This window comes from Cohaesibacter celericrescens (assembly GCF_002866925.1).
GTDB lineage: Bacteria > Pseudomonadota > Alphaproteobacteria > Rhizobiales > Cohaesibacteraceae > Cohaesibacter > Cohaesibacter celericrescens.
Genome location: NZ_PKUQ01000052.1, coordinates 1 through 57671, shown reverse-complemented (window position 1 = coordinate 57671; position 57671 = coordinate 1). Strand labels below are relative to the sequence as shown.

Genomic DNA, 57671 nt, shown 5'->3' with positions numbered 1-57671 from the left:
ACGCCAGATGTTGGTTCGTCCAAAATCAGAACTTCTGGGGAATGGATCATTGCGACAGCGAGTTGCAAACGTTGGCGGATACCAAGGGGAAGAGAACCCGGCCTGATATCGGCAACATGCGCCAACTCGAAGGTGTCCATCATCTCTTTAATCCGGTCAGTCCGCGTGGCGGCGGGTAACTGGTAAAGTTCAGCATGTAGATTGAGGTTTTGACGCACCGTCAGCTCGCTGTAGAGCGAAAAGGATTGCGACATATATCCGACACGCTGGCGCGTCCGCATATCGTTGGCATCAAGGGTGTCGCCAAACAGCAGTGCTTGACCTTCGCTTGCGGGCAACAAGCCGGTCAGCATTTTCATGGTTGTGGTTTTGCCGCAACCATTGGAGCCAAGAAACCCGAAGATCTCCCCGCGCTCGATCTCGAAATTCACACCATCAACGGCGGTGAAGTCGCCAAATCTGCGCGTTAGCCCTTTGGCTTGAATGGCTGGCGGGCCTTCTTCATGGTGTCTGGGTGGCACGACGACATCACGATGCCCAAGGCGGGTCTCTTCTGGGAGCATGGCGATGAAGGCTTTTTCCAAGCTAGGCTGGTTTGTTTTTGTCAATAAGTCTGCCGGTTTTCCTTGTGCAATTACCTTGCCGTCGAACATCGCGGCCAGCCAATCGAACCGTTCGGCTTCTTCCATATAGGCGGTTGCAACAATCACGCTCATTTCTGGGCGCTGTTGGCGGATGCGATCAATCAGGTCCCAAAATTGTTGCCGGGACAGGGGATCAACGCCTGTTGTGGGTTCATCAAGGATCAGAAGATCTGGATCGTGAATGAGCGCAGAGCAAAGAGAAAGCTTCTGCTTCATGCCCCCCGAAAGCTTGCCCGCTGGCCGATCGGGAAACGGGTCAAGGCCGGTTGCGCGTAATAAATCATCAATTCTCTTGGCGCGCTCTTCCTGAGGTTGAGCAAAGAGCCTGCCGAAAAAATCCAGATTTTCGGTGACAGTCAAAGTCGGATAAAGGTTGCGCCCCAGACCCTGCGGCATATAGGCAATGCGTTGGTTGCATGTCCGTAAATGCTTGTGGTCACGTATGTCACCATCCAGCACCTGCAATTCGCCGGTTTGCAGCTTCCGAACGCCTGCAAGCAAGGCTAAAAGTGTCGATTTTCCGACACCATCGGGACCGATCAGACCTGCCATGCAGCCTGCAGGCACATCCAGCGTTACGTCGTCCAACGCAGCCGTTGAGCCATAGCGATGGGTGACCGCCGATAGCTTGGCAACCGGTAGAGGGGTCATTGTGGCAACCTCACCTCAAGCTCGGTTGGCCATGGCAAACTGTCATCGACCCGAACGTAGCCGACACCGGGAACCCCTGCCCGCGCGCGGTCTTTGTAGGCATTCAAGAGCTCAGGTGCGATGGTCAATTTGACCCGAAACATCAGTTTATCGCGCTCTTCCTGGGTTTCAACGGATTTTGGGGTGAACTGCGCTGTGCTGGAGACAAATGTCACAGATGCCGGGATAATATAGTCTGGGATCGCATCCAGTATAATCCGCGCCTCGGCCCCGATGGCCAATCGGCCAGCATCCCGTGATGGCAAAAATATTGTCATGTGCATATTTGTCAGGTCTGTAAGCGTAACGATGCTGGTGCCTGCCGCAACGACTTCGCCTGAATGCTCCAATACATATTGAACGCGACCGGCGCGTGGTGCCTGAAGACTGGCGTCATCAATCAGACTCTGCACACCTTCAACGGCCGCCTCAGCGGCCGCGATGGTTGCTTTGGCCAATGGAACTCCCGCTTCTGCAGCTGCAACAGCAGCCTGCGCTGAATCGAGCACTGTTTGTTGCACGTCCAATTGAGCCTGACTATTAAACCCGTCTTTTGCCAATTTTTTGACACGAGAAAATGCAGCCTGTGCCGTGGTCAATTCTGATTGGCGCTGCCGTAATAGTGCTTCTGCCTGGAGCTTTTGTTGTTGTGCCTGAAGAACCGTTGCCTGCGCTTGGTGCAGCTCCGCTTCCAGATCCTTGGTATCCATCCGGGCAATAGTTTGCCCTTCTTGGACCCAGTCTCCTTCCGAAACGAGGACTTCAGCCACTCTGCCTGCCAACTTGGTCGCAACGGCGATCCGTTCGGCCTCAATGCGGCCATTTGATTGACTAATACCATCAATCACGGCGCTTTCCTGCGATACTTGCCACCACGCCGCGCCTGCGATGCCCACAGCAACCAAAAGGACGACCCCAATCATTCCATTTTTATTCATGACCTGCATCCTATCCCGTTGGCATGTATGATAAATTTAGCGCCAATAAGCGCATTTTTTGTCTTGAGAAAGTTTGGACATAAGGTCGATGAAGCCTATGCGTAAGCAATCTCGATTTTAAAGAAGTGGCCGGTACACACCGACCACCTATCGACCGCTTGGGTCATTCAGATCGGGTGATTTTGATCTTTTTCGTATTCTCCACGACTTCAGCAGGCTTTGCGACTGTGACAGTCAAGATGCCATTTTTGACATCTGCCTTAACGGCATCCGTGGGTATGTCGAAGGGTAAGGCAACTTTGCGCTGAAATGCTCCAGACATCCGTTCGATCCGGTGATATTGGCGGCCTTCTTCGTCTTTGCGTTCATCTGTTTCGGATTTCTTTTCACCTTTTATGGTGATCCGGTTGCCGACAACAGAAACATCAACATCCTCTTCCGACAGACCGGGAAGCTCCGCGGTGATACAGACTTCTTTGTCGGTTTCGCTCAAGTTTGTGCGGACAGAAAGTTCTGCGTTGCGCGTCCAGAAGCCTGGATCAAAATCATCAAACAGGGAATCTACCTGTTTGCGAAGAAGTGAAACCATCGGCGCATCTAAATCGTCTTTATAAGGCAACAAATCTTGATACAGCATATCGGAAACTCCTTTCATCTCTTGAATGAGGTTTGCAGTCTGCCATCTTGCGGATGCCGCTGATTGATATTCGTCAATTCTCGAATGAGGGGCCGCGCTCCCATCTCAGGCCTCTAAGACGAGAAGGCCGATTGGTCTCCACGCTATGATTGCAGTGCATCAAGGCCAGATGACAATGAGGCCTCGTTTGGCAATTGACGCGCGTCAATCGAAGGCCTTTGCGTGCTGTTACAAATGGTGCAGCTGAGAAAGGAATCCAACAATGAAAAATAGCACAATATTAGTTGCAATTGGCAAAGATGCTTCCACGAGTAATCTTGTCGCCAAGCTCGAAGCTATCCGAGACATGTCGGCGCATGCGGTGATACTGGTCATTGGGCAACTGCCGGTCCTTCCTTATTACGCCGTTGGCGTCCCTCCCTATGGGACACCTGATCTTCCTATTGAATGGCAAAAAGAAGTATCAGCCCACAAGACCGCGTTGAATGAAAAAGCCGAGGAAATTAAAACCCTGCTTCAGGAGCATGATGTTTCCGGTGAGGTCTCTATCGTGGCGAGCGAGCCAACGTTTGTGGCTGACATCATCGCCCGAAGGGCCATGATTTGCGATTTTGCTTTGATTGGCGATGATTTACGTAAAGATGAAGCCATGTTTAGGCAGATTACCTACGGTATTCTGTTCCAGTCTCCTATCGGGCTGTTGTTGAATGATCACGAGTTAAAAGCGCTGAAGAACCCAAAACGGGTCTTTGTTGCATGGACCACCCACCTGCATTCTGCACGGGCTGTGCATCAGGCTTTGCCACTGTTGCGTCAGGCTGATGAGGTCGTTATCGGCACAGTTGATCCGGTGATGACCAAATCTTGCGAGGGCGAAGATCCCGGTGTGGATGTTGCAAAATGGCTGACACACCATGGCTGCAAAGTTGTGGTTCAGCAATTTCCCAGCGGCGGGCGCGGCATTGGCGAATGCATTCAAGAGCGAGCTAAAGAGAGCGGAGCAGATTTAATCGTAATGGGGTCTTACGGCCATTCCAGAACGCGCCAAGCAATCTTCGGCGGCACAACCCGAACATTGATCGAACAAACAGATCAAGCGGTGTTTCTTGTGCACTAACTAGGGCCCTTCTTATGGCTGAAGCCCTGAGACAGAAGGTAAACAGGCCTTAGACACAATGCGCTGGACAGGCTTATGTAGCAGGTCCAGCGCATTGTCATTCACCCGGGCGATGGATGTTGTATCTTGTATGCCAAGAGCATTCGGATTATGGTTTCATACGGAGAAAAAATGAAATCTATCCCGCGCCCTAAATCCCTTACCGAGCTTGTCACTGAGAAACTCAGGGAAATCATCGTCAATGGTGAATTGGGGCTTGGTGAGCAAGTCTCCGAAGTAAAACTTGCCAAAGAATTGGACGTTAGCCGCACGCCGGTTCGCGAGGCTTTTAACCGTCTTGAAATTGATGGTCTTTTGAAAGTTGAACCGCGACGGGGAACGTTTGTTTTCTCATTGGAGCCGCACGAAATCAGCCAACTGTGTGAAGCGCGGGTCTGCCTCGAAACCAAAGCCCTCGAATTGGGCATTCGTACAAATTCCGAGGACCTCCACCAAAAATTGGCGGGTTGCGTCGAGGCTATGCAAGAGGCGCTTGAGCGTGAGGATATATCAGCTTATCTGACGTTGGATACCGTTTTCCATCAATGCCTGTTTGATTGTTCCAGAAACAGATTTCTGGACGATGCTTATCAAGCAATCGCACAAAAAATGGCAGCGATCCGCAGCCGTATCGGACATCATCCGGATCATATTCGTAAGTCGTTTCATGAACACAACAAAATCACCGAAGCTGTGGCATCCAAGGATATGGATGCGGCCATGAAGATTTTGCTCAACCATATCGATCTTATCGAGGGATCTTACTGGAACATGGCCGCGCTTGCCAATACGCAGACCGCAAAACCGGCGAGCACTTGACCAGGTTCGCTGAATCTGCAGGGAGTTGCGCGCTTTAAAAGGCGAAATAGAAATAGACCGAGATGGTCATTCCAACAGCGACAATTGCTTTAAAGGCCCAATCACCACTGCCTTTTGCAGCGTGCCGAAGCCAGATCATCGAAATCAGAATGCCGAATACGCCCCTAAGGGATTGGGCGACATTGGCTTCCAGGACACCGCTCCAACTGAATCCGACCACCAGCAGATAGACCGCCAACATCCAAGTCAATCCGATCCATTTTGCATCATAGGCTGATCGTAAAGGCTGTTTGACCGCAGCCATACAGATCACGGCGATAACGCCGCAAAAGAGGTAGTTGATGGCAACGGTAATGGCAACCTGTATCGGGATGGGCTGGCCGAGGAATTGCTTGGAAAAATGAGTGATTTCGATGTCTGACAGAGCATATCCAAGGCTGGCACCAACCAACAGGAGCGCTGGAGCAATTTCCAGTTTGCCAGATCGGCGGGACAGCATCGCAGCCAATGTCAGGATAGCCACAATTGCAATCAACTGATGCCCCTGTGGAGCGCTCCCTCCCCGCAATAGTGTTAGAGCAGCGACCGTCGGAATTTTAAGGGCTAAAAGAGGCGAGACAATTGAGGCCCCGCTTTTCTGTATCGCAATAATGAGAAAGAGTTGCGCTGCCGCATAGGGCACGTTGATCCAGAGTAACGCCTTCAAATCCCTATAGTCGAGATACTGCCAAGCGCGTAGCAGGATAAAAAGTACGATCGATACCACGCCCATGGCGACATGCGTTGCCAGAAGGATTTGGCTGGTTCGATAATTGCCTGTTTGCTGACACTTCTGGGTAACCGCGTAATTCAAGGCCTGAAAGAACGCCCCCACAACACTCGCGGCAATTCCAATCGACATTTTGGTTCCACTTTCTGGCGGCAGTCCGATGATGATTGTTTGGAATGCACTTCAAAACGCATGGCCTCAATAAAAGAGCAACGGGTCATGGCAATTCAATCTCATGTATACAGTATGCCAGTAAAAGGCGAAAGCCATAATTGCCTTTTATGACCTAACTGTTTGGCGCAGCAACGCGCTCAAACAGAGGAGCGTTAGACGAATGGTGTGGCTGTGCTTGCCTTTCCAGAAGGCGCAGCGGGGCTCATTGGCACTCGTAAGCGAGCGAGGCTCTGAGACTTTTGAATTCCGCGAGGGATCGCATCGTGTAGCCGTCATCTATAGCGGCCAAATCTAGGATAACAGCATTGGCGATTGTCATCGGTACGACGAGTGATTGCGGCTGGCCTGCCTCGCCTCGCGATACGGCAATGTGCAAATCAGGAGCAGGTTTGATGCGGGCACCGGCAAGATCTGTCAGTGCCAGTACTTTTGCCCCTCGTGCCTGAGCAATTTTTCGGATCTCAAGCACAACGCGCGATGGTCTTCGGAAACAATTGAGCCAAATTACGTCTTCCGATGTGATCGAAACCAATCGCTCGGGAAAATGGTCCATTTGGTTCGAAAGATCTTCGGTATCATAACCGGACCGGGTTAAGCGACGGGAGATCAGATGAGAGAGGGCCTGGGCATGCCCCGCTCCGAACACAAATATGCGGCGACTTGTTTGCAAAACTCGTGAAAAACTGCGGATGTCTGCATCAGAAACTGCATTACGGATTTGCTCCAAAGCAGCAATCTCTCCGTCGAGGATTGAAGCAAGCAGGCCGCTTTCTTCTGCCCGCACCAGACGTGCGGCCATGCGGGCCGATGCATGTTCGAAATCTTCGCCGCGTTCAATAAGGTTGGTCTGTAAATAGGCTCTAAAATCGGGATAACCCTTAAAGCCGAGGCGACGGGCAAGGCGAATGGCAGACGTCGGATGCACACCAGCCCTAGAAGACACTTCCTTGCCGTTTTCCAATGCCGCGCGCACCGGGTCACTGACAAGCACATTAAGAATACGGGTATCAGCATCTGTGAGCTTTGTTGAATTCTGCTTTATCAGTTCTCCGAGAAAACTGGGTATTGTGCTCTCGCTGTTCATCTTGGCCGGTCCGCTTCACGAGCAAAATCAAACAAATTATCTTTCAATGGATCGTTTGTGAGATAGGGCGTCAGGTCGGTTAATATGCCGCGGTCAGCGAAAAGGCCATAGCGCGTTACTTCCATAATGACCGCATCCGGTTCGCGATGCGCAGGAATGGCAGCCTGAAGTTTTGTAACAATATCGTTGTAATTGCCAATAAACTCACCCTCGATTGTGATGCCGGGATTTGCGGCTTCGAAGTTGGCAATGATTGTGTTGAGGGCTTTGCCGTTTGCTTTTTCTGGGTTGAAACTATGCCAGAATGAAACCGTAGTATCAGCCATCGAAACCTGAAGGGAACCAAGCAGGGCGATGAGGCTCGTTCCAGCCATTTTGATATATTTGCGGGTCATGAGATGCTCCTTGCAACCAATATTGCAGAAAATTACATCTTGCATTTACAGTGGCATCATGACGGTTGTTCAACGTTGATACGAAGGTTTGATGACGGTTTGAGAAGAGTCAGAATAGACATCTCTTGGCGGCTTTTGCTGGTTGGACAGACAAATCTTCACATTTCGCTGCAAAATGGTTGTATGGATGCAGTTCATAATATGATTAAAGGGTTGTGAGGGACTGTATAAAAGTCATATAGTGAATATCAAAAGGCACCAACATAAGCGACACATGACCCACTCAACAGTTAATCAGTCTGGCACGCAAAGCATCGACCGCGCCGTCAATATTATCAATATTATTGCGCAGAATCATGCTGCTGGCACATCCTTCTCAGAATTGATGACGCAATCGGGTTTGACACGCCCTACGGCGCGCCGCCTCGCTCAGGCGCTCATTCAGCATGATTTCATCAAACAAGACACAAAAAGCCGCCTGTTTTTTCTTGGGCCTCGTATTTGTGAACTTGGTCTGATGGTGTTGCCGTCCTTCGATTTTGAGGAATTGTATCATCCTGCCGTGATGCGTCTTGCAAAAGGCACTGGCGATACGGTTTTTTTCAATCGCCTAACTGGAAATACAATGACTTGCCTTGTGCGTGAAAGCGGAGATTTCCCCGTAAAAGCCTTTGTGCTTGATGTCGGAATCCAGCGGACCATCGGTCTTGGAGCCGGAGGGCTTGCTGTGCTCGCAGACATGACACCCGATATACGGGAGCGCATGATCGCGAAGAACCAAGACGCGCTTGAGGATTTTTACGGCGATGAGTCTGTGATGAATAGGATCATCGAAAATGCTCTGGACCGGGGTTATGTTTGCCGCGAAGTTCCAGAGCTTGGCATTCGGACCATCGCAATGGCCATCCGCGACAGCCTCAATCAGCCGTTCGCGGCGATCAGTGTTTCCAGTATTTCAGGCCGCATGCAGGGGGCACATAAGGATGACGTTCTCTCACTGTTGCGCGAAGAGATTCTGTCGCTCAACGAAAGGCTTCGCCAGAGCCGCCCTGTGGTCTGATAGCTCGGCATATTGAGATTGAGTAGATCTGGATCAGGAAAATCTCCCACGAAGAGCCCTCAATCCAACCCGCATCACGCCAACATCAGAACCGACGGCGAGAAAAGCGACCCCCATATCATGATAGCTCTGTGCGAGGAGCAGGTCCGACGTCAAAATTCCCGCGGCTTTACCTGCGGCCCGGATGCGGTTTAGTGCGTCCCTCACCACCGCCTGTACTTCCTCACATCCCGGATTGCCTAAGTAGCCCATGTCGGCGGCAAGATCGGCAGGGCCGATGAAAACACCGTCCACGCCTGCTACGGTGAGAATATCATCAAGGGCTTCAATCCCTATTCGGCTTTCTACCTGAACCAGCGCACAAATTTCATCATTAGCGGTCAGGAGATAATCATCCACGGCGTTATATCCCGATGCCCGGGCGAGTGCCGCGCCAACTCCGCGCACGCCTTCTGGTGGATATTTCATCGAACGCACGACCTCAGCGGCCTGAGCGCCGCTTTCGATCATTGGAACAAGAATGGTCTGCGCACCAATATCGAGCATCTGTTTGATTTCGGCGCGGTTATCATCACGGGGTCGCACGACCACTTGGGTCTTGTCGCCAATGGCGCGTAGCTGTCCCAAAATGTCGCGCAGACCGTTCGGCCCATGCTCTCCATCAATCACCAGCCAATCAAAACCGGTGCCTGCTGCAAGCTCCGAAACGGAAGGATCACCGAGACCGACCCAAAGACCAATCTGAACGTCATTGGTCTTTAAACGTGCTTTGAATTTATTTTTACGGGCAGGCATACTCTCTCCTTATTCGAAATTGACACGAACGGCACCGAAAGGGCCGTAGTCAGCAGTAATTTTTGTGCCCGAGGGGCATTCGATCGGTGCGATGAAGGAACCAGCAAGGACCACCTGTCCGGTTTCAATGCGCTGGTCATATTGGCCCATGCGTTCAGCCAGCCAAACGATTCCCATCACCGGATCATCAAGGACAGCTGCGCCGAGGCCTGTCGCTACGACTTCATCGTTCTTTTTCAAAATTGCGCCTACCCAACGTAAATCAAAGGCATCAGGAGCGTGTTTCTGGGCCCCTAAGACAATCCCACCATTGGCAGCGTTGTCGGACACAGTGTCGAAAATCAAGCGCGCCTGCCCACTTTTGGGATCGTTGCGCAGGATGCGTGTATCAAGAATTTCGATTGCCGGGGCGACATACTCGGTCGCGGCAACGACGTCTTCTCGTGTTACCTTGCCCTCAATCGGGGCCTTCATCACGAAAGCGATCTCTGCCTCAATGCGAGGCTGAATAAAGCGCATGGCTGGTACAGTAGATTCGTCGGCAAAATTCATATCATCATAAATCACGCCGCTGTCAGGGGTGGAAATGCCAAGCGCGTCCTGCATGATCTTTGACGTCAAACCGATTTTCCAGCCGATAATCTTATGCCCGCGTTCCAGTTTTAGCGCCATTTGCGCCGATTGGATTGCATAGGCGTCATCGAGTGTCATCTCTGGATGCCGCAGGGAAAGCAGATTGATCTGCTCGCGGGTTTGCTCTGCTGCAAGCAGATCCTCAGCCGCACGGTCAATCTCGCGTTGGCTCAGCATTTTTCATCCTCGACGCTGTTGCGCAGAATGCCAATGCCGTCGGCTTCGACTTCAATCACATCGCCTGGCTTGAGCCAAATAGGTGGGTCAAACCGGGCCCCCGCCCCCGTTGGGGTACCACAGACAATCACATCGCCCGGGACTAATGTGCAAAAGGTGGAGATGTAATTAACGATATAGCGGAAGTCATACATCATACGGCTGGTGCGATCATTCTGTCGCACCTCGCCGTTCACACGGGTGGTCAATTCGATGTCGTCAAGTTGATCCGCAGAGCGAAACGGCACCAACCAAGGGCCAATCGCGCCAGAACTGTCCCAGTTTTTGCCTTGAGTAACATTGAACTTCGCATGGCGTACCCAATCACGGATTGTGCCTTCGTTGCAGAGTGTGAGCGCTGCGATGTGATTGTAGGCGTCTTCGCGAGCAATGCGACGACCGCCCTTTCCGATGATGATGGCCACCTCCCCTTCATAATCGAGCTGTTGGCTTTCTGGCGGGCGCACAAGATTGCCTTTGTGGCCGGTGAAAGAGCGAGGAAAACGGATGAAAATCGATGGTTTGGCCGCCGCCGCTTGACCATCTTTATATTCGGCATTGCGGTCTGGAAAATTCACCCCAATGCAGATGAGTTTTTCTGGATTTGCGATTGGAGTAAGATAGGTCACATCCTCTTCGCGATAGACCGGCGTATGTCCTTGAGCAGCTTTGAGAACCACATCAAGTGCGCCGGCTTCGACCACCTCTTTAAGGCCTTTGAAACGATCACCAAATTCTGGTGTCAAGTCGATAATGCCTTCATCCGTTACAACGCCATAGCGATCAGCGCCATTGACATGAAATGTAGCAATGCGTTCTGGAATGGGTTTCATAATGTGATCCTTCTTAAGTGATCCAGCCGAAGCAGAAATAATTGATTTTCTCAAAGCCGTAGGGAGATTTGCGCGCAGGCGCCCGTCTGTCACATAGAATCTTTGGGATTCCATGTGACCTCTGGTGCAAAGCGATAGAAACTTAGGGTTCGAGATGCTGTGTTGTTTAGCGCGGGGTTTGAACTAGTGACAAAACCTGTTGTTTCACGTCTTGTCTTCAAGCCTCTTTTCTTGCAACGCCTCAGCTATTGGGTCTTGGCGCTTTCGTGTTGGACCGTTCAGAAGCCACCTGATAGCAGGTGTCAAGATCATGAAGAGACTGATTGCGTGGATACAGATAGCTGTCCAAGACGAGGCCAAATAACGCATTTCGCCTCCGGAAATCATCAGGGCCCGACGAAGGTGTTCTTCAAGCATAGGTCCAAGGACAAAACCAATGAGCAAAGGCGCAGGTGAAAACCCAAGACTGCGCAACAACGCACCAAACACCCCCATCAGGAGCACAGACCAGATGTCGAAGGTCGAATTTGCAACCCCAAAAATCCCGGTGCAAACCAATGCAACAATGATCGGAAAAAAATAGCGCCGTGGAACAGACACCAGACGTGCCCAAAGGCCGATCAGAGGAACATTCAGCACAAGAAGCATGATATTCCCGATCCAGAAACTGGCCACCAGTCCCCAGAACAAATCGGGGTGTTGCCCAATCAGTTGAGGTCCAGGGGAAATCCCGTGGATCATCAGGGCGCCAAGAATGATTGCCATGGTGGGAGTGCCCGGAATGCCGAGTGTCATCGTGGGAATAAACGCAGTTTGGGCTGCAGCATTGTTGGCGGCCTCCGGCGCAGCAACGCCATTGATACGTCCTGTTCCAAATTCTTCACGTTTGCCACCTACCGCACGTTCAAGCGAGTAGGCGAGGAATGATGAGATGGTTGGCCCCGCCCCTGGCAAGGGCCCAAGAAGCCCGCCGACAGAGGCCCCTCGCAAGATGGAAGGTATAATAGATTTCAGTTTTTTTGCAGACGAGAACATCGACCGGGCTGTTACACTGATCACCTTGTTGTGCGTATCAGTGTCACGCAGATTGGCGATGACCTCGGGGATGCCAAATAGCCCCATGGCAACAGCGACGATCGATAAACCGTCAAGCAGGTTGGGAAGTCCCATATCGAAACGGGCCACTCCACTGTTGAGATCAAGACCAACTGTGCCCAAAAGCATGCCGACGCAGACCATCGCTATCCCCCTCAAAGCAGATCCGCCAACGGCGACGGAGCCGGCAATCAACCCCAATAGCAAGGTGGCAAAATACTCAGCGGGACCGAAAGACAGAGAAAATCTTACGATCAGAGGGGATAGTAATACCATCGCCAGAATGCCAAGGGTGCCGCCGCAAAATGAAGATACCTGAGCTGTCAACAACGCGAGTCCTGCGTCACCGCGCTTGGCCAGCGGATAGCCGTCTAGCGTCGTGATCGCATTTGATGCTGTGCCGGGAAGATTCAACAGAATTGAAGCAATAGAGCCCCCATATTCAGCCCCATAATAAACGCCGGCCAACATAATCACGGCTGTGGTTGGCTCAAGATAGAAAGTCACGGGTAAAAGGATGGAAATAGCCGCAATTGCACCGATTCCGGGCAGAACGCCTACAATATTGCCAAGCACAACACCCATCAGACAATAGAGAAGATTGTTCGGCTCAAATGCGACTGTAAACCCTGCGAGAAATTCATTCATGTCAGCCCCTCCGGGAACAGTTTCAAAGGCATTCCTAAGCCCATTCCAAACACAAGCCAGAGAAAAAGAGATAGACCGAGTGCGAGCAGTCCGGTTTCCTTCCAAGACATGCGCGGGATAATAGATCCCAAAATACCAATTGCGAGACAGGTCGTGACTAGAATACCTGCGCGTTCGATCAGGAGTGCGTAGACGGCAATGGCGATGGACACACCTGCAACAGCTTTTAAGTCAAGCCGTGGCAAAACAGGCATCCCTCTTAGTATGTCATTTGCTGCGATCGCCAGTCCCGTGACAATCGTAAGACAACTCAGAACCACAGGGAACATGCCTGGTCCCATATTCAGGGGTGCCCCGATCGTCAGCCCGCGTGCTCCTAAAAGAAAGACGAGGCCTATCAAAGAGACAAAAAGTCCACCCGTCGCACCTTTTATTCGTTTCATGTCTCACCTCTTCTCGACCTGTTCGCTTAAATATACTGGCGCAGATTATTCATCTTATAACTGTGCGGTCCTTTGATTTCCTGCATCTCAAAGGCAAAAGCAAGACGGGCGCGATCTGAAAGCGGTTTGAGATGAGAGGATGTGCGCTCAAAAATTATGTCGGCGGCTTTTGTTCGTGTCTCTGTGTCGCGACCTTCTCCGATGCGCAGTGACAGATGCACAAACCCGTTGTCAGGGTGTTTGTCAGCTACAATATAGTCTGTAATCGGAGTGACGCGAATGCGGATACCTGCGAGCGGAAAAATCCCAGTTTCGAGCATGGCGGCGTGTACGCAATCAGCGAAAGTGGCGATTTCAGAGGTGTCTGCAAAGTTGGTGGAATATTCAATCCAAGCATGAGGCATGATTTGGTCCTTTGAAAAACACGGGCGGAGATGGCCTCCGCCCGACACATACGTAAACGTTATTTAGCCTCGATGCCCGCTTCGGAAATCTCGGTGCTCCAGCGGTCAATCTCAGTTTCAATAAAGGCGGATGTTCCTGCTCCGTCCAATGCGCGTGCTGATGGAGTTACGCCCGCCTGAACCAATCTGGTCCGGGTATCCTCGTCCGAAAGCGCCGCATTGAACGCCTCAGAGAGGAGCTTCTGACGATCTTTTGGAAGGCCTGCAGGTGCAACGATGCTATACCATCCACTGACATCAAAGCCGTCAAATCCAAGTTCCTGTGCCGTAGGCGTGTCTGGTAAAGCTGGGTAACGTTCGCCACTTGTCACAAGAATAGGACGCAGCGCCCCGCTTGCGATATGCGGCAGTACCGATACCGGGCTTGAGATCATCGCATTTACACGGCCCGCCAAGATGTCCGAAATTGCGGCTCCTGACCCGGAGTACGGGATATTGGTAAAGCTAAGGTCGGCCTGGCGTGCCAAAAGCCGTGACGCCAAAAGCGCGGCACTACCGCCATTTGCAATTGTTAACCGTTCGTTCGCCGCAGCCTTGAAGTCTTCATAATCCATAATGCTGGAATCACCTGGCACTGTGATCACGTAAGGTGATTCCGTCAGCAATGAGATGCCCACAAAGTCGGTTTTTGCATCATACTTGGCTGCTTTGAACAGCGACGGGTTCAATGCCAGAGACGCTTGGATGCCAAACAGCAAAGTATAGCCATCGGCGGCTTCTTGTTTGGCTAGAAGAGTTCCAACCGTACCTGAAGCACCTGAGCGGTTTTCGATGACTATCGGTTGTGGTAGATGCTTCACCATTGCGTCCGCGACGATGCGTGCGGTCACATCTGTTCCGCCTCCAGGGGAATATGGAACGATCAAGCGAATAGGCTTGTCAGGAAATTCACCCTGTGCCATCGCAGGCATCGCCATTGCCAGTGTCACTGCGCCGGCAATGGCTTTGATAAGAGTCCGTTTGGTAAGCATTAGTTCTCCTCCCTAAGGTTATTTATTATTTATTGGCGCGGAACAAATCGTCGATCTTTGCCTCATATTCGTGATAATTCAGAAAATCATAAAGTTCCTCACGATCCTGCATGATATCGAGCACACCTTTTGCCCCGCCGTGTTCACGGATATGGCGGAACACTTTAAGCGCAGCAGCATTCATTGCACGGGTTGCGGAGAGCGGATAGAGAGCGGCGGAGACACCAACACTACGCAATTCATCAAGGGTGAAGTTTGGCGTCTTGGAAAATTCGGTAATGTTTGCCAGAACCGGATATGGAGTGTCAATTGCATCGACAAAGGCTTTGTATTGGCTCAGTTCCGTGCATGCCTCGGCAAAAATCATGTCCGCGCCAGCTTCGACATAAGCACAGGCGCGATCAATAGCCCCATCCAACCCCTCAATTGCCAACGCATCTGTGCGCGCAACGATAAAGAAATTCGGGTCCGTTTTTGCGTCAGCTGCGGCCTTGATACGATCGACCATTTCTTCTTTGGATACGATTTCTTTGCCCGGGCGATGGCCACAGCGTTTGAGCTGAACCTGATCTTCCATATGCATCGCGCCAGCGCCATCTTTGATCAATCCGCGTACGAGGCGGGAAATAGTAAAGGCCCCACCAAAGCCTGTATCGACATCGACGAGCACCGGCAGATCAGTTGCATCCGTCACGCGTCGCAGGTCTGTGAGTACGTCGGTCAAATTGGTGATTCCAAGATCAGGCAATCCGTAGGACGCGTTAGCGACGCCTGCTCCTGCGAGATAGAGCGCCTTATACCCGACCCGTTCAGCCATCATTGCTGTGTAGGCGTTTACAGCGCCTATCACCTGAAGCGGGTTTTCTTCTTCCAGAGATTTCCGGAATTTTGCCCCAGCGGAATTTTGCATTATCTTGGTCCTTGCATGAAAGTTCATATTGTGGTCATTTTAATTCAATCGACTTATTATTTGATTACATTATGAATATAAATGATTGTCAACATCATAATATGAACTTTTTGCTGATTTTTATTCTCTATTTAACAATATATCGCAAAAAATGGATCTCTCTATCCAAAAAAATTGATAAAAGATCATATTGTGATCTAATTCTCTAAACCTTAAGGACGCGCTTGTTTCTGAAGGATCTATGATTTGTCGGTGTTGACATTTTTTGAGACATTGCAAATTGTCACATGGGACGGCTGTATCATACTTGTTGATCGGCCTATGCGGTAGAATGGCACTCATAACATCCAGATGCTGCCTATGATAAGGCAGTCAGCCAAACACCGTTAGGTGAATTGATTTTTTGGATTTGGCAGGCCGTCAAAAGGATATCGATTGATGACGCGTGCGGGACGAACAGAGTTTTTTCGGCGTGTATCCGTTTTGGGCCTATTGATTTTGGGGTTGATTCAAATCGGCTATGATCATTATCTCTATGCCATCCTCTGGATTGGTGTCGCGATTTGTCTCTATCGCTATCTGCCTGTCGTCCCTGCCCCTCAAATTGCGCTTCGATATGATAAAGGAGCATCACAAACCGGGCCGGACTGGATTGGGTTTGTGTTGTCTTCATTCTTTGTTGTTGCTCCAATCTGGGCAGCGATTGCCGAGCCGAACTGGGGTACTATCCATCCTATGTCGGTTGTGCTCTGGCCGATGGCGGTTGCCTGTTCTGCATTCTGGATCATTGGAGCGCTATACTCCAGTTATTGGATCGTGATCCGACCAGATGAATTGGTCATATCTTCAGCCTTTTCCTGTCACGCTATCCCCTATAAAGCGATGAATAAAGTTAAACGTTATCGTCGGGGGGTGCCTTCTTGGCTCTATCTGCTCGCACCATTCATGATGGCTAGCGGCCAATATGCAGGAGCGGGGGCTTTGTTGTTGGCCCGTGACCGGACGGGCATGGAGATTCTCCTGAAAGATGGACGGCATGTCAGCATTGCCGGTGCGGGGTATGACGAAGAAATCATCAAAATCCTGCAGGTGTTGGACAGCAAAGGTGTGAAGCTGGCGGCCTTCTTCAAAAAGCGGCTGATTAAAATGGATGGGGCTCAAATATGAGAATTCAAAAGCCAATCCGGAATATTCATATGACTAAAGCAAATCTGGTCTGCAATTTGGTTGTCCTTTTCATGGTCATTGGTTTTTCTGCCAGCTCGCTGGCGCAGGCTCCCCTTCAGGAGCGGAACGAACCTTGGTCCGACGCGACAACCAGCCTGATGGCGCGTTTCGGCAACGATTGCCGCGATGTTGATATGGTAAACTGGTCTCACCCAACGCGAGACATTTTCGAAGCATCGAACGCGGCGAGCTTAATCTGGCTGCGGCTATGTGAAAAGGACATCTACGCGGTTTTTGGTGCGAAATTTCGGTATGATCCGCAGGGACAAGCCAACGATTTATTGTATCCCTTTTATTACGACCTTCTGCAGGCAAATGGGTCTTTCCCTTACTCGATTGTCGCCCTTTCAGACAATGTTGTCATTAGCATCGCTCGTCTACAGGACGGCGGGATCTTCGTTGAGTTGGAGAATATAGCGACCAGTCAAACAACCATATTGGACCAGACTGACACTGTGCCAAACGCAACGCAGTAACGCATTGAAGGTTCTCGATAGGCCTTTTGAATGCGTGGCGGCGTTAAGTCGCTTTAAGGGGTGGGCACTCTCGATATAGTCAAAGAGAGCTTCAAAACAGTTTTTAGCATAATCCTGTTTCAGAAGCTCTCCCGTTGACCCGTTGATAATGGCTCTCGTTTGATGACGAGGGCAATCGAGGGGCTCTCGGCTGCGGGCGTGAATGCTAAAGCTTCAAGGCTTTATAATCGCTTGTCGGTGTTTCAAATTCCCGCTGAGCGGCAATGGTTTGCAACTCCCATTCCCCTGCTTCCTCGGTCGTTTTTAAAACACCATAAACGGCATTGTTACAATGCTCAAAGGCCTGAACAGGATCACAACCAGTCAACAGACCGGCAACAAAAGTTGAAGAGATCATATCGCCGACGCCAACCGGCTGACGTTCAAATGTCAGGTGTGGACGCTGCACCAAATAAGTCCCATCTTCATTTGCCATCAACATGGAAAAGGCAACCCCTTCAACGCTGTGCAAATGCTTGGCTACCACCATATTGGGCCCTTGAGATCGGGCTTTGGCACAGGCTGCAGCTGCGTCTTTTAGGGAGTTGATCTCCATGCCGGTAAATTGAGTCAGCTCGAACTGATTGGGTACAAGAATGTCGGCCATCGGCATCAGGGTGCCGATAAGGCGTTCTGCAACACCATCGCTCACAATGCACCCTTTGTCGGGAGCGCCCATAACAGGGTCACATACATACAGGCAATCAGGATTCTCTTGTTTTACCCTTGTCACAATGTCGGCAATGACGTTGCAATGGGACGCATCTCCCATATAGCCGGTGACGATCGCTGATATGTCGCCAAGAATATCAAGCTTGGCCAGTCCGTCAAAAACCTTGCTTATGCTGTCTGCGGACACCACATCTCCCGTCCAACCTTGGGGATATTGGGTGTGATTGGAGAAGTGTACCGTATGAATAGGCCACACTTCCAACCCCATGCGCTGCATCGGGAAGACGGCCGCGCTGTTTCCGGCATGGCCATAGGTGACGTGAGATTGAATAGAAAGAATGCCTTTCAAAACACACCTGCACTTTCAAAAAATTCTATTTTAGGAAAATCAGTCCATAAATTCTTATAAGAATGAATAAGAGTAATGAGGCATAGTCAAGACGCCTGATTGTCACGTTTATTCAAAGATGGATTTTCCATCCTCAGGGGTCCAGTCTACCGGAGTACCATCGGTTGGATTATAAGGTGCTTTGATAAAAACAGCCTTCCAAGCGATATCTCCCTTATTGATCACATAGTGGGTTTCGCCAGGGTCGCAGCGAGCAAAATCCCCGACACCCAACACATGTAGATCTCCATCCACATACATATGCACTTCACCGGCAATGGTGAGAAAATTTTCCTCAATCAAGCTGTGTTTGTGAGCTGGAAAATGCTGACCGGGCTGTAAGGTGACAACGCCGATATCCGAGCGGGGGCCCCGTTGTAAATATTTGGGGCCGTGGTCTTCAAACCGATAGGAATGGTCACTTTCTGACGTTTTAAACATTTGTTTGTCTACCCATCCCCAATGGGATGAATAGCCTCTGGCTAGACCTTCCATGTTCCGTTGGCAATTGAATATCTGGAAACACGAAAGAGTGCTGATAGGATTGATGACGATGATTGTCTTGAGAGGAACCAATATCGTCATCGGAACTTAGGCAGTAAAAAGAAACAAGCGCGAAAATTGGGATGGGACAAAAGGAGCTGTTATAATCCGGGAGCTTTCCACATGGACTGGGTGATCCCTCGATCCACCAGATCTCGTTGGGGGGCATAAGCTTCGCGCCAACGCTGGGCAATGTCGCGATAAAGACCGTGTTTGGTTGCGTCTGGCTCTATCCGCTTTTCCCAACGTACGGCTGCATCCGCCGCCTCTGGCAAGCTGTCATAGACGCCAAGACCAACCCAAGCTGCAAGACCTGCAGCAAATGCCGTCGCCTCAGTCACGACAGGCACCTTGACGGGAAGCCCTGTGGCATCCGCGAGAATCTGGCACCACAGAGTGCCTTTTGAGGCGCCCCCGGCAAAGACCAGTTCATCCAGCGTCACACCTGCAAGGCTTGCGGCCATAGTCAGGTTTTCTGAAGCCACAATGGCGGCATTTTCCTGAATTGCCCGAAATATTTGGGGCTTGCCGCACTGGCTGGCATCCAGTGACAGGTTTAATAAGGAAGGCGCAGCATGATACCATGCCCCCATATTCATAACATCGCTGAAAATGGGAATAATGCCATTGGCTCCAACGGGGACCTTGGCAGACATTTCTTCCAGCAATGCATAGACGTCAATGCCACGCTCTTTGGCGATGCGTGTTTCTTCCTGACAAAAGGCATCTCTGAACCAGCGTGTGGTCATGCCAACCATGAAGGCGATGCCTTCGGCTTGGCTGACGCCGGGAACCACGTGTGGGTTGATGCGAATGCGCATATTGGGATCCGTTACAGGATTTGGCATATTGACCACTTCCTGCCAGAAGGTGCCGCCCAACACAGCTGCTTGCCCGGGACGTGACACACCAAGACCCAGTGCACCCAGTTGAACATCACCGCCGCCCATGACGACAAGTGTGCCTTCTTTCAATCCAGTGTCTGCAGCTGCCTTTGCCGTCACCTTGCCAATGGGGGTTCCGGTTTCGACAACCGGCGGGAAGATCGTGTCTTTGATGCCGGCTCGGCGGGCTATATCCAAATCCCAAGTGCGATGCTCGAGGGAGAAGATGCCAGTTGTGCCCGCGTTGGACGGATCGGACGCAATTTCACCGGAAAGGCGCATCAAAATCCAGTCGGACAGCATGGACAGTTTGCCCATTTTTTCATAGACCTCAGGCAAATGGCGCTCTAGCCACTTGATCCGCGGAATGGCCCCCAGCGCAAAGCTTTGACCACTCACACGATAAGCGTCGCGCTCCAGCTCGGGGTTATTGGCCTGTAATGCGCGTACTTCCTCGGACGCACGCGAGTCGACATTGGCGCAGGCCCAGAGTTCATTGCCATCCTCATCATAGATCACAATCCCCTCGCGCATGCTGGTCGCACTGACGGCTCGAATATCATCGCCGGAAAGATTTGCTTTTTTAAGTGCGGTTGCGATGCATTTTTTCAAAAGCGCCCAGTTTGCCTTGCAGTCAAATTCCATCGATCCAGGAAATCGAGGGTCACTAAGATGGGTCCACTCTTCCTGATCAACAGAAATCTGGTGCCCCGTACTATCAAAAATCACGGCGCGGCCACTGCCTGTGCCTGCGTCGATTGCCAATACATACCCTGATGCATCACTCATCATGCTTCTCCCTCGATCATAGCCAGAGCCGTCGGTTCATCGGTGATAAGCACGTTGAAATGCTTTCCCTTGGCCCCCGCACGGATTGCCTCGACCTTATTCTGCCCACATGCGGCAGCAACGACATTGGGAATATTCCGAAGGGCCTCAAGATCGAGCCCAACTAATGTGTCGTGGAATGGCAGGTCGAGCACGTTGCCATCCTTGTCAAAGAAAACAGCAATAATGTCGCCCACCGCGCCTTGGCGCCGGAAAGCTTCAAATTGCGACCCCGTCGCATATCCCGATGTAACCAGCGTGGCCTGATTGGCCACTGCACCGATGCCGACAAGAGCATAATTGGCCGTTTTGGCCATATTCATCACATCGACTACATGCCGCTCAGTTCTTAAGCTGTGGGCTAGGTCGGGATTAGAGACAAGCAAGGGAGCTGGAATGAGGTGGACATTCTGGGCGCTGCGACCGGAAGCAACACCTTCTATATAGGCTGCCACGCCGCCTGTGAGACTGACCAGTGAAATATCCCGGTGGGACAGTGTCTGTGCGAGCCTTTGCAGCGCGCCCATAACGGTGGCCCCCCAACCAACGGCAAGCAAATCAGCCGTTTTTAGTTTGCCCATAAGATATTGACTGGCCGCTTCTGCAATTCGGACTGTAGAGTTTTCACTTTCATCACCGGGTATAACCCGCACCTCTCGCAAGCCGAACAATTCTTGTAATCGCGACTCCAGAGCAAAACAACCACCGTAGTTAGAATTGATATGAATATGAATCAATCCCATTTTGCGGCCCTTTTCCAGCATTCTGGAGATCTTGATCCGGGACAGATTTAATGCCGCGCCAATTTCACTTTGAGTCATACCATCATGATAATAATACCATGCAACTCGACTAAGGAGTTCTGCGTCCTGGTGTTCAACTGTAAAGTCGTCGCTCATAATGATCACGATCTATCCGCATTTGAGAATTTCCTTGTTCATATGATCACAAAAGAACCTATTGATCAATAGCTTTTGAACGAACAAATTACCCACTAAGTCGCCAAAATTACCCATTGTATGAGGTATTTTCTTTTAGAATCATATAGATAATATATCTTTTAGAGGTCTTTTAGATTGTTAAAAATTGATCATATGTACAATGCAAAAACAATTGATACGTAATTTCGGTTGACATATGTTGATTTGCAGGCATACTTCGAGTGAGATTTTGATGCAGCTGTGTTCATATGAACGCCCTAATTGAATGAAACGGGTTCGCCAGCGCAGGTAAGAAACGGGAGACACTCATGGCAGATCTTGATGATATTAAAGAAGGCAAGGACTTTGGTGTTGATATACCAGTTGAAACAAAAGCATTTCCGGTAAGAGGCGCCAATGCGTTGGATTGGGGGATGCAGGATCGTCTTGCCAGAATTTTCCAACCCAAAAGTGGCAATGCCGTCATGCTCGCTTTCGATCATGGATATTTTCAGGGGCCGGCAACCGGTTTGGAACGCCTTGACCTAACTATTCGTCCGCTGATCCCTTATACAGACGTCCTGATGTGCACCCGTGGTGGCCTACGCGCTACCATGCCTGCTGACAGCCGCAAGCCGATCGTCCTGCGTTGTTCGGGTGGCATGAGCGTATTGACCGAACTGTCCAACGAGATGGTTGCTGTCAATATAGAGGATTCCATCCGCCTCAATGCTTCGGCTATCACCACAAACGTCTATATTGGCGCTGAATATGAACATCAGTCTTTGGCCAACATGATCAAGCTGATTGATACAGGCAACCGGTATGGCATTCCAACGATGGCTGTAACAGGTGTTGGCAAGGATATGGCTCGCGACCAGCGCTATTTCAGTCTTGCAACCCGCATTTGTGCAGAGCTTGGCGCGCATATTGTTAAATCCTACTTCATCGAAGAAGGCTTTGAAAAAGTGGTTGCCGGATGTCCGGTTCCAATCGTGATTGCTGGCGGCAAAAAACTACCAGAAATGGATGCTCTGACCATGGCTTACAAAGCAATTGATCAGGGGGCCCACGGCGTTGATATGGGCCGCAACATCTTCCAGTCCGATTGCCCCGTTGGCATGATCAAGGCTGTGCGTGCTGTGGTTCATGACGGTGAAAAACCTGAAAAAGCGATCCAGATCTATGAGTCAGAAAAAGCGTCTGCTTAAGGATGCGTAACTGATTTTGAGGGCTTGGCTCTCAAGCACGAAAATCAAGTCGCGGCCGCTTCAGGCCGCGACAGGAGGAAGCAGCAAAAAGCTGCAGACAAACAATTGATCGAGGAGTGCTTTCGTATGGCGGGTCTTGAGCCGTCTGGCCAACGCAAAAAACTCATTCAGGCCGACAATATCTGGAAGTATTTTGGCAGTGTTGCTGTCTTGAAAGGTGTTGATCTCACGCTTGAAACCGGCCAAATACATGCCCTTCTAGGAGGAAATGGTGCAGGTAAATCTACGCTCATGCGTATCATTGCCGGGCTGCACCACGTGGATCAGGGAGACCTCTATATTAATGGCGAGCATGCCAACAAGCTAACGCCGGTTCTTTCGCGCCAGTTGGGTATTCACCTGGTCCCACAAGAACCGATGCTGTTTCCAAATCTCAGCATCGAAGAAAATGTCCTTATGAATATGAAGGGCAATCGATCGGAGCTGCACACCCGTCTGATTGCTTTGATCAAGGAAGTTGGCGCCAATCTGGATCTGCAGTCCCCCGCAGGCCAGCTTGAAGTTGCCGACCAGCAGATGGTGGAAATTCTGCGCGGCCTTATCCGCGACGCTTCAATCCTCATTCTCGATGAGCCCACATCCGCCCTCACCCCACGTGAAGTGAATCGTCTGTTTGAAAGAATGCGCGCCCTGACAGCGCAAGGTGTGGGTATTTTCTTTATCAGCCACAAGCTGAACGAAATTCGCGAAATTGCCGACATTGTCAGTATTCTGCGTGACGGCAAAGTGGTCATGGCAGGTCCTCCCAAGACATACACCGATCCCGAGATCGTGCGCGCCATGACCCATGTCGAGGGTGGAACCGGAAATGTTCTGGGTGATCGCCATCAGGCCGAAAGCTACGGTGAACCTGTTCTGGAAGTGAAAGATTTGTGCGGTGAAGGCTTCGCGCATCTGTCTTTTAGCATCAAAGCAGGTGAAGTGCTCGGTCTCGCCGGTGTCGTCGGCTCTGGCCGTACGGAACTGGCCGAAACCATTTATGGTATTCGCAAAGTCGCGCGCGGCAAGGTTTTGATTGCCGGTGAAGATGCAACTCACACATCCCCTCAGATGAGCCTTGATATGGGATTGGTCTATCTGCCTGAAGATCGGCAATCAAGTGGCCTGTTTGTCAATGCGCCGCTGAGTTGGAATGCATCGTCTCTGGTTCTTTATCGGGAACCGGCCTGGTTGCAAGTGGATAAGGAAGAAATCCGCTTTCAGGAATATGTCAAGAAACTTGGCATTGTTTGTTCCGACTCTGGGCAAGCTGTCAAAACCCTTTCTGGCGGCAATCAACAAAAAATCTTACTGGCTAAATGTCTGGCGGCCAAGCCTCGTGTTCTCATTCTGGATGAGCCAACACGCGGCGTTGATGTTGCGGTCAGGGCCGATATTTACCGGATCATCGACGAGCTGGCCACCAGTGGTGTCGCTATCCTGTTGATTTCCTCAGACCATGACGAAGTTCAACGGCTTAGCCAAAGGGTGCTGACTATGGCACACGGCCATCCAGCCGGCATGCTCGAAGGCAAGGAGATTACGGTTGATGCCATCGCCCAGATGTCCTTTGGCGTTAATACAGAGGAGGTAAAAGCATCATGCTGATACGGTTCTTGCAAAGCAACCGCGAAGCGTCGGTTGCCATCATTATCCTTCTTCTGTTTGTCGTTTTGGGGATCGTGGATTCCAGTTACCTTTCGGTCGAGACGGTCATTTCTATCTACAACAACTCATTGACCTTATTTGTTCTGGCCATCGGTGCCACGATGGTTATGGCAACCCGAGGACTTGATGTTTCGGTCGGCTCGATCATGGGGCTTGCTGCTGCTATTGGCGGCATCTGCATGAATGCTGGTTTGGGTATCCCGCTTAGCATCTTTATTGCGCTGTTGGTCGGTCTGGCCTGTGGTCTGTTTAACGGATTTATGGTTGCTATTTTGCGCGTTCCCGCCATCGTTTCAACCCTCGGCACTTTGGGCCTGTATCGTGGCTTTGTTCATTTGGCGACCGGTGGCAAATGGATTGAAGGCCTGCCTGAGGGGTTTAAGGATCTATCCCACGCAGCGATTTGGGGTCTGTCTCCTTTGGCTATCACGGTTCTTGTCCTGTTGATCGCAGCTCATGTTTTCCTACGCTACACAGCGTTTGGCCAATCTATCTTTGCAGTTGGAGACAACCGCGAAGGGGCGCGCCTCTTGGGCATTCGGGTCAACACCGTACAGCTCACTGCCTACGCAATTAATGGTGTTCTGGCAGCGCTGGCTGGTGTGATCTTTGCCGCGCAGATCGGGTTCATACCCAACACTGCGGGCAATGGCATGGAAATGCGTGCCATTGCATCGGGTGTTTTGGGTGGTGTTAGCCTGTTGGGGGGTACCGGTACGGTGATCGGTGCCACGCTTGGTGCCTATTTCATGACGTCAATCGACTCCGTGCTCGTAATGTTGCGCCTTGATGCTTTTTGGAACGACATGATCGCCGGAGCCATCTTGTTGATTGTGCTGATTGTTGATGGTCGCATCCGCGAAGCCATGGCCCAGTCCATGCGTTACCACAAATACCGCAAATTCCTTGAGCCTGATGCTTCGGCCATGACAGCCAGCGCCGCAGACGACCAATCAAAGGCAACCGAACCAACGGCCGTTCATGCGGCCACAGCATCTGACGCCAAGGGGGTGTAAGGGCATGACAAAACTTAGCTTTTTCAAACGCTGGGAAACCGTACTCGCTCTCTTGCTGGTAGGTGAAATCCTGTTCTTTGGTGCTCTAAACCCCGCATTCTTACTGCCATCGACGTTGCTCTATTCCACCAGCGATTTTATCCATATCGGGATTGTTGCTCTGGCTCTGACGCTGGTGATCATCACCGGCGGGATAGACCTCTCCATCGGGGCCGTTATGGGATTGTCTGCCATCACATTGGGTCTACTGTGGGTCGCTGGCATGAATATTTGGCTGGCTTGCTTCTGCGCCCTTGGTGTGGGTGGCTTGACCGGCGTGATCAACTCGGTTGCGATTCAGGTGGCGCAGGTTAATCCGCTTGTCATTACGTTGGGATCTAGCTTCCTGTTCTCCGGGGCTGCGTTGGTTTTGTCTGGCCTCAGTGGTGCCTCTGGATATGAAGGCATCTCCGGTTTTGACGATAGCTTTGTTGAGCTGGCCAACTTGGATGTTTTGGGGCTGCCTTTCCCGATGGTGATTTTCCTTGTCTGTACAGTGGTCTTTATGCTGCTGCTGCATCGCACCCGCTTTGGCCGCTATATTTACTTGATTGGTCAAAATCCACGTGCTGCCCGTTATGCAGGCATGCCCCAGTTCAGAACATTGACCATTGCCTATGCGCTTACAGGCGTCATGGCGGCACTGTCAGGTCTTGTTCTGGCGTCTTACTTCGGCTCGGCACGATCTGATTTCGGGGCCGCAGCTCTTATGCCCGCAATCACGGCCGTCGTATTGGGTGGAACCAGTATCTATGGTGGGTCAGGCACCATTCTAGGCACCGCCCTTGCTGTGCTGGTGGTGGGATATTTTCAAACTGGATTGCAGATTGTCGGTGTTTCCAGCCATGTCTCCAATGCGCTTTCAGGTGCATTGCTTGTCGTGGTGGTTGCCCTGCGCAGTCTGACAGAAATAGGACGCATTCACTATCTCCAGTGGCGTGTCCTGCACAACGTCGGCAATCGAAAAGCATAGCTCGACGTCGGGAGAGCCCCTGCCAGCCGAGAGAAATCCGGACGCAGGAATAGTAATAAAACCTTGGGAGTAACATTATGAAACACATAGGCAAAATTTCTTTCGCTCTAGCAATGGGCTTGGCAGCAACCAGCATGCTGACACCTGCAATCGCAGCCGACAAAGGTCGTCTTGCCTTTATCCCTAAATTGGTTGGTGTTGGCTTTTTCACCTCTGGTGGACAGGGTGCTATGGATGCTGGTAAGGAACTCGGTGTGGAAGTCACCTATGATGGCCCTACCGAACCATCTGTTTCTGGTCAGGTTCAATATATCAATACCTTTGTGAACCAAGGCTATAAAGCCATTTCCATCTCTGCAGTGTCTCCCGATGGTTTGTGCCCAGCTCTGAAACGCGCCATGAAACGCGGCGTTAAAATCCTGACATGGGATTCAGACGTAAACCCAGAATGCCGCAGCATCTACATCAACCAGGGTACTCCAGATCAGCTTGGTGCCTTATTGGTTGATATGGCTGCCGATCAAGTCACCAAAAAGAAAGCAAAAGTTGCCTTCTTCTATTCCAGCCCAACCGTAACCGACCAGAATGCATGGACTGCTGCGGCTAAAGCCAAGATTGCTAAAGAACATCCTGAATGGGAAATTGTCACTACGCAATATGGTTACAATGATGCTCAAAAATCTTTGCAGACCGCTGAAGGTATCCTTCAGGCTTACAAAGATCTTGATATCATGATCTGCCCAGATGCAAACGCTCTTCCTGCAGCGGCTCAAGCGGCAGAAAACCTCAAACGCAATGGTGATGTCACCATCGTTGGTTTCTCCACTCCGAACGTTATGCGCCCCTATGTCAAACGTGACACCGTTACGCAATTCGGCCTGTGGGACGTAACCAAACAGGGCCGCATCTCGACTTATGTTTCCAACTATCTGGTCGAACATGGCCAAATGAGCGTTGGTGACAAACTCGAAGTTCCTGGCGTTGGAACGGTTGAAGTAAGCCCTAACAGTGTTCAGGGTTATGACTATGAAGCAGAAGGCAGTGGCATCATTTTGTTGCCAGAGCGTCAAGTCTTCAACAAAGAAAACATTGATGATTTCAACTTCTAAGAATGATTGCACGGTTTAATCGTGCCCTCAAACGCGGTCAAAGGGGCATCCCCTTTGGCCATTTTCTTGTCCTGTTCAAGGAACAACAGTCTGCACTCAATCGCCTCTGAAAAAGGAGCTACCCATGCACGTCACTCTGGTTGAAATTCAGGTTAAACCTGATCGCATAGAAGATTTTCTACGTGTTTTCCTGCCCAATCATGAAGGGTCCATCAAGGAGCCGGGCTGCATCCGATTTGATGTTCTGCAAGATCCCGATGATGCCTGCAAATTCATAATCTATGAAGCGTATGAAGACGAGGATGCGGTCAAGGCGCACAAACAGACACCCCATTATCTTAAAGTGAAATCAGAGCTCGAAGGCATCATGACAGGCCCTCGCACACACCGCGTTTTGTCCGGTGTCTGGCTTCCACGATAATCGACCTTTCATTCACGTAGTTAAGGCGAGGTGACATATGGTAGAAATGACGCAAGAAGACCGGGCCTCTCGTGAGACGCTTGTTCAATGGTTGCGAAAAAACAGTCCGCAAGTCAGCGTCGGGTTGCTCGCAGCTGACGCGATGGCCTACGGTGCCGCCATTAAAAGCTTGGAAGAAGCCGGTGTTGCCCTGCTGCATTTTGACGTGATGGACGGGGTTTTTTGCCCCTTGATGACGGCAGGAGCGGGATTGGTCAAGGCAGCGGATACAACAATGCTTAAAGATGTGCATCTGATGGTATCCGATCCTTTGACCCAGATTCCTGCCCATCTCTTGGCCGGCGCTGACATTGTGCATGTGCATGCCGAGGGCATGACCCATCTGCATCGCGCGCTGGTGGCGTTGGATGTTCCTGTGGCTCCGTCAGATAAGAACGGCAACCCGTCAGGTCGCAAAGTCATCCGCTCGGTAGCACTTAATCCGGCAACGCCGGTTCAATATCTCAAACCGGTTCTTGGTAAGTTAGAAATGGTGACTTTTGTTGCCGTTGATCCCGGATGGGGTGGTGGCGGGCCAGACAAGGCCTTGGCTAGCAAGATTGCGGATCTTCGTGCAATGGCACAGGAGCAGAATGTTGATCCTCTCATTGCGATTGATGGTGGCATCAATGCCAGAACCTACCCTGTTGCACGAGACATGGGTGCTCATATCATTGTGAGCGGTAGTGCTGTATTTGCAGCCGGTTCTAGTATCGCAAGCAATCTGGAAAAGCTTTCGGGCCTATAAAAAACGGAGGTGTTCTTTACTCCATAAAGCAAAAGAACGGGAGCGATTGCAAGGTCGCTCTTCACGACAAAGCAAGCCTTGCCGGAGGCTTGCTTTTTTATGTGGTGCAGTGTGCTATATGATCCAAAATCATTCCTACCCAGTTTTCCAACCCATTATATTTCGTTGGTAGCCCCTTGCGTTATAAAGCCTTGCCTACAATTGGTCTTGTTATAACGGGCCCCTATGCCCTACCCTTCAACTGGGTATTGTTTGTTTCAAGTTATTCTTAAATCAGGAGAAATTTCATATGCATGGTGAGTATAAGGTGCATGGTGGAAAATTGGTCGTTGCTGATTTGGACGTCAAAGACGGCCGTCTGGCTGATGTCCAGATTGCCGGTGATTTTTTCCTCGAACCGGCGGAAGCATTGAGTGATATTTGCAAAGCCCTCGAAGGCTTGTCCGCTGAAGCTTCTGCGGAAGAGATTATCGCGGCTGTACGCAAAGGCGTGGATGCTGATGTTGCGTTGATTGGCTTCACATTTGAAGCCATTGCAATTGCGGTGCGCCGCGCCCTTGGCGTTAACAAGTCATGGCACGATTTTGAATGGCAGGTGATTGATGAAAAGGGCGTGTCCCCCGCCATGCATCTGGCGCTTGACGATATTCTGGCAAGAGAAGTCGCCGCAGGCCTGCGCGCCCCAACCCTGCGGTTTTGGGAATGGGAGCGCCCAGCGGTTATTATCGGCTGTTTTCAATCTTTGAAAAATGAAGTTGATATGGATGCCGCAGAGCGTCTGGGCGTGGATGTGGTACGGCGCGTTACCGGTGGGGGGGCCATGTTCGTTGAAAAGGGCACGGCGATCACCTACTCGCTTTATGCTCCGATCGATCTGGTTGGCAATATGAGCTTTGCGGATTCATATGCATTTTTGGATAATTGGGTTTTGAAAGCGCTCAATGGACTGGGTATCGACGCCTTTTACAAACCGCTGAATGATATATCGAGCACAAAGGGCAAAATTGGCGGGGCGGCTCAAAAACGTTACTTGGGCAAGACCGTTCTGCATCATGTCACCATGGCCTATGATATGGACGCGACAAAGATGATGCAGGTGCTGCGGATTGGCAAAGAAAAGCTGTCGGACAAAGGCACCGCCAGTGCGGCCAAACGGGTCGATCCGGTGCGCAGCCAGACCGGTCTTGAGCGTCAGGCCGTTATCGATCATATGAAAGAGACATTTCTTTCTCTGAATGGTGGTAAAATTGGCAACATTACACCGCAAGAATATGCAGCGGCTGAAGAGCTGGCGAAAAGCAAATTCTCTTCCACCGATTGGCTGCATCAGATCCCCTGATTGGACGTTTTAGCGCCATGCAGCAATGGGCGGCTTTGGGTCGCCCTTTGCTTAAATTAATCTGCCATCAATTGCTCAGGGCTTTGCAATTGTTCGCGAATAAAACCCATGAAACGGGCTGCTTTGGCACCATCAATCACACGATGATCATAGGATAAGGACAAGGGCAACATTAGCCGAAGCACTATAGCGCCGTCATATGCTATTGGCTTTTGCTTTGCACGGGAGACGCCCAATATCGCCACTTCTGGCGCGTTGATGATCGGTGTAAAGCCCGTGCCTCCAAGTTTTCCAAGGCTTGTCACTGTGAATGTGCCGCCCTCAGCATCAGCATATCCGAGTTTGCCGTTGCGCGCCCTGTCAGCCAGTTGTTCGGCAGCCGTGGCAATCTCAGTCAGGGTTAATTGATCCACATTTTTCAAAACCGGAACGATCAACCCTGCGGCAGTATCCACTGCCATACCGATATTATAATAGTGTTTCAAGTGAAGTGATTTACCGGACACATCCAGCGACGAGTTTACATCCGGAAATTTTTTCAACCCGGAAACGCAAGCCTTGATAACGAAAGACAACGCCGAAAGTTTCTGACCATCTGCATCTGTCGCCGCATTCTTTTGATGCCGCACTGTTTCAAGCTCGGTTATATCCACTTCATCATGGTGAGTAACATGGGGAACCGTTTGCCAGCTCGCGGTCATTCGAGTGCCGATGATCTGCCGGATGGTGTCGAGAGGGCGATTTTCCACTTCGCCAAACAGGGCATAATCATAGGCAGGGACCGTCTCAGATTTGTCGGATTTTTTGTTTGCATTGCCCATTGTCGTGCCTTTCATGGTTGCCGCGCCGATGGTTTAGCTGTGCGTTCGATTAGCCAAAAATGCTGTCACCACTTTTGTTTCCCAGACCTGGGTGAATATCAAATCGCACCGCTCCCACGGCTGCTTTTCCATCGATTGCGTTTGAAATTCTAGCCACCCCGGAGGTGCCAAATCCCCCGCATAATTCAATCGCAACAATTCCATCTTCTACCAAATGACGGGCGACCGCTTCGGCGTCGGCGTAGTTTGCCGTTCCGACCACTGTTAGCTCGACGCCCGGAGTCGAAACCACGCTTCTATCGGTCTTAGAATTTGCTCCGGTGTCTAGAAATATAAAGGCTGCTTTCAGGCTCATTGTTATTCTCCCAAGCCCAATCGCCTGAGCGATCAGGCCTCCTCTTGTGATTTGAAGTTGGCAACAAAAGCATCTATGTCGGCCTCCGTTGTTTCGCTGGTGGCTATCACTCCGATCAAAGCCCCTACCGGCAGCGTGTCTCCACTGTCGGCGAGGCGGCGGCGAAATACGCCGTCCGCCGGTGCTTCACAGCTATTGGTGATTTTTTCGGTTTCGATGCTGACGATTTCGTCACCTTCTCCCACCTCGTCTCCAGCCTCAACTTGCCAATCGGCAACCTTGCCTTCTCGCATCGTCATGCCAAATTTCGGCATGGTGATGGGAATAATAGCCTGACTTGTCATCAAATTGCCTCCATTGCTGCACGCACCCCAGCACTGATGTCTTCAACGTCTGGAATATAGGCGTTTTCCAGATTGGGTGCGAAAGGTACGGGGCAATGTGGTGGTGTCACCCGTTTGATCGGTGCTTTGAGGGCACCAAAGGCATGTTCCGCAACAATTGCTGAAATGTCTGACGCCATACCACACCGTGGCGAGGCTTCGTCAACAACAACCAATCGTCCCGTTTTTTTAACGGATGCCAGAATGGCGTCTGAATCCAGCGGAGAGGTTGTGCGCGGATCAAGCACGGTACATTCGATCCCCTCTTTGGCAAGTTTGTCTGCGGCGGTTTTTGCAAAACCAACCATGCGGCCGATAGCGACCACAGTGACATCTTTGCCTTCACGCTCAATATTGGCTACACCAAATGGTATCGTGTAGGGCTCGTCCGGTACTTCGCCTTTGTCTTCAAACATTGTGTTGTGCTCAAAGAAGACAACGGGATCGTCGTCTCGGATCGCCTGTGACAGCAAGCCCTTTGCTTCATAAGGCGATGATGGGATAACGACTTTGAGGCCGGGAATATGAGTCAACATTGGATACAAACATTGGCTATGCTGGCTGGCACCACCAAACCCGGCACCATATAGAGTGCGCACCACAACAGGTGTCGTCGCCTTGCCGCCGAACATATACCGAAACTTTGCCATCTGGTTCATGATCTGATCACCACAGACACCAAAGAAGTCGATAAACATCAATTGAGCCACGGGGCGCAGTCCTGTCAGGGCAGCCCCTGCGGCGGCCCCGATAAAAGCACTCTCGGTGATCGGCGTATCATAGACACGTTCACGACCGAATTCTGGCATCAAACCTTTGGTTGCTCCGAGCACGCCGCCCCAAGCATCCTGTTCACCGCCTGACCCCATGCCGCCGGAAATATCTTCGCCCAGAAGGATGACTTTAGGATCGCGGCGCATTTCATCGCGCATGGCTTCGTTCAAGGCTTCGCGGAAAGTTTTTACAGACATAATAATTCTCCAAATTTCCGAGATCAGTAGGACAGATAAACGTCTGTCGTGAGTGTTGAAAGATCGGGTACCGATGCGGCTTTTGCCTCGGTAACAGCTTCGTCGATCAATGTTTTGATCTCGGCATCAATGGCGTCGAGTTCTTCGAGTTTCAGCATTCCACCACCCGTCGTCCGAGCGCGGAAGAATTTCAGGGCATCAAGATAGCGGCGCTCGTCTCTGACTTCATGGGGTGGTTTGTAGGATGAGGCATCCCCTTCGAAGTGGCCGTAATATCGGGTGAATTCGATATGGATAAAGCGCGGCCCTTCATTGTTGCGGATGGCTGCGATGGCTTCTTCAGCAGCGCGGTAGACGGCAAAATAATCATGGCCATCTATGCGAGTACCGGGAATACCAAAACCTTCTGCGCGCCGTACCGGATTATGACCACCAATAGACCAAGAGCTGGAAGTCGATTCCGCATAACCATTGTCTTCTAGTACAAACAGAACCGGAAGATCGTAAACGCGGGCAAAATTCATCGATTCAGCCGTTGTGCCTTGGTTGAAAGCGCCATCCCCGAAGAACACGGTTGAAAGTCCGCCCGTTTTGAGTGCTTTGGCTGAAAGCGCAGCACCACATGCCAAAGGGGAGCCTGCGCCAACAATGCCGTTCGCTCCCAGCATTCCTACGTCCATATCGGCGATGTGCATTGACCCGCCCTTGCCACCACACAGTCCATCTCCACGACCAAAAATTTCCAACATCATGGCTTTGACATCACAGCCTTTGGCAATTGAATGGCCATGCCCACGGTGGGTGCTTGCAACCGTGTCATTGTCTCCAAGTTGCTGGATAATGGCGGCGGCAGACGCTTCTTCACCTGCATATAGATGGACAAATCCAGGGATTTGACCAGTCATGAATTCCTTGTGCACACGTTCCTCAAATTCGCGGATTGTCTGCATTTTACGGTATCCCTCAAGCAATGTTACCTTATCAATTTTCATGTCAATTTTCCTTTGATTGCAGATATTTAGAAATCTGGAATGATTGAATGACCGCAGCCTTTGAAGCTGAAATATCAAAACAACGCGTTGCCATGTCTTCCGGGCAAGTTCACCAAATAGGTTTACTGGACCAAGAATATCATCGACCAACTCTCCAAGTCTGGCGTGATACTCCCTCGCGCTTTCAAAGAGATCCTCCATATTCCTGTTATCAGCGGAGGTCCTGAGGAGAATTTAGGCATCGCTGGGGCTTCATGATTGACGAATATCAATTTGCAATTCAGGGACGCAAATCGCGAGAGAGTCACCAAGCTCTGGCCCTTCAGCGAGCTGCGTTAGCATATTGATGCGCGTCAATTGGATGGGGGTTTTTACAGTTAGTTTGTTTTGGGGATCCAGTAAGGAAAACCACGCCACTCGAACATGAGCCGGAGCCTGACGATGGACAGACAAAAACAATTCAATTGGACCTTTTGGATGGTCGCTGGTGTGCTGTTGGTCGCCCTGCAAATATGGATCGGTAATCGCAGTGTGGTGTCCCTACAATATAGCGAGTTTCTGTCCTATCTAAAAATGGGCCAGATTTCGGAATTAACGATCACTGAAAGTAAAATCCGCGGGGTGTTCAAAGATCCGGAGAATGGCAAAAGCTATTTTGTTGCCAATCGCATCGATCCCAATCTTGCGACCGAATTGGAAAAGTATGATGTTTCATTCACCGGAGCCTCAGATCAGAACTGGCTGACCACGCTTTTCTCTTGGGTTGCTCCTCTTTTAATATTCTTTGCTCTCTGGATGTTTTTGATTCGCCGTGTTTCGGGTGGGCAGGGGTATGGCAATCTTGTGAACATAGGCAAGTCCAAAGCGAAGGTTTATCTGGAAACGAAAACCGGAGTTTCTTTCAAGGATGTTGCAGGTGTGGATGAGGCAAAAGCGGAATTACAGGAGATTGTTTCCTTCCTCAGGGATAAGGAAAAATATGGGCGTTTGGGTGCTCATATTCCAAAGGGCATTCTTCTGGTTGGTCCTCCCGGAACGGGCAAAACATTGTTGGCGCGTGCGGTGGCTGGGGAGGCCGGAGTGCCATTTTTTTCGATTTCTGGCTCGGAATTTGTCGAGATGTTTGTCGGGGTTGGTGCAGCGCGTGTGCGTGACCTGTTTGAACAGGCGCGTAAGGCGGCACCCTGCATTATCTTTATCGATGAATTGGATGCACTTGGGCGTGCTCGGTCCGCATCGGCTGGCTATGGCGGCGGAGACGAAAAGGAGCAGACACTGAACCAACTCCTTTCTGAACTTGATGGCTTTGATCCAAGGGTGGGTATTGTTCTTTTGGCGGCAACAAACCGGCCGGAAATACTGGATGCTGCTCTTATGCGTGCGGGCCGGTTTGATCGGCAGATTGTGGTGGATCGGCCCGAGCGCAAAGGCCGCATGGCCATTCTTAAAGTACATGCCAAGGGTGTGACCCTCTCGGACGACGTCGATCTGGATCAGGTCGCCGCGATTACGCCGGGTTTCACCGGGGCAGATCTTGCCAATCTTGTGAATGAGGCCGCTATCGTGGCTACCCGACGGGATGGGGATCAGGTGACCATGGCGGATTTGACAGCGGCAGTGGAACGTATCGTGGCTGGTGTAGAGCGCAAATCCAGAGTGCTGGGACTTGCAGAAAGGACCCGCGTTGCGCATCACGAAATGGGCCACGCACTAGCTGCCGCGAATGTTGTCCACTCTGATCCGGTGCATAAAGTATCAATCATTCCGCGTTCGATTGGGGCTCTCGGCTATACAATGCAACGGCCGACCGAAGACCGCTTTTTGATTACATTCTGTGAGTTAAAAGATCGCATGATCGTTCTGATGGCGGGAAGGGCTGCCGAGGAATTGGTGTTTGAAGAGGTTTCAACCGGTGCGACCGACGATTTGGCCAAAGCAACGGATATCGCCAGGGAATGCGTCACGCGGTTCGGAATGGTTGCAAAATTAGGTCAATCTGTTTTGGAGGATAAACACGGCAAGTTTATGGAACAGCAGGTCTTTGGCATGGCGGCCAAGGACTATTCAGAAGAGACGGCCCGCGAGGTCGATCTGGCCGTACGCCAACTGATTGAAGAGTCCTATCAGAAGGCCAAGACAATTTTATCCGCGCATTTATCCGATCTGAAGGCGGGTGCCGCCCTCTTGTTAGAGAAGGAAACCATTACGCCGGTAGATTTCCCCCCTATATCACGAGGCAACAATAAACCAGAGGCTACTGAGACCAATCGGCGGCTTGAGGCACACCAAGACAGAGCTACGTAGGAGACAAGCTGATGAGGGATAGAGTTGTTGCTCTCGCAGAGAGGATACGTGAATTGGAGGCTGACTTGGAACAGGAACTCGAGAGCCGTCGAAAACTGTTCAGCTATAACATGGAACAGCGCAAGATCGGGTTTGCGCGCGATATTGAACGGCAGCATAAAGCATTAAAGCAAAAGCTTGTGCTTTACATAGCCGGTGCTCGCCCTTTGGTTGTTTTGACGGCACCTATCATCTATTCGGGTTTGGTCCCTTTTATTTTGCTAGACCTTTTTCTGACGCTCTATCAGGTGACTTGTTTCCCAATTTATCGCATTAAGGCCGTTAAAAGAGCGGACTATATTGCGTTTGATCGCAAATATCTTTCCTACCTCAATGGGTTAGAGAAACTCAATTGCATGTATTGTTCATATGGCAATGGATTGTTGGCCTATGCCGTTGAGGTTGCTGCACAGACTGAAAAATACTGGTGCCCGATCAAACACGCAAAGCGCATGCCCGGTGTGCATCGCCATTATCCTGAGTTTCTTGAATATGGTGACGCGGAAGGCTATCGACAAAAACAAGAATTATCGCATCACGATTCCAAATGATATTCCAGATAGGCCGCAACAAGGTCGTTATGCAGAGCCGTAATAGGATTCTCGCTGACGGCGATCGATATTGTTGCGCAATGTGCCACAGGTAACTTCAGCATTCTGATTGGCCCATCTTGAAGTGCGAGCATATATGCGGAATAACGGTCCTACGAGTTTGGTTTGAATATACTTTCTTGACAATTTGGGGGCAGCACATGGATCACTGGGCACTGGCTTTACAAGCCAATTGGGGCATCACCGCACAGTTGCGCCGCTTGGATGGGGAGTATGACCTCAATTTTCTGGCAGGGTCCGGCAACGGGGTCGGTTATGTCGTCAAAGTCATGCGTCCCGATTGCGAAGAGTGGCTGGTTGCACTGCAGATTCAAGCGATGGATCACATCCACGCGGCCGATCCAACCCTGCCTAGCCCCAGAGTCATTGCTGCCGCATCAGGCGCAAAGTTTCTTCGTTTAGCCGATGCAACTGGCGTCGAGCGTCTGGTTTGGGTCATTGAAGAGCTGCCTGGCAAATGCTACGCCCTCTCCGCTCCCAAATCCGCCGCGCTGATCTATGAGGTGGGGCAGGTCCTTGGCCGTGCAGCCAAGGCGCTGAAGGATTTTCAACACCCGCAGTTGGATCGGGATTTTAAATGGAACTTGATGCAAGCGGGGTGGTTCGCCGCGGAGCTCGACTGTATTAGTGATCCTGTTCGTAAGGCTCTTCTGGACCGGATCCACACTGAGTTCGAGGTGATCAAACCGGCTTTGGATGCGCTGCCCAAGCAGGCGATTCACAACGACGCCAATGACTATAATATTCTCATAACTGGCAAACTCGGCGCGCCGACGGTGTCCGGCTTGATCGACTTTGGCGATATGTGCTCTGCACCAAGAATCTGTGATCTTGCTATAGCCGCGGCCTATTTGGTTCTGGACCATCCCACCCCGGAGATTGCACTGGCAGCCTTGGTGGCCGGTTATCAGACGGTTTACCCGCTGACGGCCCAAGAGATCGACTTGCTCTGGCCACTCCTACGGGCACGCCTTGCGGTTAGTGTGGTGAACTCAACCATGATGGCGACCGAGAACCCCGCCGACCCGTATGTGACCATATCTCAGGCACCCGCATGGGATTTTCTAGAAAGTCATGATCTTCATGGCGGGCTTCTCTCTGCTCGCCTTCGTACCGCTTGCGCCTTGCCCGTTGTCGACGGCGCGGATCGTATTATGCGCTGGTTGGAGACAGAACGCGGCAGTTTTGCGCCGCTGATGGGAGAGGATTTGAGAGATACACCAATGGGGTCCCTATCGGTGGAAAGCTCGACATGGCCGCAAAATCCTTTGCATATGCCTTTGGAGGAAGCCGCCCGTGTGGGGGAAGAGTTTGAGGATAATGGCCGGATCTGGCTGGGGTATTATCATGAACCAAGGCTGATCTATACCGATAAGGCTTTCCGCAAGGGGCCTTGGAAAGCCAGTGATCGGCGAACGGTCCATTTGGCTGTCGATGCTTTTGCCCCGGCGGGAACACCGATGTATGCTCCTCTACAAGGGGTGGTCTTTGTCGCCGAAAATCGCGACACCCATCTCGATTATGGTGGTGTCATCATTCTGCGGCATCAAACGCCGCAGGGCGATCCGTTCTACACACTTTATGGCCACCTTGATCCCGAGTTTCTCGATCGTCTAAAACCCGGCGATGTAGTCAAAAAGGGTGAAAAATTCTGCCGATTGGGCGATCCGACCATGAATGGAGGCTGGGCGCCACATGTCCATTTCCAACTCGCTCTAACCACGCAAGGGATAGAGGCCGACTGGCCCGGCGTCGGTGATCCGGATGAAATGTATTTGTGGCGGGCGGTTTGTCCGAACCCGGCGGCGTTGCTTAATCTGCCCGACGATAAAGTGCGCTATTATCCCACCGACAAGGGTGAGATTTTGGACAAAAGACGTGCGCATTTTGGTGGCAATCTCAGTCTGACCTATACAGACCCGATCATGTTGGTTCGGGGCTGGAAGCATCACCTGTTCGATGAATGGGGCCGTCCCTATCTGGATGCATACAACAACGTGCCCCATGTGGGCCACGCACACCCACGGATACAGGCCGTGGCGGCGGATCAACTCAAACGCATAAACTCAAATACGCGTTATTTGCATCCGGCACAAACGGCTTTTGCTGACAAAATACGATCGAAGTTGCCTGAGACTTTTCAAGTCTGCTATTTTGTCAATTCCGGTACCGAGGCAAATGAATTGGCGTTGCGTTTGGCTCGCGCTCATACCGGTGCAAAAGGCATGGTCACCCCCGATCATGGGTATCATGGCAACAGCACCGGAGCGGTCGCCATTTCTGCCTATAAGTTCAACAAACCCGGTGGTGTAGGCAAAGCCGATTGGGTCGAGCTTGTTGACGTGGCCGATGACTATCGAGGGGCTTTCCGCCGGGATGACCCAGAGCGGGCGCAAAAATTTGCTGATCTCATAGACCCCGCTATTTCTGCATTGAAAGGAAGAGGCCATGGGCTTGCGGGGTTCATTGCTGAGACCTTTCCTTCAGTCGGCGGCCAGATTATACCGCCTCAGGGCTACCTCGCTGCGGTGTATCAAAAGATCCGCGCTGCTGGCGGTGTTTGCATCGCCGACGAGGTCCAGACCGGCTTGGGGCGCCTTGGTGAATATTACTTCGGCTTTGAACATCAGGGCGCGGTGCCTGACATCGTGGTCTTGGGCAAGCCCATTGGCAATGGCCATCCGTTGGGCGTCGTCGTAACATCCAAGGCAATTGCCGAGAGTTTTGACAACGGTATCGAGTTTTTCTCCACCTTTGGCGGCTCTACCCTGTCCTGCCGGATTGGCAAGGCAGTGTTGGACATTGTGGATGACGAGGGGCTTCAGGACAATGCACGCCTCATGGGTACACAGCTGATCGCGGAGCTCCAAACACTGGAGGCAAAATACCGCTGCGTAGGCGACGTGCGTGGTATGGGATTGTTTGTTGGACTAGAGCTGATCCATTCAGACGGATCCGAAGCAACCGAGATTTGCTCATATATTAAGAACCGTATGCGCGATCACCGTATTCTGATCGGAAGCGAGGGGCCCAAGGATAATATCTTGAAAATCCGCCCTCCCCTCACGATTGAATCGGCCGATGTCGACATGATCGTGATGGTTCTCGATAGTATTTTAGCGGAAGTTGAAATGGGAGCCAGTGATGCCCCTCGTGACAGCTTGTAATCAGGATCACAGACGATACGGGATCATGACATTAAGTAGGATGCGATTGTTTCGGTTTTGTAGGGTTCAACACGATGTTACGCATATCAGATGAGTCAGAATGCCCGAATTATTGTTCGGACATTCGCGATTGTAGAGTGCAAAGACCCAGAATTTAGTAATGGTTAGACGAGGGAACAGGCTTAGGTGCCGTCTGTCCAGTTTCTTTATCCATATCCCTGGCAGCGGCCTGAGCCGCACTCATAAAGAGCCCAATGTCACCCGGGCCGATCAACAATGAATGGCCTCGGTCTTTCAATTCACCAAAGGTCCAACGGGGCCGACCAACCGTACCCATCAGTTTGCCCGTTGCTGTAATCCGCGCTTCAGCTGTGGCGGAAAGCTCTTCTGCGGCGTCTTCGCCCAATTGCTCCAACAGACCAATTGTACCAGCCAGGTCGTTTGGGCCGATGAAAAGCATATCAATGCCATCGACAGCAGCGATCTCTTCAATGTTGGGGATGGCATCTTTATGCTCGATTTGAGCGATGAGGAACAATTCGTCATTCGAGCTATGCAGGTAGTCGGTGTTCGTGCCGTAGTGTGAGGCGCGGCCAACAGGCGCTGCGTAGCCGCGCGTGCCTTTGGGTGGGTAATGTGTCGCCGCGACAGCGGCCTCAGCGGCTTCCTTGTCGCAAATCATCGGCACCATGATTGATTTTGCGCCGATTTCCATCAAACGTTTGAGATACACTTGGTCATTCCAAGGCGCACGAACGAGAGCATGTCCACCAGCAGCTTCAATGGCGCGTAGCATGTTGGCAGTTGTCTCCAAGCCTGCAGGCCCATGTTCGTTGTCGATCATCACACAGTCCCAGCCGGCCCAAACCGCAGCTTCGGCCACAGCAGGACTGGCTAGTTCCAACCAAATGGAACGGACACATCGGCCACTAGCGATTTGCTCGCGTAGCCAGTTATTCTTTTTCATTATTTTTTACCTTTCTGTATCGATCTTGGGCGGATCACTTCGCGAATGGCCCGCACAATCAGCAGTGCCCAAAGCGCCAGTGTGATAACGCCAAGCACTAGCGAATATTGACGTTCGAAAAACAGTAAGAAATCACCCTGTGCCTTGATCATCGAGATCATGAAATTGTCTTCGATAATTTTACCCAGCACGATACCAAGGATAGCCGGAGCAAGCGGGATACCGACTTTCTCCATGTAATACCCCATGATACCCAACACCAGCACGATCCAGACCGCAGTTACTGTGCCGGCAATTGCAAAGGCACCAACCAGTGAAAACAGCAGGATAATAGGTGCCATGGCAGCGCGTGGTACCTTGAGAATATACGTGGAGGCGAGAACTGCGAGAATGCCGACGGGTACCATCATAATGTTAGCTACCAGAAAGGAGCCAAACAACGATGAGGTTAGTTCAGGCTGATCGGTGAAGATCCGTGGTCCGGGCGACATGCCTTTAAGGAGCAACACACCGATGGCGATAGCTGTAACAGAATCCCCGGGGATGCCGAAGACCAACGCAGGAGTCCACGCTCCGCCAATGGCCGCATTATTGGCAGACCCGCCTGCAGCGATACCAACAAGGCTGCCCTTACCGAAAGAGTCAGGGTCTTTGGAAAACCGTCTCGCAATAGCATAGGAAATCCAGGCCGCAATATCGGCTCCTGCTCCGGGCAATGCACCAACCATGGTGCCCAGTACAGATGAGCGCAAAATGGTCGTCGGGAATTTTGCTACTATTTTTAGCGCGCGGCCCAAAGCTGAGATGACATTTTCAGTAACCTGAAGAACCTTTTGTTCTGGTTGATCCAGTGATTGCGCATTTCGCAACACCTCTGAAAAAGCAAAAATACCGATCATTGCCGGAATGAAGCTGATCCCGTCCAATAAATCGGGAACCCCAAAGGTATAGCGTGGATGACCGACTGCAACATCAATGCCAACCGAAGCGATAGCCAAACCGATAAATAGGCTGGCGAAGCTCTTGGGAACTGTTCCCCGACCGACAAATACGGCGCAACTGAGCCCCAATCCAGCTAGCCAGAAGGTTTCAAAACTTGAAAAGCTGATGGCAATGCGGGCCAATTGGGGAGCAACAAGCATCAAAATAAGAACGCCGATCACACCGCCGACCGCTCCAGTTATGAGTGAAACGAAGAGCGAGGTTCGTGCGCGGCCCTGTTGGCTTAGGTTAAATGCATCGTCTACATAGGCGGCCGAAGCCGGAGTTCCTGGAATGCGCAGCAATGTACCTGAAATATCGCCTGCAAAAATCGCTGTAGTGGTGGTAGCGACAATGGCACTGATCGCAGGTGTTGGATCGAGAAAAAATGTAAAGGGAACCAGCAAAGCAACCGCCATTGTCGCGGTGAGCCCCGGTACGGCACCAACAAAACAACCATAGAAGGTCGCCGCTAGAATGATGATAAGATTGTCCGGAGCGAGGACGTTCATAAGAATGTCTGTGAACATGATCAATTCACCAAGCGTAAGCTTCGAGCAGACCCCAAGGCAACGGGACATGCAGGAAGGAATAAAAGATCAGATGCACCAAAACGGTCACACCCACGGACAACAACAACGATTTCCACCAAGTGATCCCGAACAGAATAAAAAGTCCGAGCGTCAGGGGCAGAGCAACCAGATGGAAGCCGAGTGTATCCAGAAAAACAGCGAACAGAATAACGCCAAATATGACGGCGAAGCTATTGATCCAGGCCTGTCGTGACATTGGTGGTGACACCTCATGCGGCCCGTCAGTTCTGCGCATTTCGATGAGACCCGTTGTCAAAACCAGAAGTCCGCAAACCACCAGGCCAATGCCAGCGATAGTGGGGAAAAGCCCCGGTCCTTGTGTCATTCCGCCCAACGTTGGAAAGCTTTTTGCCTCCCACGAAAACCACGCACCGAAACCGGCCAATATAGAGCCGGTCAAGACATCCTTGTTGATCATGCTGTCGCTCACTTCTTCAAGGGAATATAAGGCCGGGGCATGGCTTAAAAGCCTGCCCCGGATAGAAACGTGACATGACAGTCACACGCCAGATGTTATTTTGCGAGGCCGATTGCTTTAATCGTTTCGCCAAGCGCCGCATCAGATTTTTTGACAAATGCGTTGAGTTCTTCAGTCCCCATGAGCACGACATCAGCACCGCGGCTGGCTTTGAATTCAGCCCATTCTTTGGTTGCCATGACTTTCAGAGCGGCTTTCTCGTAGGAGCAAGCGATCTCTTTGTCCATGCCTTCGGGGCCAGATACGGTGATGAAGGCTGCCAGTGTCCAGCCGGAATCAAGCTGCTCAGCGGTTGTAGGAATGTCAGGCAGTGCGGCCATGCGCTCGCTATGCATGTAGCCCAGACCCTTCAACTCACCCTGTTCGATCAGGTTTTTGGCTTCCGATTGTGCAACGGTCACCACGTCCACGCCTCCGGCCATCAATTCTTTCATGGCAGGACCGGCACCTTTGGACGGAATCCAGCGGATTGATGCGGGATCCATACCTTCAGCATTGAGCATACCGGCCAGAGCCAGATGCCAAATTCCGCCCTGCGATGTACCAGAAGCGGTAAGCTTGCCCGGTTCGGCCTTGGCAACATCGAGAACTTCTTTGAGGCTGTTATAGGGAGAATCTGCCTTCACTGTGAAACCGGCAGGAACAACGTCGACCAATGCGATCGGTGTGATGTTTTTATAGGTAAGGTCTGTAAGACCAACCCAGTGCATCGTGTTGATTTCTACTGTAGCAGCGCCCACTGTGTATCCATCAGCTTTCGCGCGTGCGAGTGCAGAGTGACCCGTAACACCATTGCCACCCGTCCGGTTGACCACGTTGAAGGGTTGCCCCATTTCGTTGCTGAGCATACTGGCAAGCATGCGCGAGTTGGCATCTGTACCCCCACCTGCACCCCAAGGCACGACATAGGTCACAGCCCGCTCAGGTTTCCAATCGCACTCCGCAGCTGCCTGCGTTGCAACCAGTGCACCGAGACTCAGTGCCGTTGCGCCAAGTAACGTCTTAACGGTAATTTTCATCATGAATTCCTCCATATTTAGATGAATAACCTCTCCAGTAGAGAGCTTATTTTGGGGGCCTTCAGCCGGACATCTACCCGCTTGAGGACCATTTCTTTACAAACAAGCCTGCCTCCATGCCTGTTTGCATTTGTCTTGCAGTCCTTGATGAAACCACCAATGACTGATGATCGATTGTCTCGTTGCCTAGCTCTCTGCCGCTCTCGCCAAGTTTTAGTAGAGCGTTCAGCAGGTGGGCCTAGATGCACTCACCGTTCCACCGGCATCATAAAACACCCTATATTTACCCCGATGGACGACACCGGAGACATAAACAGACCAGAAAGCGGCGAGCTGCGGAAATTTCAGAATTTGTGTGTTTACCATACTTGTGAGCCAAAGGATTTTTGGCCTACAAAAAATTAATGGCAGCCGCAATAGATGCGTTTTAACGCGGTAAACGAGGTTTCCTCCAACGTATCCCACTTCCTCCATGTTATCAAAAGGACTACCATACTATTTAGTGGCGTTCAATATTCATTTTAGTGAAGTTAGTCATATGTTTAGTAAAATTGGCATGGGGATGCTGATAACGAAAAGCAGTCGTTTGGATCATCAGCATTGGTACCGATGTATGGTGAGCATTTGGTGTTTTTAACAAGCCCTCTCAACCAAACTTCGCAGGACCTGCCGTGTAGAATCTGCTTCTCGTTTTTGGAGGAAAAGGACAATTGAAACCGCTTAAAAGTACCGCGATGCAAGCCGATCTTCGCAAGACCAATCCTGAGAAAAATATGCACCGCTTTTATCACTTACGTATCGAAAGGACCTTGTTTGAAGACTGGTGCCTCATTCGGCGATGGGGCCGCATCGGTTCAAACGGTCAAGCCAAACGGCAATGGTTCACAAGTATTTCAGACGCCAGCAGCGCGCTGGAGAAAGTGGCAGGGATCAAGAAACGACGCGGGTATGTGCCAAGCCATGCCGCCCCTATGCAATTACGTCAACCACAGGTTCCGCTTTGATGCAAAGGAGATTGTCGGGGCACTCGGATCCAAGCGAACCAGATCATTGATTATGCAGACTGGGTTTATGATAGAGAAGGTTGCAAAGCAGAAACCGCATCGTCAACAAGCTCTTTTGTCGGTCGAGACACGTCGAGCCTGATCACATCTGTCTCATCGACAGGATATTCTAGGGTCTCCATCTGGCTTTCAACAAGCTCTGCTGGCATGAAGTGATTGTCACGCTGCTGCATTCGCTGACGCACCAAATCCAGGGACCCATCCAGAAAAAGGAAACGCAGATCAGATGCTGCGCTCCTAAAACAGTCACGATATTGTTTGCGCAGTGCAGAACAACTGACAACGCGTGTTTCATTCTTACTGGCCCAGTCGGACATAGCACTGGCAAGCGAAGCCAGCCACGGTTGCCGATCCTCGTTGGTTAGCGGTTGTCCAGCGGCCATTTTGCTTACATTTTGGGGCGAGTGAAAATCATCACCCTCAACAAAGGGGACGCCAAGGTGCTCTGCGATCTGTCTTCCCAGCGTGCTTTTGCCCGTGCCGGATATTCCCATGACGACAATGATCATACCGAAGGTCCCCTTTTTATTGTCAAGCCTGATCGTCCCAATCATGGTGGAATACGCCCGCCTGATCGATACGTTCGAAGGTGTGCGCACCAAACAGATCGCGTTGCCCCTGAATGAGATTGGCTCCCAGAACAGGACAGCGTCGCGCATCCAACCAGGCTAATGCCGAATAAAGCGCAGGAACCGGAACGCCTGCTGCCGTGGCAAATTGAACGATTTGCCTTAGCGGGCGCTCTGAGGCCGCCAGTGTTTTGGCGGCAAATTCGCTGGCTAGTATGTCTCCATTGTCCAAGCTGGACGATATAGGGTCGAGCATGGCCGCCCGAATAATACAACCGGCCCGCCACCCTTTGGCAACGGCACGCAAATCTGTATCCCAATGCTGTTCGTCTGATGCGGCTTGGATCAGGTCAAATCCTTGTGCATAGGCGGCAAGCATAACGGCAGGAAAAGCTTCGCCAATCATACCAGCAATGTTCGTCACCATATCTGGGGTGTAATCGAGTTTGGCGCGGGTGTCCGGCAGCCGGTCGCGTGCAGATAGTGCGCGGGCAAGAAAGGCCGCAGCGACAGCCGGCAAGGCAATGCCATAATCAAAACCGGCTTCGACGGTCCAGCGGCCCGTCCCTTTGTGGCCGGCACGGTCTCGAATAAGCTCGACAAGTGGTTTGCCTGTTGCCAGATCCTTCGTTGCCATAACTGTGGCCGAAATCTCAATCAGGTAGGAAGCGGCTGGGCCTTTATTCCAGTCTTCAAAGGCTGCTGAAATCTCCGATGCGGACATATTGCCCGGATCAGACATTAACAAATAGGCTTCAGCCAGCATTTGCATGAGGGCATACTCGATACCGTTATGCACCATTTTGACAAAGTGCCCTGCCCCACCCGGACCATGGGCGGCGTAACAAGGTGTGCCATCATGTGCACGAGCAGCAATGGCTGACAACAGCGGTGCAACGGCTTTGACTGCTTCTGGAGCGCCTCCGGCCATAAGAGCTGGTCCATGCCGTGCGCCTTCTTGACCGCCTGAGACGCCCAAACCAACAAAGTGAATGCCATGTTCGGCCAGTGTGTCTTGCCGCCGAACTGTATCTTGATACAGGGTATTGCCACCATCCATGATGATGTCGCCTGGAGCCAAAAGCGGAATGAGCGAATTGATCACACCATCAATAGGCCCGCCTGCTTTCACCATGATCAATATTTTGGCTGGTTTTTTCAAACTGCCAATAAGCTCTTCCAATGCGCCTGTTACACCAACCTTGGGCTCAAGGCCCCCGCGTACTTTTTCAACCACCTCAGGAAAAGGGTCAAATGCGGCGACTTTAAAGCCGCTATCTGCAAAGTTTAGGGCAAGATTGAGCCCCATAACACCTAGTCCAATGACTGCAATATCAGCTGATGATTGAGAAAGCATAGCGGGGAGAACCTCTTATTGAAGGGCGGGATTGTGCATGCGAGCAACAGCACGAACCCCACACAGAGTGGCGTCACGAGACGTGATGTGCCGACATAAATAACCAGCACGGCTTAAAGCAATTTCGTATGGTTTGGCAAGCTGCTCTGCACACACCAATAGGATTTCATCCTGTTGACTGCAAGAGCTTGGAATGAGGCCGGTAAGCTCACTGCCGATTAGAAGGCCGGATAGATAACTGGCGGTTTCCGGTTCGGCAATTTCTTTGGCAAGAACGCGCGACCTTGCCGTGAACAAATGATGCAAAAGACCGCCTGCATGCTCGGCCTGTTCCAAACCTTTGACGAAGGCATCCAAGTTAAAGGGAGCCTTTTTGTTTGCCATGAGCCCAAGAATGGAATGCTCGAGCATCACTTCATAGACTTCACCTGTCATTGCTGTCGCAAAATGTGTAAATGTGCCCGCTTCAACCTGAGCCCACTTACTGTGGGTGCCGGGAAGGCACAATGTGGCACTCTGCCGTCCTGTCAGTTCCAAGGCACCCCAAATTTGCACCTCTTCCCCGCGGATCACGTCCGCATCCTGTGGTGCGCCCTTTTGGGAAACCCCAGGTATGATAAAGGCGTTATCAAGCTCGGTAACGGGCACAATCTGTTGCGCAATGTCTGATAGTCCAAGGGGAAGCGGCGGCTGGGGCGCCCATTGCCACCCTTGCGGTGCGCCAACCATACCGGCCATATAAACAGGTACCGGCGTGTTCCGCCATGGAGCCAGTTGTTTGTTAGCATAAGCGGCAAATTCCTCGCGGGCCAAGGCACGCATGCCCAACCCATCGGGAATTTCAGCCAAAATGGTGCCACTTTCGGCTTCGATCAGCCAGGCACGAAAAGCCGTTGTGCCCCAATCGACAATAATCAACTGATCGCTCATCGAATAGCCTCCCATTTAGCAACAAGAGCTTTGGCCGATGCAGCAACATCTTGTGGAGTGCGTCCGGGTTTCCAGAGATCCGACCCGATACCAAAGCCAACAACGCCATGGGCGACAAACTCTTCAAACTCATTCGGCCCTACACCACCAACAGCCACAACTGGCAATTGGGGAGGGAGGACCGCTTTGATATCTTTGATATAGCCTGCTCCAAGACGAGCAGCAGGAAAGATTTTCAGGATAGTCGCACCGGCTTTTGCGGCTGCGAGCGCTTCGGTTGGCGTCATACATCCATTGGCGATTGGCATATCGCTGGATACGGATGCCTCAATGACACTGAGGTCGGTGTTGGGCGTCACAACAAAACGGCCGCCAACCTCTTTGAGACGTTTGACATCTTGCGCGCGCAGCACAGTTCCTGCGCCGATCAGCACACCTTCAGGAGCGGATTTTGCCATCAGCTCGATACTTTTGAAAGCATCGGGAGAATTCAATGGCACTTCAATGAGAGTGAAGCCTGCCTCTACAAGTATCTTGAGAATGGCTTCGCTCTCGTCTGGCGTAATACCGCGCAGGATGGCGATCAAAGGCATTTGAGCAAAGGCTTTGTCAAATGCTACTGCGTTATCGCTTACCATTCCGCTACGCTCCCATCTTCATGTCTCCAAGCCGGGTTGCGCCAGTTATGGCCAACCTTGGATTTTTCTTCAACAAATTCTTCGTTGATTTCAACACCGAGGCCCGGACCAGTTAGGACCGGCAATACACCATTTTCAATTTTGAGCGGGGTTGGGTCCATGACATAATCCAGAACATCATTGTCGACATTATAGTGAATGCCCATGGATTGCTCTTGAATAAAGGCATTGTGAGACAAAAAGTCCACTTGCAGAGACGCAGCCAAAGTCAAAGGCCCTAGTGGGCAATGCGGTGCTATTGCAACATCATAGGCCTCAGCCATGACGGCGATTTTGGAAAGTTCTGTGATGCCGCCACAATGACTGATGTCAGGCTGAAGAATATCAACCATACGGTCTTCCAACACATCGCGAAAAGCAAACCGAGTATGCAAGCGTTCTCCAGCTGCAATTGGATAACTCAGTCCACCAGCAATTTCTTTGAGACATGACAGATGCTCAGGTAGCACCGGTTCTTCAACAAACATCGGATGGAATTGTTCCAGCTCGCGCATCAAGGCCTTCGCCATGGGACGGTGGACACGACCATGGAAATCTATTGCAATGCCAAAATCGGGGCCAACAGCAGCACGGGCTTCTGCAATCCGTGCAACGGCATCATCGATTTTGGCATGGCTATCCACGATAGCCAATTCCGGGGTGCCATTCATTTTGCAGGCTGTAAAACCCTTTTCCTTGACTTCAAGGGCTTGTCGTCCAACATCGGCTGGGCGATCACCACCAATCCAGCAATACATGCGCATGGTGTCGCGCACAGGCCCGCCGAGCAATTCTACTACGGGAACGCCCAGGGCTTTGCCTTTAATATCCCAAAGGGCTTGGTCGATCCCAGCAATTGCTGACATTAGAATAGGCCCGCCCCGATAGAAACTCCCCCGGTAAAGGGTTTGCCAGATGTCCTGAACGTGACGCGGATCCCGTCCGATCAGCAGTTCCGAATATTCATGGACTGCGGCTTCGACGCTCCGGGCGCGGCCTTCAATTACCGGCTCACCCCAGCCGCTGACGCCTTCATCGGTCTCGATTTTCAAGAACAACCAACGCGGAGGAACCATGTATGTTTTTAGTTTTGTGATTTTCAAAATAAGCCTCCATTAGGGGGAGATATTCTCCCTTAAAGGAAAGGGAACCGCTGAGGATTAAGTGGAAATGCTCTTCCTCAGCGGATTAGTCGGAAGGTGGTTTAAACCATCCAAAGCACAAGATTGGGGAAGGCCAACATCAATGCCAGCACAATCAGCTGCATAGCGATGAAGGGGAGCAACGAGGAGAAAATATCCCCCAAACTAATCTCGGGTGGTGCAACCCCTTTAAGATAGAAGGCCGCCGGACCAAATGGCGGGCTCAAAAATGAAACCTGCATATTGACCGCAAACAAAATGCCAAACCAAATTGGGTCGTAACCAAGCTGGATAACGATTGGCACAAAGATTGGCAGCGTTAACATGGCAATACCGATCCAGTCGAGGAACAGGCCCAAGACCAGCAAGATCAGCATCATAACCATAATAATAACGACCGGTGCTGCATCCAGACCCAGAATGGTTGCGGAGACAAAACGGTTCCCGCCCATCAAGTTGTAGACACCAACGAGGGTTGCTGCACCAATACCAATCCAAACGATCATGCCGCATGTGGTCAATGTCTGCATGACGCTATCGTTGACCAATTTGAAATCCAGCTCGCGCCGGATGAGGGTCGCAATCAGCACACCCAACACCCCCATAGCTGCAGCTTCCGTAACGGATGCGATGCCAGCATAAATGGTGCCCAGAACCATGAAAGCGATTGCGGCGGGCAAAATCACTGCTTTGATTGCTTGGCGTTTGGCCGCCTTGCGTTCCCCTACTGGGATTGGAGGCATTGGCGGAGCCAATTCGGGGTTTATCAAACAGCGGACCAATACATAAATTATATAGAGGGACGCGAGCAATACGCCCGGCGTGATGGCGGCGACAAACAGATCGGCAATTGATACCGAAGCGATGAGACCATAAATAATCAGCACGATGGACGGCGGAATCATGGTGCCGAGAGAGCCACCACCACAAACCACACCAATGGCGATTTTGCGATCATATCCAAGACGAAGCATTTGTGGCAGCGCGAGAATGCCCAGAAGCACGATTTCACCACCGATGATGCCGGACATCGCTGCCAGAAAGACGGCAACGACCAGTGTCTGAATAGCAACGCCACCTGGCAATCTGCCCGCCAAGACCCGCATGCCCGAAAAGAGATCCTTCGCTATTCCCGATCGATCCAATAAAGATGCCATAAAGACAAACATGGGAACGGCAACCAGCGAATATTCCGTGACAAAGCCATAAACACGACTGATTACCAATGGAAGAGCATTGGGGCCAAACCAGCCAATTGTAAAGACAAGTGCAACCAGACCTGTAACAAAGGCCAAAGGCAAACCTGTCAGGAGCAGAAGGAAGATACTGCCAACGAGCACATATGTGCCCCATTCGATACCAAGCGCCTGCAAACCAAGACCACCCATCACTGGATCTCCTTGTTTGTTTTATTGTCGTTTAACGCCTGAACCGCTTTGACAACATGCAATATTGTCTGAGCTGCCATAATAGCAAGCGCGAGGAGAATGACGCCCTTCGTGAGCGCCGGGAACGGTGGGTTCCAGCTGGTGCCTGAGCGTTCAAGCTGCAAGTCACCCATTGGATTATGAGCAGAGCGCCAAAACAGCACATAAGCGGCATAGGTCATGCTGAATGCGAAGATAAGGGTGATGAAACTGTTGAAGACATCCAGCCAAACGCGAACTCTGGGGGAAACGGTATCATATATGATGCGCACCCGAATATGTTTGTCCTTGGCCATAGCAATCGGCCCACCCAGAGCGAAAATAATGGCGATTAGAAAGACCGTTGTTTCATGGACCCAAGACGTGGGGCTGTCGAAGGCATATCGACTGATGACTTCTGTGACACTGATGAGCATGGCAAGAAAAACCAGCCAGGCTAAACCGCGACCACACCAGTAAATGGCGGCATCAAGAGGGGTTTTAAGCTCTCCATCAATGCCGGAAACCTCTGCCGGAACAGGGATGTTTTGATCTGATGACATGGAAGCAACCTTTGGGAGACAAATCCGCTTTAAGTACCTGAGGTAAAAGGCTTTTGAAGTGCGGAAAAAGGTATGTCAGGCGGACGGGTGTCCGCCCGACATAAGTCTTTTTACATAAGGTTGCGTTCCGTAAGGAATGCAACAACCGAGTCATAGACTTTTTGGGTCAATTCATTTTTCTTGGCCCAGACTGCCCATTCATCTTTAGCAATGTTGCGGAACTTTTTGCGTTCTTCAGGTGCCATATCGATGATTTCGATATTTTCATCCTGACGAGCTTCGGTTACAGCAACAAGATCACGTGCTTTCAATTTGAAAACAAGATCATAAGCCATTGCGTCTGTTGCGGTTTCCATAACCTGTTTGATGTCTGCTGGCAGGCCATCCCAGATTTCTTTGTTAATGGACACCGCGACCATTGGCAGGGAGTGGAAGCCAGGATAGTTCGGATACCGAGCGAACTGATGCAGACCTTGTGCGTGGTTGGTTGAGAAGACGGTGTAATCGGCTGCGTCGACCACGCCTTTTTCAAGACCGGTGTAGACTTCAGACCCTGGCAGGTTAACCGGAGAAGCGCCTGCTTTGGTGAAAATGTCGTAAACCATGCCTTCTGGTGCACGGACTTTCAAACCTTTGAGGTCTGCAACGGTGCGGATTGGTTTTGTGCTGACGAACGCTTCCAGTCCTGTTGCTGCGGCACCGATCAGATGGACATTGTAAGGCTCAACCAATTCATTGTAGAGCTCTTCACCACCGCCGTATTGCATATATTCAAGAAACTCAAGCGGGTCGCCCCATGCGCCAACCAGATTGCCAAGCATAGAAAAGGCTGGGTTGAGACCGGAGAAATAGCTTGGGTCAGTCAAGTGACCTTGTAGAATACCTGAACCAACGGCATCCAGTGTCTGGTTATGCGGAACAACAGCACCGGTGGACAGGATGTCGATTTTGACTCGTCCGTCGGTCATGGCTTCAATGTTTTTTGCCCATTGCTGTTTGATCACAAACTGTGGTTCACCTGTGGTTTCAGATGTCTGAAAAGTCCACTCGTAATCAGCCGCAGCTGCCTGGTGAGCCATCACCAAACCGAGTGCTGCGCCTAGCAGTCCCCCACTTTTGCGTAGTAGTTTTGAAAATGTCATAAGAGCACCTCCTTGCTCGTTATCCGGCGTTATTGCTAGATAATCGTCCCTAAGTTTTCTTTGAAGAAATGGTTGGTTTATCTCCTGCCTGACTGTTAGACAGAATTTCTTTGTTGCCGGAATCTTCGGCCAATCCGAGGTCACGGCATGTTTGGTTCAGGATTCTGACTGCTGCTGTATGGGCGGCTTCAGGGTCTCGCATCCGAATGCTTTCCATCAATTGGCGGTGACGCTCCAAGCTTTCCCGAAGTTCTTCAGCTGTCTCGTTGCTGGTTCGGATCACAAGCAAAATGGCGGGGCGTAAAATATGGACGATTTGTGCCCACACCAGATTATGGGTAGCCCGATAAATAGCCTCGTGAAAAGCAATGTCTGCGGCCGTGAAAAGAGAACTCTCTGCACAATCCGAGCGCCGTTCCCAATTGGCTTCCATAACCTCGAAGGCTTCTTCCATTGCCAGAAGATCCCGCGCGTTTGCACGGCCCGCTGCAAGCGAAGCAATCAATGGCTCAGTGGTACGGCGAAACTCGAAAACATCGCTCAGAATGTTCATATTGGGCGCGGCATGGCTAGCGATCCATTGGCTGACCTGAGGGTCAAGAAAGTTCCACTCACCAAAATCCCGGACCTTTGTGCCCCGCCCGGCTTGCCGTTCAATTATTCCGAGGGTCTCAAGAGTTTTGAGGCCACTTCGAACTGAGGCGCGACTGATCTCAAAATGTGCAGCAAGCTCTGTTTCAGAAGGCAAGCCATCGTTTGGTTTGAGTTCACCACCAAATGCACGCCGAGCCAGTTCCTCGGCAACGATATTATCCGCTGCTCTGAGCGTGCCAACTTTCGGTGACAAGGTACTGATGTTCATTGGGCGGCTTCCTAATATTGTCAGAAGTTAAGGTATCAAATGTCAGACATTTGTATAGAGGTCATGTGACATTTAGAGAATAATTATTCTATGCCAATATAGATCTTGAGAAAATATGTATATATAACAATTAGATAGATGGTTTTAGGTGAATGTATCAGGTTGTGTATTATCAAAAGCTTGGGAATAGAATGTAATTGAGGCCGCCAAATTGTGACGTTTGAGCGTCCTCATGTCCAGCTTTGCCGCTGTGCAACCCTTCCCTTCCCTTCCCTTCCCTTCCTTCTCCTCGCCGGCTAGCATGAATTGCCATGTGTTTTCTGCTAGTGTAAACCTCGCGCCATTCTGACGATCTGTCGCATTATTGATTGGGTGCCCTGCCCTTTATCATCAGTGTTTGACTTCCTTTTCAGTGGATTAGCGAGCTTGGGCTGATCATGAGACGCCGCTAATTGTGTCCCAGAGAGGTTCAGGTTGTGCGCGAGTACCCATGGCACTGCCTGACACATGTGTCGCCTTGGTTGTTGGACCCAAAGCAAAGCAACGCTCACGTTGGACAGAGTTCAGTGTGTTATGCACTCTGTCTTTGTTTTTTGGGCGGGGAGACGCGCAGTGCCAATAAGTGACACTTACTGATGTAATTCTAGGATTATTTATTCTTTGCTGACTTAGCGATCATAGCGCTCGACCAGAATGAGCTTGATTTACCGCTTGATGATATAGAGAGACATGAGACATCAAAGCCGGTTTCGGCGTCGGCTTTCTATAGAACGGATCATTTCAGATAACTCTGCATGTCCCATCGAGAAGTAATTTTAGCAGGTGATTGTGGAATGATCATTTTTGGGGCCGTAACTACAACAAAGGCCTCAAAGCAAGCTCTCATCCTACCCTGTGTATCCGCAATCGAAAGCTTTACACATTTTCGACTTTTCATAACGAGACTTCGTGCAAAGGTGAAAGCAAGGTGTTTGGTGAATTCGCGAACATGGGTGAGACGTCTTGTGTAGGAAAAACAGGTGGAGTCCTGGCTTGTGGCAGAAGGGATAAAGCCCAGAGAATTCTCTGCCAATGAGCTCTTAAAGGTCCCTCACATTTTTACTAGAAACTCGAAGCACGGAAGCCGGTCATTTAAGGTGGATCCGTTGGGTCATCAACTGGCGGATCAATGTCTATTGATTGTGCTAAAAGGCGGACGCCCTCGCCAGCGGCATGGAAATGGAGATAGCTGCCTTGTTGTCGACTTGATAGTTTGCGCCATAAAGTGAGCACGAGATAGCCACCATCTGCCTGTTGTTATTGGCCAGCTTTGTTGTTGTGCAAATTGACATTAAGGGGTCCATTATTGATTGATCCTCATGCTCTTTGACACAGAGATAAAGGTCAAAGGCTTTCTTAATGAGAGAGGTGAGCCCAATGCAGCAAATGCCTTTTCGATGTTTTTGTTGTTCACAAATCAAGCGGCTAAAGATACCTGCGACCTTTATCGGTGTTATTATCATTCCTGAGGGTGATCGTTGTTTCAATCATATCTGATGCATGCAAATAATGTGAATTGCGTTGCCTGAAATCTTGAACCGTAGTGTGTCGCTCAGGATGGGAACCCAGCCTGCAGGTTATGTAGATGACCAGTTGCCAATGAAAGGGTTTCTTTTGTTGTCTGATTTTTGTAATTTACACCTACAAAACGGCAGGCAACCGATCGAGCATCAAGCCATTCGCGATCTGACAAAAACTGTAAGTTTGAATATGGTTGAGAATGAATTTTGGATTGCTCAGGGCTCGAAAAGGGGAGGGCACAGTTGAAGCTGTAGGATTGATACCAAACCATCACAGATAATTTTCTTTTTCATTCAATTGCGATTTAGCCCTACAACATCAAGATCTCGATGCCAAATTTTGAGTTTAGGGAACGAGACCAGTTGTACACGTGCAACAAGTTGACGGTTGTACATGTACAACAAGCGGCCAAAGATTCATTTACGTTTCATTAACTATAAAGCTTTTGCACGCAGATACAGAATCGGGTATCACTATCAGCGAATTTATTTGGAATTTTTAAAATAAACGCATTTGGAGTGCCTTGCTGTGGCAGATGACGTTTCATTAGATGAGTCTTTTCGAGCGATGGTATCATCAGATGCCGAGCTATTATCGCGGCAATTGCAATCTCATCAACTCAGAATGTTTCCTCCTTCTGCTCAAAAGCAGCTGCGAAAATTTACGCCCGCGGAGGCTGCTTCCTTTATTGGTATTCATCAAGGATATCTTCGGCAGGTTATTGCGGAAGGCCATGGCCCCAAACCAAATGAAAATGGCAGGCGGTTTTACTCCGCACAGGACATTGAAAATCTGCGCGGCGTTCTCGACGACGGCCTAAAAGGCGGACGTAAATATGTGCGCCACCGCACGGGCGATGAACAACTTCAGGTCATCTCCGTGATGAATTTTAAAGGCGGAAGTGGGAAGACAACATCGTCTTCTCATTTGGCACAATATTTGGCGTTGCGGGGGTATCGGGTTTTAGCGATTGATCTGGATCCGCAAGCATCACTTTCGGCTATGTTTGGTCATCAGCCGGAGTTGGATGTTGGCGAAAACGAAACCATTTATGGCGCGATCCGCTACGATGAAGACCGTGTTGACATAAGGGATATCGTCCGGGCGACCTATACGCCCAACCTGCATTTGATCCCAGGCAATCTGGAACTTATGGAGTTTGAGCACGAAACGCCGAAAGTTCTGGGAGATGGGCAGCAGCGAGAAGCCATGTTCTTTGCTCGAATTGCTGCCTGTCTGTCTGAAATTGAAAGTGCATATGACGTCGTCGTTATTGACTGTCCTCCTCAGCTTGGCTTTTTGACACTGTCTGCTCTTTGCGCAGCCACCGCCGTTTTGATCACGGTCCATCCCCAGATGCTCGACGTTATGTCAATGAGCCAATTTTTGAATATGACTGGTGATTTGCTTGCTGTCGTCGAAAATGCGGGAGGGTCTATGTCATATGATTGGATGCGCTATTTGATCACGCGCTATGAACCAAACGATGGCCCTCAGAACCAAATGACCGGATTTATGCGTTCAATCTTTGGCAAGCGGGTTCTCGAAAATGAGATGCTGAAGTCGACAGCCATTTCTGATGCGGCCCTGACAAAACAAACACTCTATGAAGTAAGTCGCAGCCAATTTACGCGTGGAACCTATGACCGTGCGCTGGATGCACTCACAGCAGTAAACTCTGAGATTGAAGATAAGATTCTTTCGACTTGGGGAAGGAAATAGACATGGCACGAAAAGGCATCTTTGATCAGAGTGATATCAGTGAGCAGGCCAGTGGTCCGGTTGCCGACAAACAGGATCGACCACTGGCAGGTATGGCGCGAACGGGGAAACGCTCAACGGCCATTGGTGCTTTGTCCAAATCATTAGGCACTATTTCGCAACGGGCTGACAAGGCTTCAGAGCTGGAAGAAAAACTAAGGGCAGGGCACGCCGTCGTCGAACTGGACCCGGCGTTGATTGATGGCTCGTTTGTGAGTGATCGCCTCGGCACTTCGGTTGAAGAAGATCAAACGTTGCAGGCTCAAATTCGTGAACACGGGCAACAAGTCCCTATCTTGGTTCGTCCCAATCCAGAAATCTTGGGGCGCTATCAAGTTGCTTATGGGCATAGAAGGCTTGCTGCGGTTAAGGCCCTTGGCATTCCTGTTAATGCTGTGGTTCGAGAACTCTCCAACGAAGAGCTCGTTGTCAGTCAAGGGCAAGAAAACAACGCTCGCACAGACCTTTCCTATATTGAGCGGTCCTACTTTGCCTTTCGACTGGAAAACCAAGGCTTCAGTCGCGATATAATTATGAGCGCAATTGGCGTTGATAAAGCCGCGCTCTCGCGCATGATTGCCCTTGTTGATAAATTACCAAGCAAACTGATCGAGGCAATAGGTCCCGCAGCGAGCTTCGGCCGCACGCGATGGGCAGCCTTGGCGGATTTGGTCGAGGATAAAAACGCACGCGCATTGGCATTTCAAGTGCTTGAAGAAGACGGGTTTCAATCGAAACTTTCCGATGATCGATTTGAAACAGTTTTGCTTCGGCTTCAACCCAAAACACGAACGGTTCAAAATGACCGATGGCAAACTGTTGGTGGTGAGAAGGCCGTAAAAATCTCTGACAAAAAGACCAAACTCAGCCTCGTCTTTGACAAGAAAATTGATCAAGGATTCGGGACATTTTTGGTTGAACGTTTACCTGAGCTGATTAACACGTTTGAAGCAGAGAAGGGCAACCGATCATGACGTGATCTGCAAAAACGAAAAACCCGCCAA

General features: G+C 50.9%; 55 protein-coding genes (1 of these 55 running past the window's edge). 19 read left to right on the top strand and 36 right to left on the bottom strand.

All coding sequences use genetic code 11. The annotated features are described in order from the left end of the window. The 3 genes from rbbA to C0081_RS19990 all read right to left on the bottom strand — a co-directional run. Positions 1-1295: the 5' end (the start) of a ribosome-associated ATPase/putative transporter RbbA gene (gene rbbA / locus C0081_RS20000; protein WP_101535507.1), read on the bottom strand. Its footprint begins 1435 nt before the window's first position; only the first 1295 of its 2730 coding nucleotides appear in the window; the start codon lies at positions 1293-1295; its stop codon lies beyond the left edge, outside the window. Next, complete coding sequence (locus tag C0081_RS19995; RefSeq protein WP_245418006.1) at positions 1292-2272, bottom strand: HlyD family secretion protein; 981 nt, start codon at positions 2270-2272, stop codon at positions 1292-1294. The genes rbbA and C0081_RS19995 overlap by 4 nt, the downstream gene beginning before the upstream one ends. Before the next feature lie 163 nt (positions 2273-2435). Continuing rightward, a complete protein-coding gene (locus C0081_RS19990) occupies positions 2436-2909 on the bottom strand; it encodes an Hsp20/alpha crystallin family protein (protein ID WP_245418005.1) in 474 nt (157 codons plus the stop codon). Positions 2910-3171: 262 nt separating this feature from the next. Between C0081_RS19990 and C0081_RS19985 the strand changes: the two genes are divergently transcribed. Both C0081_RS19985 and C0081_RS19980 read left to right on the top strand, forming a co-directional pair. Beyond that, the gene (locus C0081_RS19985) at positions 3172-4026 is read left to right on the top strand and encodes a universal stress protein (protein ID WP_101535504.1); all 855 of its coding nucleotides are present in this window, start codon (positions 3172-3174) and stop codon (positions 4024-4026) included. A 171-nt stretch (positions 4027-4197) separates the two neighbouring features. Next, positions 4198-4884 (top strand): GntR family transcriptional regulator, encoded by a 687-nt coding sequence (locus tag C0081_RS19980; RefSeq protein ID WP_180966973.1) that lies wholly within the window; start codon positions 4198-4200, stop codon positions 4882-4884. A 34-nt stretch (positions 4885-4918) separates the two neighbouring features. On the opposite strand, the gene C0081_RS19975 is transcribed toward C0081_RS19980, so the two are convergent. The 3 genes from C0081_RS19975 to C0081_RS19965 form a co-directional block, all read right to left on the bottom strand. After that, a complete protein-coding gene (locus tag C0081_RS19975; protein WP_101535502.1) occupies positions 4919-5785 on the bottom strand; it encodes a hypothetical protein in 867 nt (288 codons plus the stop codon). Between the two features lie 244 nt (positions 5786-6029). Further along, positions 6030-6911, bottom strand: a complete 882-nt coding sequence (locus C0081_RS19970) for a MurR/RpiR family transcriptional regulator (protein ID WP_101535501.1) — start codon at positions 6909-6911, stop codon at positions 6030-6032. Then, positions 6908-7306, bottom strand: coding sequence for an extracellular solute-binding protein (locus tag C0081_RS19965; RefSeq protein ID WP_101535592.1), 399 nt, complete (start codon positions 7304-7306; stop codon positions 6908-6910). Before C0081_RS19965 ends, C0081_RS19970 begins: the two co-directional genes overlap by 4 nt. 274 nt (positions 7307-7580) lie before the next feature. Here C0081_RS19965 and C0081_RS19960 point away from each other — a divergent pair, with 274 nt between their 5' ends. After that, positions 7581-8366 carry an IclR family transcriptional regulator gene (locus C0081_RS19960; RefSeq protein ID WP_101535500.1) on the top strand — a complete coding sequence of 262 codons (786 nt, stop codon included), beginning with the start codon at positions 7581-7583 and terminating at the stop codon, positions 8364-8366. A gap of 33 nt (positions 8367-8399) precedes the next feature. Here the strand turns inward: C0081_RS19960 and C0081_RS19955 are convergent, their stop codons facing one another. The 8 genes from C0081_RS19955 to prpB all read right to left on the bottom strand — a co-directional run bounded on the left by C0081_RS19955 (position 8400) and on the right by prpB (position 15374). Continuing rightward, positions 8400-9161 (bottom strand): aldolase/citrate lyase family protein, encoded by a 762-nt coding sequence (locus tag C0081_RS19955; protein WP_101535499.1) that lies wholly within the window; start codon positions 9159-9161, stop codon positions 8400-8402. A 9-nt stretch (positions 9162-9170) separates the two neighbouring features. Then, positions 9171-9971 (bottom strand): 2-oxo-hept-4-ene-1,7-dioate hydratase, encoded by an 801-nt coding sequence (gene hpaH / locus C0081_RS19950; protein ID WP_180966972.1) that lies wholly within the window; start codon positions 9969-9971, stop codon positions 9171-9173. After that, on the bottom strand, positions 9965-10843 hold the full coding sequence (locus C0081_RS19945) for a fumarylacetoacetate hydrolase family protein (RefSeq protein ID WP_101535590.1): 879 nt from the start codon (positions 10841-10843) through the stop codon (positions 9965-9967). The genes hpaH and C0081_RS19945 overlap by 7 nt, the downstream gene beginning before the upstream one ends. A 204-nt stretch (positions 10844-11047) precedes the next feature. Continuing rightward, a complete protein-coding gene (locus C0081_RS19940; protein WP_101535498.1) occupies positions 11048-12586 on the bottom strand; it encodes a tripartite tricarboxylate transporter permease in 1539 nt (512 codons plus the stop codon). Beyond that, complete coding sequence (locus C0081_RS19935; protein ID WP_101535497.1) at positions 12583-13029, bottom strand: tripartite tricarboxylate transporter TctB family protein; 447 nt, start codon at positions 13027-13029, stop codon at positions 12583-12585. Before C0081_RS19935 ends, C0081_RS19940 begins: the two co-directional genes overlap by 4 nt. Positions 13030-13055: 26 nt before the next feature. Next, complete coding sequence (locus C0081_RS19930; RefSeq protein ID WP_101535496.1) at positions 13056-13433, bottom strand: 5-carboxymethyl-2-hydroxymuconate Delta-isomerase; 378 nt, start codon at positions 13431-13433, stop codon at positions 13056-13058. A gap of 59 nt (positions 13434-13492) precedes the next feature. Beyond that, a complete protein-coding gene (locus C0081_RS19925; protein ID WP_101535495.1) occupies positions 13493-14464 on the bottom strand; it encodes a Bug family tripartite tricarboxylate transporter substrate binding protein in 972 nt (323 codons plus the stop codon). A gap of 25 nt (positions 14465-14489) precedes the next feature. Then, the gene (gene prpB, locus C0081_RS19920; protein ID WP_101535494.1) at positions 14490-15374 is read right to left on the bottom strand and encodes a methylisocitrate lyase; all 885 of its coding nucleotides are present in this window, start codon (positions 15372-15374) and stop codon (positions 14490-14492) included. 438 nt (positions 15375-15812) lie between these two features. On the opposite strand from prpB, the gene C0081_RS19915 reads away from it, so the two are divergent. Next, positions 15813-16541, top strand: a complete 729-nt coding sequence (locus C0081_RS19915) for a hypothetical protein (protein WP_101535493.1) — start codon at positions 15813-15815, stop codon at positions 16539-16541. A gap of 29 nt (positions 16542-16570) precedes the next feature. Then, positions 16571-17077 carry a hypothetical protein gene (locus tag C0081_RS19910; RefSeq protein WP_101535492.1) on the top strand — a complete coding sequence of 169 codons (507 nt, stop codon included), beginning with the start codon at positions 16571-16573 and terminating at the stop codon, positions 17075-17077. Between the two features lie 205 nt (positions 17078-17282). Here the strand turns inward: C0081_RS19910 and pdxY are convergent, their stop codons facing one another. The 4 genes from pdxY to C0081_RS19890 form a co-directional block, all read right to left on the bottom strand. Next, complete coding sequence (gene pdxY / locus C0081_RS19905; RefSeq protein WP_101535491.1) at positions 17283-18137, bottom strand: pyridoxal kinase PdxY; 855 nt, start codon at positions 18135-18137, stop codon at positions 17283-17285. Positions 18138-18245: 108 nt separating this feature from the next. Beyond that, positions 18246-18617 (bottom strand): cupin domain-containing protein, encoded by a 372-nt coding sequence (locus C0081_RS19900; protein WP_101535589.1) that lies wholly within the window; start codon positions 18615-18617, stop codon positions 18246-18248. 203 nt (positions 18618-18820) lie between these two features. Continuing rightward, positions 18821-20392 (bottom strand): autoinducer-2 kinase, encoded by a 1572-nt coding sequence (lsrK, locus tag C0081_RS19895; RefSeq protein ID WP_101535490.1) that lies wholly within the window; start codon positions 20390-20392, stop codon positions 18821-18823. After that, positions 20392-21330 carry a sugar-binding domain-containing protein gene (locus tag C0081_RS19890; protein ID WP_101535489.1) on the bottom strand — a complete coding sequence of 313 codons (939 nt, stop codon included), beginning with the start codon at positions 21328-21330 and terminating at the stop codon, positions 20392-20394. The genes lsrK and C0081_RS19890 overlap by 1 nt, the downstream gene beginning before the upstream one ends. A 350-nt stretch (positions 21331-21680) precedes the next feature. Here C0081_RS19890 and lsrF point away from each other — a divergent pair, with 350 nt between their 5' ends. The 8 genes from lsrF (at position 21681) to lplAB (ending at position 29953) form a co-directional block, all read left to right on the top strand. Beyond that, positions 21681-22562 carry a 3-hydroxy-5-phosphonooxypentane-2,4-dione thiolase gene (lsrF, locus tag C0081_RS19885; protein WP_101535488.1) on the top strand — a complete coding sequence of 294 codons (882 nt, stop codon included), beginning with the start codon at positions 21681-21683 and terminating at the stop codon, positions 22560-22562. 126 nt (positions 22563-22688) lie between these two features. Continuing rightward, entirely contained in the window at positions 22689-24209 is a 1521-nt protein-coding gene (gene lsrA, locus C0081_RS19880; protein WP_101535487.1) for an autoinducer 2 ABC transporter ATP-binding protein LsrA, read from the top strand. Next, complete coding sequence (gene lsrC, locus C0081_RS19875; protein ID WP_210200570.1) at positions 24203-25285, top strand: autoinducer 2 ABC transporter permease LsrC; 1083 nt, start codon at positions 24203-24205, stop codon at positions 25283-25285. The genes lsrA and lsrC overlap by 7 nt, the downstream gene beginning before the upstream one ends. A gap of 4 nt (positions 25286-25289) precedes the next feature. Next, positions 25290-26297 (top strand): ABC transporter permease subunit, encoded by a 1008-nt coding sequence (locus C0081_RS19870; RefSeq protein ID WP_101535486.1) that lies wholly within the window; start codon positions 25290-25292, stop codon positions 26295-26297. Between the two features lie 74 nt (positions 26298-26371). Further along, the gene (gene lsrB / locus C0081_RS19865; RefSeq protein WP_210200577.1) at positions 26372-27406 is read left to right on the top strand and encodes an autoinducer 2 ABC transporter substrate-binding protein LsrB; all 1035 of its coding nucleotides are present in this window, start codon (positions 26372-26374) and stop codon (positions 27404-27406) included. Between the two features lie 124 nt (positions 27407-27530). Continuing rightward, positions 27531-27827: an antibiotic biosynthesis monooxygenase gene (locus C0081_RS19860; protein ID WP_101535484.1), complete on the top strand. Its 297-nt coding sequence runs from the start codon at positions 27531-27533 to the stop codon at positions 27825-27827. A 37-nt stretch (positions 27828-27864) separates the two neighbouring features. Beyond that, positions 27865-28614 carry a ribulose-phosphate 3-epimerase gene (locus C0081_RS19855; protein ID WP_101535483.1) on the top strand — a complete coding sequence of 250 codons (750 nt, stop codon included), beginning with the start codon at positions 27865-27867 and terminating at the stop codon, positions 28612-28614. Between the two features lie 289 nt (positions 28615-28903). Next, positions 28904-29953 (top strand): lipoate-protein ligase LplAB, encoded by a 1050-nt coding sequence (gene lplAB / locus C0081_RS19850; RefSeq protein ID WP_101535482.1) that lies wholly within the window; start codon positions 28904-28906, stop codon positions 29951-29953. A 56-nt stretch (positions 29954-30009) separates the two neighbouring features. Here lplAB and C0081_RS19845 read toward each other — a convergent pair whose 3' ends face one another. The 5 genes from C0081_RS19845 to C0081_RS19825 are packed head-to-tail and all read right to left on the bottom strand — an operon-like array spanning position 30010 to position 33475. Then, positions 30010-30789, bottom strand: a complete 780-nt coding sequence (locus C0081_RS19845) for a 2-oxo acid dehydrogenase subunit E2 (RefSeq protein ID WP_101535481.1) — start codon at positions 30787-30789, stop codon at positions 30010-30012. A gap of 34 nt (positions 30790-30823) precedes the next feature. Next, on the bottom strand, positions 30824-31129 hold the full coding sequence (locus C0081_RS19840) for a DUF6506 family protein (RefSeq protein ID WP_101535480.1): 306 nt from the start codon (positions 31127-31129) through the stop codon (positions 30824-30826). A 32-nt stretch (positions 31130-31161) separates the two neighbouring features. Then, positions 31162-31473: a biotin/lipoyl-containing protein gene (locus C0081_RS19835; protein ID WP_101535479.1), complete on the bottom strand. Its 312-nt coding sequence runs from the start codon at positions 31471-31473 to the stop codon at positions 31162-31164. Then, entirely contained in the window at positions 31473-32483 is a 1011-nt protein-coding gene (locus C0081_RS19830) for an alpha-ketoacid dehydrogenase subunit beta (RefSeq protein ID WP_101535478.1), read from the bottom strand. Before C0081_RS19830 ends, C0081_RS19835 begins: the two co-directional genes overlap by 1 nt. Before the next feature lie 23 nt (positions 32484-32506). Next, positions 32507-33475: a thiamine pyrophosphate-dependent dehydrogenase E1 component subunit alpha gene (locus C0081_RS19825; protein ID WP_101535477.1), complete on the bottom strand. Its 969-nt coding sequence runs from the start codon at positions 33473-33475 to the stop codon at positions 32507-32509. 441 nt (positions 33476-33916) lie between these two features. Here C0081_RS19825 and ftsH point away from each other — a divergent pair, with 441 nt between their 5' ends. The 3 genes from ftsH (at position 33917) to C0081_RS19810 (ending at position 39596) form a co-directional block, all read left to right on the top strand. Then, complete coding sequence (gene ftsH / locus C0081_RS19820; RefSeq protein ID WP_101535476.1) at positions 33917-35779, top strand: ATP-dependent zinc metalloprotease FtsH; 1863 nt, start codon at positions 33917-33919, stop codon at positions 35777-35779. Between the two features lie 11 nt (positions 35780-35790). Beyond that, positions 35791-36369, top strand: coding sequence for a hypothetical protein (locus C0081_RS19815; protein WP_101535475.1), 579 nt, complete (start codon positions 35791-35793; stop codon positions 36367-36369). 200 nt (positions 36370-36569) lie between these two features. Beyond that, complete coding sequence (locus C0081_RS19810) at positions 36570-39596, top strand: aminotransferase class III-fold pyridoxal phosphate-dependent enzyme (RefSeq protein ID WP_101535474.1); 3027 nt, start codon at positions 36570-36572, stop codon at positions 39594-39596. A gap of 154 nt (positions 39597-39750) precedes the next feature. On the opposite strand, the gene C0081_RS19805 is transcribed toward C0081_RS19810, so the two are convergent. The 4 genes from C0081_RS19805 to C0081_RS19790 form a co-directional block, all read right to left on the bottom strand. Then, entirely contained in the window at positions 39751-40563 is an 813-nt protein-coding gene (locus tag C0081_RS19805; RefSeq protein WP_101535473.1) for an HpcH/HpaI aldolase family protein, read from the bottom strand. After that, a complete protein-coding gene (locus tag C0081_RS19800; RefSeq protein WP_101535472.1) occupies positions 40563-42074 on the bottom strand; it encodes a tripartite tricarboxylate transporter permease in 1512 nt (503 codons plus the stop codon). Before C0081_RS19800 ends, C0081_RS19805 begins: the two co-directional genes overlap by 1 nt. Before the next feature lie 7 nt (positions 42075-42081). Beyond that, on the bottom strand, positions 42082-42555 hold the full coding sequence (locus C0081_RS19795) for a tripartite tricarboxylate transporter TctB family protein (protein WP_101535471.1): 474 nt from the start codon (positions 42553-42555) through the stop codon (positions 42082-42084). A gap of 95 nt (positions 42556-42650) precedes the next feature. Continuing rightward, complete coding sequence (locus tag C0081_RS19790; RefSeq protein WP_245418004.1) at positions 42651-43637, bottom strand: Bug family tripartite tricarboxylate transporter substrate binding protein; 987 nt, start codon at positions 43635-43637, stop codon at positions 42651-42653. 707 nt (positions 43638-44344) lie between these two features. Between C0081_RS19790 and C0081_RS19785 the strand changes: the two genes are divergently transcribed. After that, on the top strand, positions 44345-44638 hold the full coding sequence (locus tag C0081_RS19785; RefSeq protein WP_245418003.1) for a WGR domain-containing protein: 294 nt from the start codon (positions 44345-44347) through the stop codon (positions 44636-44638). 65 nt (positions 44639-44703) lie between these two features. Here C0081_RS19785 and C0081_RS19780 read toward each other — a convergent pair whose 3' ends face one another. The 9 genes from C0081_RS19780 to C0081_RS19740 all read right to left on the bottom strand — a co-directional run bounded on the left by C0081_RS19780 (position 44704) and on the right by C0081_RS19740 (position 53346). After that, positions 44704-45207, bottom strand: a complete 504-nt coding sequence (locus C0081_RS19780) for a gluconokinase (protein WP_180966971.1) — start codon at positions 45205-45207, stop codon at positions 44704-44706. A 22-nt stretch (positions 45208-45229) separates the two neighbouring features. Beyond that, positions 45230-46624 carry an NADP-dependent phosphogluconate dehydrogenase gene (gene gndA / locus C0081_RS19775; RefSeq protein WP_101535467.1) on the bottom strand — a complete coding sequence of 465 codons (1395 nt, stop codon included), beginning with the start codon at positions 46622-46624 and terminating at the stop codon, positions 45230-45232. A gap of 15 nt (positions 46625-46639) precedes the next feature. Next, positions 46640-47554, bottom strand: coding sequence for a 2-dehydro-3-deoxygalactonokinase (locus tag C0081_RS19770; protein ID WP_101535466.1), 915 nt, complete (start codon positions 47552-47554; stop codon positions 46640-46642). Continuing rightward, a complete protein-coding gene (locus tag C0081_RS19765; protein WP_101535465.1) occupies positions 47551-48192 on the bottom strand; it encodes a 2-dehydro-3-deoxy-6-phosphogalactonate aldolase in 642 nt (213 codons plus the stop codon). The genes C0081_RS19770 and C0081_RS19765 overlap by 4 nt, the downstream gene beginning before the upstream one ends. Then, complete coding sequence (gene dgoD, locus C0081_RS19760) at positions 48186-49334, bottom strand: galactonate dehydratase (protein ID WP_101535464.1); 1149 nt, start codon at positions 49332-49334, stop codon at positions 48186-48188. Before dgoD ends, C0081_RS19765 begins: the two co-directional genes overlap by 7 nt. Before the next feature lie 101 nt (positions 49335-49435). Further along, positions 49436-50761 carry a TRAP transporter large permease gene (locus C0081_RS19755; RefSeq protein ID WP_101535463.1) on the bottom strand — a complete coding sequence of 442 codons (1326 nt, stop codon included), beginning with the start codon at positions 50759-50761 and terminating at the stop codon, positions 49436-49438. Then, positions 50761-51342 carry a TRAP transporter small permease subunit gene (locus C0081_RS19750; protein WP_101535462.1) on the bottom strand — a complete coding sequence of 194 codons (582 nt, stop codon included), beginning with the start codon at positions 51340-51342 and terminating at the stop codon, positions 50761-50763. Before C0081_RS19750 ends, C0081_RS19755 begins: the two co-directional genes overlap by 1 nt. A 110-nt stretch (positions 51343-51452) precedes the next feature. Further along, positions 51453-52484, bottom strand: a complete 1032-nt coding sequence (locus C0081_RS19745) for a TRAP transporter substrate-binding protein (protein ID WP_101535461.1) — start codon at positions 52482-52484, stop codon at positions 51453-51455. A 49-nt stretch (positions 52485-52533) separates the two neighbouring features. Beyond that, on the bottom strand, positions 52534-53346 hold the full coding sequence (locus tag C0081_RS19740) for a FadR/GntR family transcriptional regulator (protein WP_101535460.1): 813 nt from the start codon (positions 53344-53346) through the stop codon (positions 52534-52536). A gap of 2127 nt (positions 53347-55473) precedes the next feature. On the opposite strand from C0081_RS19740, the gene repA reads away from it, so the two are divergent. Continuing rightward, entirely contained in the window at positions 55474-56628 is a 1155-nt protein-coding gene (repA, locus tag C0081_RS19725; RefSeq protein ID WP_101535457.1) for a plasmid partitioning protein RepA, read from the top strand. 2 nt (positions 56629-56630) lie between these two features. Continuing rightward, complete coding sequence (gene repB, locus C0081_RS19720) at positions 56631-57641, top strand: plasmid partitioning protein RepB (protein WP_101535456.1); 1011 nt, start codon at positions 56631-56633, stop codon at positions 57639-57641. Positions 57642-57671 lie beyond the last annotated feature (30 nt).

What these genes read in the sequence shown, in the direction of transcription:
- C0081_RS19995 (WP_245418006.1), bottom strand. Translation starts at nt 2,272, where the DNA reads ATGAATAAAAATGGAATGATTGGGGTCGTCCTTTTGGTTGCTGTGGGC.
- C0081_RS19990 (WP_245418005.1), bottom strand. Translation starts at nt 2,909, where the DNA reads ATGCTGTATCAAGATTTGTTGCCTTATAAAGACGATTTAGATGCGCCG.
- C0081_RS19985 (WP_101535504.1), top strand. Translation starts at nt 3,172, where the DNA reads ATGAAAAATAGCACAATATTAGTTGCAATTGGCAAAGATGCTTCCACG.
- C0081_RS19980 (WP_180966973.1), top strand. Translation starts at nt 4,198, where the DNA reads ATGAAATCTATCCCGCGCCCTAAATCCCTTACCGAGCTTGTCACTGAG.
- C0081_RS19975 (WP_101535502.1), bottom strand. Translation starts at nt 5,785, where the DNA reads ATGTCGATTGGAATTGCCGCGAGTGTTGTGGGGGCGTTCTTTCAGGCC.
- C0081_RS19970 (WP_101535501.1), bottom strand. Translation starts at nt 6,911, where the DNA reads ATGAACAGCGAGAGCACAATACCCAGTTTTCTCGGAGAACTGATAAAG.
- C0081_RS19965 (WP_101535592.1), bottom strand. Translation starts at nt 7,306, where the DNA reads ATGACCCGCAAATATATCAAAATGGCTGGAACGAGCCTCATCGCCCTG.
- C0081_RS19960 (WP_101535500.1), top strand. Translation starts at nt 7,581, where the DNA reads ATGACCCACTCAACAGTTAATCAGTCTGGCACGCAAAGCATCGACCGC.
- C0081_RS19955 (WP_101535499.1), bottom strand. Translation starts at nt 9,161, where the DNA reads ATGCCTGCCCGTAAAAATAAATTCAAAGCACGTTTAAAGACCAATGAC.
- hpaH (WP_180966972.1), bottom strand. Translation starts at nt 9,971, where the DNA reads ATGCTGAGCCAACGCGAGATTGACCGTGCGGCTGAGGATCTGCTTGCA.
- C0081_RS19945 (WP_101535590.1), bottom strand. Translation starts at nt 10,843, where the DNA reads ATGAAACCCATTCCAGAACGCATTGCTACATTTCATGTCAATGGCGCT.
- C0081_RS19940 (WP_101535498.1), bottom strand. Translation starts at nt 12,586, where the DNA reads ATGAATGAATTTCTCGCAGGGTTTACAGTCGCATTTGAGCCGAACAAT.
- C0081_RS19935 (WP_101535497.1), bottom strand. Translation starts at nt 13,029, where the DNA reads ATGAAACGAATAAAAGGTGCGACGGGTGGACTTTTTGTCTCTTTGATA.
- C0081_RS19930 (WP_101535496.1), bottom strand. Translation starts at nt 13,433, where the DNA reads ATGCCTCATGCTTGGATTGAATATTCCACCAACTTTGCAGACACCTCT.
- C0081_RS19925 (WP_101535495.1), bottom strand. Translation starts at nt 14,464, where the DNA reads ATGCTTACCAAACGGACTCTTATCAAAGCCATTGCCGGCGCAGTGACA.
- prpB (WP_101535494.1), bottom strand. Translation starts at nt 15,374, where the DNA reads ATGCAAAATTCCGCTGGGGCAAAATTCCGGAAATCTCTGGAAGAAGAA.
- C0081_RS19915 (WP_101535493.1), top strand. Translation starts at nt 15,813, where the DNA reads ATGACGCGTGCGGGACGAACAGAGTTTTTTCGGCGTGTATCCGTTTTG.
- C0081_RS19910 (WP_101535492.1), top strand. Translation starts at nt 16,571, where the DNA reads ATGACTAAAGCAAATCTGGTCTGCAATTTGGTTGTCCTTTTCATGGTC.
- C0081_RS19900 (WP_101535589.1), bottom strand. Translation starts at nt 18,617, where the DNA reads ATGTTTAAAACGTCAGAAAGTGACCATTCCTATCGGTTTGAAGACCAC.
- lsrK (WP_101535490.1), bottom strand. Translation starts at nt 20,392, where the DNA reads ATGAGTGATGCATCAGGGTATGTATTGGCAATCGACGCAGGCACAGGC.
- C0081_RS19890 (WP_101535489.1), bottom strand. Translation starts at nt 21,330, where the DNA reads ATGAGCGACGACTTTACAGTTGAACACCAGGACGCAGAACTCCTTAGT.
- lsrF (WP_101535488.1), top strand. Translation starts at nt 21,681, where the DNA reads ATGGCAGATCTTGATGATATTAAAGAAGGCAAGGACTTTGGTGTTGAT.
- lsrA (WP_101535487.1), top strand. Translation starts at nt 22,689, where the DNA reads ATGGCGGGTCTTGAGCCGTCTGGCCAACGCAAAAAACTCATTCAGGCC.
- lsrC (WP_210200570.1), top strand. Translation starts at nt 24,203, where the DNA reads ATGCTGATACGGTTCTTGCAAAGCAACCGCGAAGCGTCGGTTGCCATC.
- C0081_RS19870 (WP_101535486.1), top strand. Translation starts at nt 25,290, where the DNA reads ATGACAAAACTTAGCTTTTTCAAACGCTGGGAAACCGTACTCGCTCTC.
- C0081_RS19860 (WP_101535484.1), top strand. Translation starts at nt 27,531, where the DNA reads ATGCACGTCACTCTGGTTGAAATTCAGGTTAAACCTGATCGCATAGAA.
- C0081_RS19855 (WP_101535483.1), top strand. Translation starts at nt 27,865, where the DNA reads ATGGTAGAAATGACGCAAGAAGACCGGGCCTCTCGTGAGACGCTTGTT.
- lplAB (WP_101535482.1), top strand. Translation starts at nt 28,904, where the DNA reads ATGCATGGTGAGTATAAGGTGCATGGTGGAAAATTGGTCGTTGCTGAT.
- C0081_RS19845 (WP_101535481.1), bottom strand. Translation starts at nt 30,789, where the DNA reads ATGAAAGGCACGACAATGGGCAATGCAAACAAAAAATCCGACAAATCT.
- C0081_RS19840 (WP_101535480.1), bottom strand. Translation starts at nt 31,129, where the DNA reads ATGAGCCTGAAAGCAGCCTTTATATTTCTAGACACCGGAGCAAATTCT.
- C0081_RS19835 (WP_101535479.1), bottom strand. Translation starts at nt 31,473, where the DNA reads ATGACAAGTCAGGCTATTATTCCCATCACCATGCCGAAATTTGGCATG.
- C0081_RS19830 (WP_101535478.1), bottom strand. Translation starts at nt 32,483, where the DNA reads ATGTCTGTAAAAACTTTCCGCGAAGCCTTGAACGAAGCCATGCGCGAT.
- C0081_RS19825 (WP_101535477.1), bottom strand. Translation starts at nt 33,475, where the DNA reads ATGAAAATTGATAAGGTAACATTGCTTGAGGGATACCGTAAAATGCAG.
- ftsH (WP_101535476.1), top strand. Translation starts at nt 33,917, where the DNA reads ATGGACAGACAAAAACAATTCAATTGGACCTTTTGGATGGTCGCTGGT.
- C0081_RS19815 (WP_101535475.1), top strand. Translation starts at nt 35,791, where the DNA reads ATGAGGGATAGAGTTGTTGCTCTCGCAGAGAGGATACGTGAATTGGAG.
- C0081_RS19810 (WP_101535474.1), top strand. Translation starts at nt 36,570, where the DNA reads ATGGATCACTGGGCACTGGCTTTACAAGCCAATTGGGGCATCACCGCA.
- C0081_RS19805 (WP_101535473.1), bottom strand. Translation starts at nt 40,563, where the DNA reads ATGAAAAAGAATAACTGGCTACGCGAGCAAATCGCTAGTGGCCGATGT.
- C0081_RS19800 (WP_101535472.1), bottom strand. Translation starts at nt 42,074, where the DNA reads ATGTTCACAGACATTCTTATGAACGTCCTCGCTCCGGACAATCTTATC.
- C0081_RS19795 (WP_101535471.1), bottom strand. Translation starts at nt 42,555, where the DNA reads ATGATCAACAAGGATGTCTTGACCGGCTCTATATTGGCCGGTTTCGGT.
- C0081_RS19790 (WP_245418004.1), bottom strand. Translation starts at nt 43,637, where the DNA reads ATGATGAAAATTACCGTTAAGACGTTACTTGGCGCAACGGCACTGAGT.
- C0081_RS19780 (WP_180966971.1), bottom strand. Translation starts at nt 45,207, where the DNA reads ATGATCATTGTCGTCATGGGAATATCCGGCACGGGCAAAAGCACGCTG.
- gndA (WP_101535467.1), bottom strand. Translation starts at nt 46,624, where the DNA reads ATGCTTTCTCAATCATCAGCTGATATTGCAGTCATTGGACTAGGTGTT.
- C0081_RS19770 (WP_101535466.1), bottom strand. Translation starts at nt 47,554, where the DNA reads ATGAGCGATCAGTTGATTATTGTCGATTGGGGCACAACGGCTTTTCGT.
- C0081_RS19765 (WP_101535465.1), bottom strand. Translation starts at nt 48,192, where the DNA reads ATGGTAAGCGATAACGCAGTAGCATTTGACAAAGCCTTTGCTCAAATG.
- C0081_RS19755 (WP_101535463.1), bottom strand. Translation starts at nt 50,761, where the DNA reads ATGGGTGGTCTTGGTTTGCAGGCGCTTGGTATCGAATGGGGCACATAT.
- C0081_RS19750 (WP_101535462.1), bottom strand. Translation starts at nt 51,342, where the DNA reads ATGTCATCAGATCAAAACATCCCTGTTCCGGCAGAGGTTTCCGGCATT.
- C0081_RS19745 (WP_101535461.1), bottom strand. Translation starts at nt 52,484, where the DNA reads ATGACATTTTCAAAACTACTACGCAAAAGTGGGGGACTGCTAGGCGCA.
- C0081_RS19740 (WP_101535460.1), bottom strand. Translation starts at nt 53,346, where the DNA reads ATGAACATCAGTACCTTGTCACCGAAAGTTGGCACGCTCAGAGCAGCG.
- repA (WP_101535457.1), top strand. Translation starts at nt 55,474, where the DNA reads ATGGTATCATCAGATGCCGAGCTATTATCGCGGCAATTGCAATCTCAT.
- repB (WP_101535456.1), top strand. Translation starts at nt 56,631, where the DNA reads ATGGCACGAAAAGGCATCTTTGATCAGAGTGATATCAGTGAGCAGGCC.